This is a genomic window from Streptomyces sp. NPDC046465 (genome assembly GCF_040646035.1).
Taxonomy (GTDB): domain Bacteria; phylum Actinomycetota; class Actinomycetes; order Streptomycetales; family Streptomycetaceae; genus Streptomyces.
The window spans coordinates 1-56261 of sequence record NZ_JBEYZK010000036.1 but is presented as its reverse complement, the minus strand read 5'-3'; the positions used below and the strand labels follow the sequence as shown (position 1 = coordinate 56261).

Below are 56261 nucleotides of genomic sequence, written 5' to 3'. Positions count from 1 at the left end.
GAGGGCGTGTAAACGCATTGGCGTCCCAGCCGCCGTGCCATCACCGTGGCGAGCCGCGATCCGTACGGCATCCTCACCTCTTCCGGGTACGGAGCGTTCCGACGGTCTTGAGCAGCCGGTCGGCGGGCTCCCGCAGCCCGGGGTGGGCGAGGACCGTGTTGCGCAGGCCGCGCACCGGTCTGCGCCACAGCCGGTGGGCCGCCGCCACGGGGTGCGGGCGCGTCGCGAACCCCTCGCCCACGCGCAGTTCGCGCGTCTTGAGCCAGTCCTTGTACTCCTTCTCGCCTCGGCCCATGTCCATGAGCCGCACGCCGTCCCTGGCCGCGGACCGGGCCATCCGCAGATGCATCAGCAGCCCGGGCGAGTAGTAGCCGAGTTCGGGGTCGTACGCGGTGAACCAGGCGGCGAACACGGTGCTCGACGACGGACCGAAGTGCGCGGCCACCGGCCGGTCGCCCGCGTACACCACGGAGAGCACGCCGGTGAAATGCTCCTCGCGGACCTGGAACAGGTCGTCCACCAGGTCGACGATCCACGGTCGGGCGAACCGGTCCATGCGGCCGGTCCTGCGGTATTGCGCCGACTTCCACCGCATGAGCGTGCGCAGCACCTTCGGGTCGCGCTCGTCGTAGACGAACCGCAGCTCGCCCACGTCGCGGCTGAGCCGGCGCTCCTTCTTCAGCGTCGTCTTGGCCAGGCCCGGGTAGGCGCCGCGCAGCCACTCCGCGTAGCTCTCCTCACCGGCCTTCAGGTCGAGCACGGGGGAGGCGAACGTCCCCGTCACGTACCCGCCGAACGGCTGCTGCTCCTCGACGAGATGGTCGAACTCAAAAACGGAGAGACCGCAGGCCCGCAGCAGCTCATGGGCGTTCCAGGTGACTCCGGGGCGGTGCACGAGGGCCTGGCAGTCGGAGAGCCCGAGACCGATGGCCCGGCCGACCCCGAAGGCGTTGCGTTCGTACGGGAAGAAGCCGACGGGCTCGCCCTCCTCACGCAGGACCGCCACCTGCGCCCCGCCGCGGTGCCTGGCGACCCCGGCCGCGAACTCCGGTGCCAGGAACGGGTTCGCGTACTGGGGTGACGTGTCCATCGTCCGGTGCCAGGCCCCGCGCAGCGAGGCGCCGAGCCCGTCGAGCCCGTGGATCGTGATGTCCATCTCAGGCCGACCGCCCTTCCGCGGTCCCGGCCGACATGACGGTTCTCGACCTGGAGCTCAAAGGTCGCGAAACCGTACGCATGTGTCAAGGGTGCGGACCGTCGGGGAACGGCACGTTTCGGACGCTAGGACCGCGTGGCCTTCCTGCACTCGTCCTTGGGGGACTTGCCCTTCCCTACCGGTGTGCTGCGGTCGTAGGGGTCGATCTCGGTGGCGGCCTCGTCCGTCCGGCGGTCGCTGTCCGTGCCGAAGGGAGGGGTGAAGTAGCCGGTGGGAGCGCCGCAGCCGCCGTTGGTCATGTCGTACTTGTACGAGACGATCGAGAACGTGCCCGGCTCAGTGCTCACCTTGTCGGGGTCGTCCCAGCTGAGGACCAGTTCGCGCCGGACGATCGTGCGCACGATCTCGTCGTCGCCGCCGTCCGCGTCCGCGCGCGTAACCGGGTAGACGAACGTGACGTCGGCGGTCACCCGGAGCGCGCCGCGCTCGCCCTCCCGATAGGTGAGCCTGCCCCGGGTCTTCACGACGTCGCCGACCAGATGAGCTCGGGAGGGCTGGAAACGGCTGAAGAGGAGGAGCGGGTCGTGCTTCTCGCTCGGGGCGCGGAAGGCGGTCCTCAGAAGGTCTTGGACGTCCTTCTGGTACGGGCTGATCAGTGCCATCGCGTTCTCGGGACGCTCGCCCCGCAGCACCCCGCGGTCCAGACTCGAGCCGACGAGGAAGTCCCGGCTGCGGGCGAGGGCCCGCTCGACCTGTGCCGCACTCATCCAGCCGACCGCCTTGGCCTTCGGCACGGCGATCCCCGCCGCTCCACCGGCCCAGCTCGCCGCCGGCGAGCCACGGAACGGCCGCTCCCTGGTGGGGCGTTGGGCCGCCTCTGCCGGGGGTGCCTGGGTCGGCCGGGCAGTCTCCGACCCCAGCGGCGGTGAGCCGGAGTCGTCGCCCGCGAACAGGTCCGCTATCCGGCCCGGTATGAGCGCCACCACCAGCAGGACCAGTGAGGCCAGCACCCCGGCCACGTACCAGCCCGTGCGCCGTTTGGGCCGCGCGGGCGTGTGCGTGCGCCAGCCCTCCTGACCGCGGCCGGGCTCCGCACGCAGCCGCTGCGACATTTCGCGGGCCCGCGCCGACGGCTCCTTGGGCGCGTCGGCGGCCCCCGTCACCGACTCACGCAGAAACCGATCCCACTCCTCATCCGATCTGGACGAGCCGTCCGGCTCCGTACCCGCACCCATCCCCAACCCCCAGGCAATCGCAGACCGCGGCCCACTCCCCTGGGGCGCGCCCGAATGATGACACAGAGCACTGACAGCGAGAGGTGCCGCCCTTCGGTCGTGCACGGAGGCACCCCCGCACGGGTGACGTGGGCGGGCTACTCCCCCGTGCAGCAGCGAAAGCCGCTACCAAGGCTTCATGATCGGCACAATGACGCACAGTCACCGCACGCACGGGCCGGGCGGGCATCCTTGGACGGTGGCCGTGCCGCTGGCGGTGGCCGCTCTCTTGTACAACGCGTGGCTCCTTCAGGCCGTTGTCCCGGCCGGGTTGGACGCACGGCATTCCTACGTGAGCGAGCTGTACGCGGAAGGCAGCCCGTACCGGTGGCTGTTCGGCGGACTGGAGCTGAGCTGTGCCTTGCTCGTCGTGGCGGGTGCCGCGGCCGGTGGCATCGCGGCCACGGGGGGCCGGATGGTCCGGGCGGGGTGGTGGGCACTGGCCGGACTCGGCGTCTCGTCAGTGGCCGATGTGCTGATGCCGATGACGTGCGCCCCTTCGTTGCAGCGCGACTGCCGCGCCGTGCACCCCGCCCATACGCTCACCAGCGCTTCGGTGCACTTGTGCCTCTTCGTCTCCATGGCTCTGCTCATCCGGTGTGCGCGGCAGCGAGGGCGCCCCGAGCTCATCGCCCGCTGGGGGCCATCCGTCGGCGGGGCCGCCCTGATCTCGTCGTTGTGCACTGTGGGGCCACTGATCGGATACGGCGGATGGCATGGCGTCGCCCAGCGGTGCCACGTGCTGCTGGTGGGTGCGTGGCTGGCGATGCTCGCGCTCAGCGCGGGGGCGCCGCGCCCCAGGAACGCTGTCGGCGCTCCGATTCGGCGACTGTCCGCTGGTTGGCGCTCGCGGGGCGGGTCCGGCCCCGGAGCGCGGGTCGGCCGGTCCGTGCCCCCCGTGTCCCCCGTGTCCCCTGTGTCCCCTGTGTCCCCTGTGTCCTCCGTGCCGCCTGTATCTCCCGCGTCCCCCGTGTCTCCCATGTCACCCATGTCGCCCGGCTCTCCGCTGCCTCCGGACCCGCCTCACGACCGGGCCGTGTGAGGGGCCGGGGTGGACGCGTCCGTACTGTCGGCCCTGTTCGCGGTGCTGACCGCCCTGGCCAACGCCGCCGGCACCGTCCTGCAGCGGGTGGCCGCCCGCGAGGTGCCGCCCGGTGATGCCTTCAGCCCGCGCCTCGTCCGCTACCTGGTGCACCATCGCGCCTGGCTGGCGGGCATCGCCGTCATCGTCGCGGCGGCGGCGCTGCAGGCGCTGGCCCTGGGCTTCGGCCCGCTCTCGCTCGTGCAGCCCCTCCTGGTCCTGGAACTGCCACTCGCCCTGGTCATCGCCCATCTCTTCACCCGCACCCCGATGCCGACGGGCGGCTGGAGCGCCTGCTTCATCACCACCGCGGGCCTCGCCATGCTCCTTGGCGCGGCAGCTCCTGCCGAGGGCGGGCGCGATGTCTCAGGTGTCGGGTGGACTGCCGCTCTCCTGGCCGTAGGCCTCGGTACGGGCACCTGCACCGCGATCGCGCTGACACGCCCACGGGGCAAGGCACGTGCCGCTCTGTTCGGCACCGCGTCCGCGCTCGCCTACGCGCTCACAGCCACGCTGATGAACGCCGCCATCGGCACTTACACCGGCTCCGGGGCCCGCGCGTTGGCCACCACATGGCAGACCTACGGGTGCGTGGCGGCGGGCGCCTGCGCGTTGTTCCTGCTTGCCAACGCCATGGAGTCCGGTCCCCTGATCGCTTCCCAGCCCGCCCTCACCCTCGGCGAGGCCGCCGCCAGCCTGGCCCTCGGCATCGTCCTCAACGGTGACCGGCTGCACATCGGCTGGTGGATCGCGCCGCAGGTGGCGGGGGCGGTCCTGGTGAGCTGGGGCGTCCTCCTGCTCTCCGCCACACGGCCCGCTGAGCCGCGGCCCGCTGAGCCGCCCGGCACGCAGAGCACGCGCTGACTCCGGAGCCCGTCGCCCCCGCTCCCCCTCCCCGACGACGGCCCGACAAATCCTCCCTTGTTACACACCTGTGTCGTCTCGCGGTGCAACGAACCGCGGGGCCGCGCTGTCTAGCAGGTGGATTCCGACCCATGGAGTCCGATCCGCGGACGCATGACGAACAGGAGACGGCAGCAGTGGGGGACATACGCAGGCGAGGAGCCGTGGCACTGGGGATCACCATGTTGGTGGCCCCGCTCACGATGGCGCTCGGCACCGGCAGCGCGCAGGCCGCGTCGTGCTCGACGCAGACCGGGCCGTACCAGAAGCAGGTCGAGAAGTTCCTCGGCCGCCCGGTGGACGGCAAGCAGTCGGCGGCCGACTGCAAGGCCATCAAGGCCTTCCAGACCAAGCACAAGATCGCCCCGAACGCCGGGTACGCGGGCAGCGTCACCTGGGGTGTCATGAACCTCATGAACAAGCAGAAGGCGGTGGGCGACAACCCCAACAAGGCGGGCAAGTGCCCGACCGACAAGGGGCGCATCGCCTGTGTCGACCTGACGCTCCAGCTCAGTTGGATCCAGGACGGCAAGAACCTCAAGTACGGTCCGGTGCCGGTGCGCACCGGCCGCAACGGCCACGAGACGCGCACGGGCCTGAAGAAGGTCTACTGGCGGGACATCGACCACGTATCGAGCCTCTACCACGTGCCGATGCCGTACAGCCAGTTCTTCGACGGCGGCCAGGCCTTCCACTCGGTCGGCATCAGCGTCTGGTCCCCGCCGGGCTCCCACGGCTGCGTCAACATGACGAAGAAGGACGCCGTGAAGTACTGGAACATGCTGCGCAAGGGCGACGACGTCTTCGTCTACGGCCGCAAGTCCGGCACCTGATCCGCAGCAGCCGTCCGTGACCTGGCCTGACCTGGCCCGGCCTGATCGGTCCGGCAACTCCCCCGGCGCCGGAGGCGTGGGCGGGGAGTTGCCTCGGCCGCCGTCACCAGTACTGGACCATCACCTTGGTGAGGATGACGACCCCTACGCCGAGGATGCCGAGACCCAGCACCGTACCGAACATGTCCTTGCCCGGCCGGGGCTCCGAGGCGGTGGCCTTGTCGGGTTCGTCGCCCGCGTAGTACACGAGCGTCTCATCGCCCGTCCCCCGGCTCGGCGGGCCACCCGACTCCTTGAACCGGACGGCCAGTCCGACGCCAGCACGATGAGCAGCGGGGAAAATATGTGGAAGACGAAATCCATGCGGTACGTACCCCCGTACGTGAGAAAAGGGGACCACGCGCGCCGCGACCACAGTTGATCACGACGCACGCGGACCCGACCCGAGTCAGCCCTGAGGGCCCAGGCGTGACATCGCCGCGTCCAGGCGGGCCTCTGCGGCTTCAGGGGTACTGCTTCCATGATCGGCAAGGCGAACGGCCTGTCGGCTCTCTGAGATAAGTGGCGCGTTCTTGCGAGGTGAGGCCGCGGTTGACGGCGTGACAGATCTTGTGGAGGGCCGGACCCGGCCGGAGGGGGGCCGCGTCCCACAGCCGTACGGTGCCCTCGTCGCTGCCGCCCGCTATGCGCTTCCCGTCGGGGCTGAAGGCGAGAGGCGCCCTGCTGGCAGTACGTCGTGGGAACGCGTAGCGGAGCCTGCCGGTCGCGGTGTCGTAGAAACGGACCTCGCCGTCGGTACGGCCGTTGAGGGCGAGAGTGTGCCCGTCGGGGCTGAAGGCCAGGGCGCCGACCTTGTCAGCACGCCGCGACACGACGGTGCGCAGGCTGCCGCTTTCAACGTCCCACAGACGTACGCGACCCTCGACGTCACCGGCGGCCACGCTCCGCCCGTCGGGGCTGAAGGCTGCCACCGAGGTCAGGGCCGAGAACGCCTTGAACCCTTTGAGCATCCGGGTCTCACCCGAGGCGATGTCCCAGGACTGCACCACTCCTGTCGCGTCACCGGCGGCCAGCAGGTCTCCGTGAGACGTGAAGGCGATGGCCAGTACGTGGTCGACGGGCTTGATGAGTGTGGCGCGTACCTTGCCGGTGGCCGCATTCCACAGCCGCACCACCGCTCTTTCTGATCGTTCGTTGCTGACCAGGCCTGCCACACTGCGCCCATCAGGGCTGAAGGCCACGGACCGCACCTCGGCAAACCCTCGCAGGACCGTTGTGCGCGCGGTGCCGGTGGCCGTATTCCACAGCCGCACTTCCCCACCGTGCGGGCCGGAGTTGCTGCCCGTGGCCAGCAAGCGCCCGTCGGGGCTGAAGGCCAGGGCCGCGAGCTCGTCGGTGCGCGTCATCGTGGGGGCCCGTGCCTCCTCTTCGGTCATGTCCCACAAGCGCACCTCACCGTCTGTCGCACTGCTGGCCAGCGAGCGGCCGTCGGAGCTGAAGGCCAGGTCGACTATGGAGGCGGAGTGGCCGGCGAGCGTGGTGCGGGCCTTGCCCGTGGCCGTCTCCCAAAGCCTGATGCGCAGATCGTTACCGCTGGTGGCAACCGTGCGTCCGTCTGGGCTGAACGTCAGCAGGATCACGTCGGTGGCTTGCACAAAGAACATGGCCCTGGCCCGGCGCTTGCCGAGATCCCAGAGGCGCACCTTTCCGTTCGCACCGCCGATGGCGAGCGTACGGCCGTCGGCCGCGATGGCCACTGAAATCACCTCGCCACCCGGAACCAGTACCGTGGAGCGGGGCTTGAGTGACACGGTGTCCCACAGCTGTACGAGTCCTCGGCCTTCTCTGTTCAAGCCGCCTACCGCCAGAGTGCGCCCATCAGGGGTGAACGCCAAGGCGCCCACCTGGCTCACCGCTCCGCTGAAGGTCGCACGAAGACGGCCGGTGCCCGGATCCCACAGCTGTACCGGCCTGTCGTCACTGCTGACAGTCGCCAGGGCGCGAGCGTTGGGACTCACTTCCTTCCACATGTCCGTGGCACCGCGCAACGTCGTGTGGCGCCCGCCGGTGGCCGCGTCCCACCACCACACTTTGTCGCCGTCGTAGCCACTGACCAGCAGACGTCCGCGGCGGTCGAACGCCAATGACGCCAGGCCGCTGACCATGCCGGTGAACGATCGCCTCGTCACTCCGCTTTCCGCATCCCGCAGCTCCACGCGGGTCTTGCCGTGACGCACACCGCCGACGGCCAGCGTACGGCCGTCGGGACTGTAGGCCGCCTGCTTCACCTCGGTGAACAGCCCATGCGCGAGACGGCGGTTGAGCGGCAGGCCCGCGGCGGTACGGAGACTGGTGGTGGCCTCCCGGGTGGCGCTGGCGTCGTAGGCGTGGACGGCCAAGAGGGAGGCGAGGTCGGGCTGGGTCTCGAGCAGGGCGGCGGACTGAGCGGCGAGCTGGCGGGAAAGGGCGGTCTGCCGCGCGGCCACCGCGCGTGCGCGCTGCTGATCGCTGGTGCGGCTCTGCTGCCAGGCAAGCAGCCCCGCGGTCAGGGCCAGGGCGAGCAACACGGACACGGCGAGGGAGAAGCGGCGCAGCCGTCGGTTCGTGCGGGCGGCCGCTTGCTGTTCTTGGTCGCGGGCGGCGGTACTGGTGCTCAGGAAGGTGCGTTCCAGGTCGGTGAGGTGGGTGTGGCCGTGGGGAGGGGAGAAGTGTTCTTCGGCGCCCGCCAGGCGGGTGCCCCGGTACAACGCGCCTGAGTCCCGGTCGAATTCGGCCCACGTGGTGGCGGCTTCGGTCAGGCGCCTGGTGGCGCGCAGGCGTTCGCGGTCCTCCTCGATCCAGCCGCTCAGCCGGGGCCAGGCGGTGATCAGCGCCTCGTGGACCAGGTCGACGGTCGAGTCCTCGAGGGTGATCAGGCGGGCGTAGGCCAGCAGGTCCAGCACGGTGCGGATGTCGGGGTGCCGGTCTTCCTCCAGTTCGCTCACGTCGATGGGGCGACGGGTGTCCGGGGTGCCCTCGCCCGGGGTGATCAGGCGCAGCAGGATGCGTCGGGCCGTGCCGGCCTGGGCCTCGGAGAGCTGGGTGTAGACGTCTTCGGCGGTGTGGGTGATGGCTCCGCGCAGGCCGCCTGCGGTGCTGTAGGCCTCGTGTGTGAGGGATCGGCCGCGGCGGTGGCGCCAGGTTTCCAGCAGAGCGTGGGAGAGCAGCGGGAGACTGCCGGGTTCAGTGGCGGCCTGGTCGACCAGGTGGGCGGTCAGTGTGCGTTCCACGGTCAGCCCCGCCGCGGTGGCGGGTTTGACTATGGCCTCGCGCAGCTCGCTCGGGGTCATGGGACCGACGGGGAGGCTCGACTCCCGGATGGCTTCGGCGAGTTCGGGGTGTTCGAGGCAGCGCGTGTAGAAGTCGGCGCGGACGCCCAGCAGCACGCGCAGGCGGCTCGCGGGGTGGCGGGCGGCCAGGAGGCGGGTGATGAACTCGCTTCGTTCGGTGGGGTCGTGGCAGAGGGTGAAGGCCTCCTCGAACTGGTCCACGATCAGCCACGTGTCCCCGGTTGTCGCCGCGGGGGCCAGGGCGCTGGCGTGGGTGCGCAAGGGATGGGCGCCGGGGGTGAAGAGGCGAATCGCCGCCGGACGCCGCCCGGTGTCCTTGAGGTGGCGCAGGCGAGGGGTGAGCCCGGCCCGCAGGAGAGAGGACTTGCCGCTGCCGGACGGGCCGAAGACCACCGTGATTCGGTGCTGTTGCGCCAACCGTGTCAGGTGGTCGGTCAGGTGGTCCCGGCCGAAGAACAGATGGGCGTCGCCGGGCTCGAACCGGGCGAGGCCTCGGTAGGGCGCCCCAGCGGTGTCCTCGCCGGCGGCCGCGGTCTCGCTCTCCTCACGGGCGGCGGCACGCCAGCGCCGCTCCCAGCCCTGTTCGTCGCCTCCGCAGGCTTTGACGTAGGCGAGCGTCAGGGCCAGGGAGGGGAGGTTTTCCCCCGCGGCGGCGCGGGACAGCGCGGTGACCGAGTAGCCGGTGCGCGCGGCCAGCGCCCGATAGGCGATACCGCCGGCCTCGTCGCGCAGCTTGCGCAACTCGACCGCGAATCGCGCCACCGGCCCCGCCGCCGGATCGACCGGCTTCTCCCTGCGCCCCATCCTGAATTCCCCCGAGCTCCGGATGATCGCTGCAGCGCCACGCTACGGGCCCGGTAGAAGCCGGACAAGTTGTCGGTCGGCCATCCCTGGCGGCCCCAGCCGCCCAGAACTCGATTGTTTACCCGCACTGAACTGGGGTGATGAACAACGCCGCCGTGAGGTGGGATCGGTGCCGTACCGCTTCAGGCGCTCCAGCTCCGGGTGCACGAATGCTCGGGGAAGTGCCCGGCCGAGCGCATGGGCTTGGGCGTCTGTCATCCGACCACTGACGCGAAGGAGTTCCCTCATGCGAAACACAAAGATCGGCCGCGCAGTCATGTGTCGTCGCACCGCTGTGATCACAGGCATGGCTCTCGTGCTCGGCGGCGCCGTCGTCGTGCCCTCGGCGTCGGCCGCAGTTCCCGCAGGCCCCCAGGCCTGCGCGACCAAGACCCTGACCACCGGCTACCACAAGCAGGGAACCACGGTCAATAAGTCGGGCAGCAGCAGCTGCAGCGACCTCAACCTCACCTATTCCAACGACTCCACGTCCAACGTCGGTGACGGCTACCGCGGGTTCTACAAGACCTCCAGTGGCTGGAAGGGCGGAAGCCGCGGCTACATCTTCGCCTACGACACCAACCACAGCCCGTGGATCGTTCTCCTGTCGGACGTGAGCTCCGGCACCCCCATGGGGGTCGGCAGCCAGTTCGACGGTGGAGACACCGTCAAGGTCGCCCACTGACCTGACCTCACGCCCTGAGTACTGATCACGCCCCGAGTAGGGGGCCGTTCGCCTGCGCAGGCGTGCCTCGGTGCGCCTGCGGGGCGGGCGGCACACCGATGCGTCACGTCCAAGGAGGAGCAGGGTGCCCGCCCACCGCCGTCACGCCCCATCGCCGCGCCGTGCCGCAGCCGTCGCGCTGGTCAGCCTTCTGTGCGTGGCAAGCGCCGCGTGCTCGGAGCCCACGTCAGAAGCGGGAGGGGCGCCGCCCGCGATCACGAAGGTGCGGTACTCGGAGCCGTCACGTGCCGACATGATCCCCATGCTCTTCCCGGCCACCGGAGTCGAGACCCGGCGCACACAAGGGCTCACCGGCCTCATCGCCCTGACGCGGGACGTCCGTACAAAGGCCTGTACGACACCGTCCAGTGGTACCCCCGCAGACGCGCCACCAGCCATGTTCGTACGGTACTTGGCCCTGCCCGACCTGGCGTACGTGCGCGCTCACGGGTTCACCAGCCCGCCCGTACCGACACCAGCCACCGGCCCTCGGTGTGAGGACGCGACGGGAGATCACATCACCTCGCTGGGGAAGTTGATCGCGCCCCTTCAAGCACGGTGGTGGAAGACGGTGGAATCGGTGAACGACGAGCCGGCGGTGCGGAGGGCCTTCACGAAGCTGAGAGGTTGCTTCGCCCAGCATGGGCTCGCTGCCACTGACGAGAACGCCTTCTTCAGCGTCGTGGACTCCCGATTGAGCGCGCTCGGCAGCAACCCACGTGCTGCGGAGCGCGAGGACCGGCGCCTTGGCGCCCTCTATGGGCGGTGCATGGCTTCGGTCGAAACGGCGCGCGAAGGGTTTCGTCGGGAACGTCGCGAAGCGTTCCTCAAGAGCCACTCCGCAGAGGTCAGACGACTCCAGACCACGGTCCCCGCACGCTTGCGCCAGATGGCAGACCGCTACGGCGTCCGCTACAGCTCCCCGACGCCGTGAGGCATCCATCCTGACGGTTATGGGCTTCGGCCGTCGGTCGGCCGTCGGACCTGCCAGCATGGGCAGCCTCGATTCGCTTCTCGTGCTGTGGAGGTCTGATGCGTGCAGGCGTCGTGGTCGCCGCGCGGCCCGGTGTGGAGGATCTCGCCGTGCGGGCCGAGGAGTTGGGTCTGCACAGCATGTGGGTCAACGACAGCCCGATGGTCCACGGTGACCCCTTCGTCGCCTTGAGTCTGTGCGCGAAGGCCACCCGGCGCATCCGGCTCGGCATCGGCGTGACCTCACCGGCGTTGCGCTCGGCCCCGGCCGCCGCGAGCGGGTTCGCCAGCCTCAACGCCCTGGCACCGGGCCGGATCATCTGCGGGGTCGGCACCGGAAACACCGCCCGGCGCACCCTGGGCATGCAGCCGACGACGGCGGCTGCGCTGGAGAACTTCACCGCCGCGCTGCAGGATCTCTGTGCCGGGCGGTCGACCGAGTACCGCGAAGGCGACCGGGTCAGCGGCATCCGGTTCCTGCACACCGGGACGCACGTGAACACCACCGATCCCATCGAGTTCGTCGTGGCCGCGCTCGGCCCCAAGGCCGCCGCCGTCGCCGGCCGCCGCGGCGCCGGCCTCATCTCCTTCGGCCTGCTCGAGCCCACCGCCTGGCAGGCGCTGCACGACGCCCGTCGGCAGGCCACCCAGGGCGCCCTCCCCGCCTCCGACTCCGGGGCGCACTCCTACGTGGTCACCGCGCTCCACCTGCTGCGCGACGACGAGGACTCCGACAGCGACGCGGCCCGGGACGCGACAGGTCACCTCGTCATGTCGCTTCTCGACTTCGCCGCCGACACACCTGCCTTCGCCGGGCAACTCGGCCCCGACCAACGCGAGGCGGTACGAGAACTCCTCGACCGGCGCGGCACCACCGCCACCGCACCGGACCGGTACACCAAGCTCTACCCCAACTACCTCGGACGCGTCGCACCACAGGACCGGGACCTGGTCCTGCCCTCGCTGATGAACGGCCTGGCCCTCGTCGGCACCCGCGACGACCTCCGCACCCGCATCAGCGCCCTGGAACAGGCGGGCGTCGACGAGCTGCTCATCCAGCCGGTGATCGACCCGCCCGCCGAGATGGCCCGACTCGCGGAACTCCTCGCCTGAGCGCCCCAGAGAGGCGCCGGGGCCGTTCGGGTCGCCGGGTCCGGGCGGAGCGGGACCAGTAGCCGCTCGTCGGGAGTCTCGTCTCAGAGTACGAGGTAGATCGGCTGGGTCCAGCCTTGGCGGCAGGTGCGACGAAGGCCACCGTCACAGCCCTCCACAGCGATGCGGTAGACACCGGGCTGAAGGGTGTACCACCACACCGTGCCGTCGTAGCGCCCGCAGTCGCCGCTCCCTCCACCGTGTGCGATGCACTCCTGATCCCCGTGGATGTCGTCGGTGTAGCGCCGGATGTTGATCAGCCAGTTGTCGTAATTGAAGGGATCGCTCAATCCCCAGTCGAAACGAATCCCTGATCCCCATCGCTGCGCGGAAACCACCATGTTGTTTCCCTGATCAGGCGCCCAAGCCATGACGCCGTACTGGAAGTTCTGCAGCAGCCCCCGCCCATAACTTGTCGCAGCAGCGGTAGGACACCCGAATGAACCCTGCTCCGCTCCGTGCTGGTTCCACCGCGTCAGCAACGGTTGCGGCACCACAAAACCGCACGCCGCAGACGCCGCGTGGGCCGGTTGAGCCGGGGCTGCGAAGCTGGCTGAGACCACGGCGAACGTTGCCACCGCGGCCAGGAAAATAGCGCGTAATCGTCTCATCGTGATCCCGTCACCAACCTCTGGGCGCTGACTTGCACGGCGGATTTCGAGCTGGGACTACTGGGCTGCCTCAGGCGGAGCGGTAGGCGACGCTATCGAGAGCGGAGAGAAAGAGTCAGGCCGCAACCGGCCATCCCGGCCCTGATGATTCCCTGTGATGTCGCGCGGCACGGTACTGGCGCGCCAGGATTTTCAGCACAGCAGGCATCGGAACCTCGGCTCCCCCGTCCAGGAGACCGCCGCCCTTGCGCCGCACCGCAGCCAGCTTCAAGTCCTGCAGCTGCCACAGCGCGGCCGCGAACGGGCGCGCCGCGGGAGCGACAAGCTGCGGCAGCTGGGCGGCCGCGTGCAGCTGATGTTGCGCAAGGTCTGCCTGTTCTTCCACCAGCCCGCCGAGCGAGCGGCGGACCCCCTCGCGCGTGCCGTGGGCGAGATCGTCGATGGTCAGCCGGTGGCGCTGCAGGTCCTGGCCCGGGATGCCGACCACACCGCCGGCCGCGTCCTCGGCCAGGTCGTCGAGGAAGTCAAGGCGCTGCATGGACTCGATCAGTGCGCGGCAGGCAGCCTCAAAGGCGACGTGGTCGGCGGCTGAGGGGGCGGGGGCGACGAAGCCGGCCGTGAGCATGAACGCGGGCAGCGAATAGCCGTCCACGTAGGCCTGCAGCGCCCGTTCGTCCGTAAACCCTGTGTAGTCGGCCTCAAGGAGCGCGCCATGGAGAAACGCGTCGACGCGCCGCCGCACGTGGGGATGGCGGTGGACTGTGTCGGCGAGCGTGCGGAGGGTCACGTCGTTGCTGCGTGCGGGACCGTTGAGGGCTGCCGTCGTGGCCCCCGCCCACTCGGCCAGGGCGTTCCTGCGGATGTTGATGGCGCCGGTGTCGATGCGCTCGTCAGTGGAGTGCATGAACGCGACCGCGGCGACCACCGGGGCGTGCAGGGACGTGGGCAGCAGCAGGCGGACGGCCAGGTACTCCTTCTGGGCGAACGCCCGGACCAGGGAACGCTGCTTGGTGTAGTCAGCACGCAGGTCGGAGCGGTCAATACCCGCTGCACGCAGCGCGGTCTTCCAGGTGGGCATGCAGCGCATTCCTAGCGATGGAGGGGGTCCGCGGGACCTGAGGGGCCGGTTTCCCGGCTAGTCACGGCCGAGGCTGTACGTGTCCTTGATCTTCACCTCGGTGACCGACCGGCCCTCGGGGAAGACGCTCTGCCAGTCGCCGATCACATGGAGCTCGTCGGTGCCCATCGCGCGGACCACGGTGAGGCCTTCGTCGTGCGCCTTGTACGCCTTCATCCAGAGGTTGGCGAAGGCCTGCGAGCGGATGAGGTGCATCCAGTCCGGGCGGTTGAGCTCACGGTTGTAGTTCGACTCCCCCATCGTGGAGACGAACTTGGAGTACATCGCCTTCACGTACTCCAGCGTCACCTCGTCCCCCTCGGCGATCGCCCGGTCGCGGGCGTCCTTGAGGGCGACGCGGAACTTTTCGAGCAGGCCCTCGGTCGCGCCGGAGGTGTACGACTCGTGGATCCGGGGCGGATCGCACAGCCCGTACTTGGGCGACGAGAGGCGCAGGAGCAGGCGCAGGGTGGGCTCGGTGATCCAGAGGGGGCCCGGTTCGTCGCGGTTGCCGATCGGATTCGGCAGGACGCCCTCGTGGTCCCAGGCGGGCGGGGTGACGAGGTGGACGCCGGCCCGGCGGCGGTCGTGGGCGAAGCCGGTGGAGTGCTCGAGCTGGCCGATCGGGAGGTGCGTCTTGAGGGCGGAGAGGTAGGCCCCGTTGACGTCGAGGGCCGTCACCTCGTGGGCGCCGGGCGGGAGTTCAGGTCGGGTCCACTTGGGGCGGGCCTCCCAGATCTCGTCCGCGCCGCGCGAGGTCTGCTTGCGCAGGATGTCGGGGATCCAGGGGTGCGCCACGATGTCGTAGCGGCCGCCCTTGCGGGTGTCGTCCAGCAGGGCCATCGCGTCCGGAATGGCCCGCTTGACCAGTGCGGCCGTAGCGGCGTCCACATCGCCCGCGTGCGCGGCGAGCGCGTCCTTCACGGCCTGCCCGATCGCGTCGGAGGGTTCGGAGGCGGCGGTCTGCGTCCTTCGCCCTGCCGGGAACAGCTTCACCGGCTCCGCCGGGCGCGTGAAGGCAGGAGCAGTAGGGGGCTGCTGAGGTGCGGGGGGCGGGGCTGCTGGAGTGTTCGCCCTGGTGCCGGAGCCGGTACCTGGACCCGTACCCGTACCGCATTCTGCGAGGTCCAAGTGCTGCGGGAAGCCCTCGACCTCGTGGGTGGCGGGCCGGCCGCACAGGACGCACGGTTCGGGGCGGGTCAGACGCTCGGCTGTGCTGTCGGCCGGGTTGCCCGGGGCTTCTGCCGTCGTCGGCACGGTCTCGCTCGCGGGGTAGGCCACGGCTTCGGTCACGGGCTCGGTCACGGCTTCGGGGGCGGGCTCGGGCGGCGGGGCGAGCCTCGTGCGGGCCGAGTCCAGAAAATATGCGTACTTCTCGCGGATGCCGCCGGTGGGTTCGCGGCCCGACTCCCAGCCGCCCACGGTGTTCGGGCTCACCCCGATCGCGCGCGCCACCTGCGCCTGCGACAGGTTGAGGGCCTCGCGCAGCGTGCGCCGTTCCTCGGCGGACGGCAGTTCCACCTCCGGTCCGGCGGCGGCAAGCAGTGCGTCGATCGCGTCGAAGTCGCTCACCGCCGGGCTCCCTTCGGTGCGGCGGTCGCGGTACGGCGCCGGGGGACGGTACGGCGGCGGTCGGCGGGCAGCGCCTCGCAGGCGCGGGTGGGGCCGGCCAGCAGGTCGAGCACATCGATGCCGTAGTGCGCGGCGATCGCGTCGCAGTCGTCCAGGCCCCAGGCCGCGGTGCCGGACTGACGGCGTGACACCTGTGTCTGGTCGACGCCCAGTACAGCGGCGAGACCTGCCCGTGTGTCGCCGGTGACCTGCATCAGCGCGGCCACCGCCGCGCGCAGTCGTTCGACGGAAGACATCCCCATGGCCTCAGCCTATCCAAAAGACGGCGGTATTCGCACGTCACTCGCGGATACCGCATGACGGAGGCGCCCGGCTCGGCCACGCTCGCCCACCCGCCGCCCGCCGCCCGCCACCCGCCGCCCGCCGCCCGCCGCCCGCCGCCCGATCAGTCTGCCGCGGTGTCGTTCCGCCAGACGAAGGCCTCGGTGCTCGGGACACGTTCGGAGAAACGGCCCGACGCGGAGGCATCCCGCAACAGCCTCCGCAGGTCGGCCTCGAAGAGGGCGCGGCGGGTGCCGAACAGGTGCGGGGCCGAGCTGGACAGAGAGAAGACCGCCGCGACCACGTCGTCGGCCGAGCGCTCCAAGAGCTGTCCGCCGGGGACGACGTGGCGATGCGGTCCCGCGAAGCCCGCCCCGGCGAGCACCGCCGCCTCACCGCCGGGGGTGCCCCGTGGCAGCACTCCCCGACCGGCCCGCCGGACCGGCCCCAAGTAGTGCCTGACCAGGCCCGCCACGGCCTCATGGGGCGGCGCCGGATGCGGGAAGCCGCCGACGGTCCGGTCCGCAGTCTGCTCCGCGGTCACGTCCACAGTGCGCTCCGCCGGCTTCAGGTCCGAGATGTGCACCAGGGCCCCGCCGGGGCGCAGCATGCCCTTGACGGTCGCGGCCACCAGGTCGCGGTCCATCCAGTGGAAGGACTGCGCGAAGACCGCGACGGTGAATGTGCCGAGCCCCGCCGGTAGCTCCTCCGCCCGGGCCCGTACCCATCGGGCCCGGTCTGCCACCCCTAGCTCGACGGCCTCCCGGCCCGCCTCAGCGATCATTTCGGCGTCCGGGTCCACGCCCACCACCTCGCCGAACAGCGGGGCCAGGGTCAGCGCGAGGGTGCCGGGACCGCAGCCCACGTCGATGAGGCGCCCGTGCCCATCGAGGTTGAGCACCTCGGCGAGTACGCCCGCAAGGCCGGGGGCGTAGGGCAGCCTGCCGCGCGCGTAATAGGGGGCGGACCCCGCGAACAGTGTGTCGTCCCACTCCCAGCCGTCCACCACGTACGCTCGCCACCTCTCGCTCTGCCCGTCCATCAGCATCCCCGACCCGCGCGCTAATCTGGATCTTTTCCCGCGGAGGAGTTGCATCAGTGGAGTTCCGGCTGCTTGGAGCGGTTTCCGTCGCCACTGAGGCGGGAGTGCTTTCGCTCGGTCCCGCCAAGCGGCGCAGCCTACTCGCCGCCCTGCTGCTCAGACCCAATCACCCGGTCCCCGTGGACCAGTTGACAGACGCCCTGTGGGACCACGAACCGCCTGACCAGGCCCGCGGTGTCATCCAGGGCCACGTGTCGCGGCTCAGGGTCCTGCTCGCCGGTGCGGAGGCCGATATGTTCGGCGTCGAACTGCTCACGCAGGGCACGGCGTACGTCCTGCGGATGCCGGAATCGCTCCTTGATGCCCACCGCTTCGAAGAACTGGTCACGCTGGCCCGCGGCCGGCGCGCGCCCGCCGACGCCGTGGCGATCTACCAGGAGGCGCTCTCCTTGTGGCAGGGGCCTGCGCTGACCGGTACGTATCCGAGTCAGCCTCTGCGGGCGGCCGCCCAGGCCCTGGAGGAACTCCGCCTCACCTCCGTGGAGTCGCTGGCCGCGGCGTACTCGGCGATGGGCGAGCACCCACGGGCGGCGGCCGTGCTGCGGGCGGAGGCGGGCGTCCACCCGCTGCGCGAATCACTGTCCGCCGCGCTCGTACGGGAACTGCGGCGCGCCGGACGCCGCTCGGAGGCGCTCGACTGGTTCCACCGCACGCGACGGCTGCTCGCCGATGAGCTGGGGGTCGACCCGGGCCGGGAACTGGCCGACGCGTACGCCGTCGCGCTGCGTGGTGAGGACGACAGAGACGACAGGGACGACAGGGACGACAGGGACGACTCGAGGCGAAGACCGGACCCGGCATCGCACCGCTCCGCCTTCGCCTCTGCCGTTCCCGCTTCTCCTTCCGATCTCACTCCCGCCCCCGCCCCCGCTCCCGCCCCCGTCCGTGGCCTTCCGGTCGCCCCTTCCCCGGGGCTGATCGACCTCCTGCCGCGCATGCCGCGCGGCTTCCACGGGCGCGCCGGGGAACTCACCGCCCTGTCCCGCGCCGCCGCCGGCGAGGCCCCCGTCTGCCTGGTCACCGGACCCGCGGGCGTGGGCAAGACCGCCCTGGTGGCGCACTGGGCCCACCGCAACCGCGACCAGTTCCCCGGCGGGCTGCTCTACGCCGATCTGCGCGGGTTCAGCGACGCGGGCGAGCCTGCCCACCTCGAAGTGCTGCGGGAGTTCCTGCTGGCGCTGGGCGTGGCGCCGCGCCGGATACCGGAGTCGGCCGGCGCCGCCTCCGCACTGTTCCGTTCCCTGTGCGCCGAGCGCGAGCTCCTCGTCGTACTCGACAACGCGCGCGCGTCCGAGCAGGTCAGAGAGCTGCTGCCGGGCGGTGCGCAGTGCGTCACCGTGGTCACGAGCCGGTACCGGCTGCGCGGCCTCATCGCGTCCGACGCCGCCCGCCCCGTCCCCGTGGACGTACTCGAAGCGGAGGACAGCACCGCCCTGCTCGCCGCGGTGCTCGGCAAGGAGCGGGTACTGGCGGAGGAGGTGGCCGCCCGGCGCCTCGCGGAGTTGTGCGGCGGGCTGCCGCTCGCGCTGCGGGTGGCCGCCGCCCGCCTGGCCGACCAGCCGGACTGTTCCCTGAGCGCGATGAACACCGAACTGTCCGATGAATCAAGCCGGTTGAGCCTCCTGGACGTGGAGGACACCGGCGTACGGGCCGCGCTCCGGCTGACGGTGCGACGGCTGCCCGCGGACGCCGCGCACCACTTCGCCCACCTCGGGCAGCACCCGGGCACGCACGTCGACCAGTACGCGGCCGCAGCCCTCGCGGGCACGGATCCGGAGTCGGCCGAGGCCGCCCTCGACAAGCTCGTCGCGGCGCACCTGGTCATTCGGACCGCGCGGGACCGATGGACCCTGCACGACCTCGTACGGCTGTACGCGCGCGGGCTGGACACCGGTCCCGAGACCCTGGTGCGGGGGCTCGACCACAGCGTCGCGACGGCGCTGGCCGCGGCGGACGCGGCCGAGCCCGGCGACGAGTCGTGCTTCTCGCTGCCCGCGGACTTCCATCAGCCGCAGGCGGCAAGGGAGTTCACCGACCGCGAGCAGGCCATGGACTGGTACGCGGCCGAGCGGGACGACCTGACGCTGGCGGCGGCGGCCGCGCAGGCCGCCGGGCTGCACGCCAGGACGTGGCGGATCGTCCTTGCGCAGTGGCCGCAGATCGTGTGGCGGGTGCGGGACGACTGGACTCCCCTTCTGCGGACGGCACTTGAGGCGGCGCGGGCCGACGGAGACGCGCGCGCCGAGTCGCGGGTCCTCGCCCTGCTCGGGTGGGTGCTGACGGAGGAGGGCCGCACCGGGGAGGCCCTGGCCCACCTGGAGGCGGCGCCCGTGCTCGCCGCCCGGGCCGATGACACGCGCGGCGAGGCGACCGCGCTGATCAACCTGTCGCTGGCGCAGTCGGAACTCGGCAGCCCGGAGGAGGCCGCCGAGGGGTGCGCTCTCGCGGCGGAGCTGGCACACAGCGTCGGCGACCGGAACACCGAGCGCCTCGCGCTGTACCACCTCGCCCGGCACCGTCTCGACGCGGGCGAGTGGCGGCAGGCGTTCGAGACGGCGGTCGCCGCGCTCGACCTCGAAAGACCCTCGGAGGTCTCGACGGCGGCCCGGGTGCTGCTGCGCACCGTGATCGGGGAGGCGCTCCTGGGAATGGGCGACGAGGCCGAGGGCATCCGGCGGCTTGAGGCCGCGGCGCGCGAGGCGGAGGCCTGCGGCTACGACGACGGCGCGGTCCGGGCACTCGGGGCGCTGTTGCGGGTGTCGGCGGACGCGGGGCTGCAGGCGCGGTACGACATGGCGATGGTGCGGCTGATGGCTCGTACGTGAGTAGCCGCCGGGCGGGGGACGGAGTGCAGCTGGTGCGGCGCCGGGCAGACTTCCGTGGACTCCGTGGATTCCGTCGCCGTTGGTCGCGTCACCCCGCCGCGGGCCGCCTCACACCGTGGGCCACCTCACCCCGCAGGCCTCTCCGGCCCATCGGTGGTGCCGTCCGCCGCGCGGGTCGCGTGCTCGGTGAGCTGCTGGTTCACCTCACGGGCCTGCTCGGCCAGCTGGCGGGCCCGCGCCTCGGCCTGATCCGCGCGGGCGTTGATCCGGGCGATGTCGTCCTCGATGACCTTCAGGGCCAGCTCGGTCGCGGCGTCCGCTTCCTGCGGCGGGAGGTCGCCGGGCAGGTCCTCCAGTGCGCTCTTGACCGCGGGGATGCCGCCGCGGGCGTGGATGTCTTTCCAGAACTGGTAGTCCATCACGCCATCTTGGCCGATCGACCGCCGTCGATGCGAGGCGGTGCGAGAAGCCGCGGCCCGAGGGCCGTTCGGATGCCCCCGGTGCGGGTGGCGCGCGGTACGGCGGGTCGGACCGCGCCGCCACCCCTAGGACGCGGGGCCGGCGGGCGCGCCGATCTGGCTGGGCGTGCTGAAGTCCAGGAGGTCCTCGGCCGTCTGCATGGTGTCCTCCGCGGCCTTGCGGGCCGTGGCGACGACGTCGCCGTGTTCCTGGACGAGGGTGTGATAGATCGGCGCCTGGGTGGCGTCATTGGCCGGCATGACCTGCGGCTCCTTGTTCGGTGACTGCGTTGCTCGGGTCGGCCGAGTGCGGCCGACCCGCGACCTTACGCGAACTCGGTGCCCCGATGGCACCCGACCCCGATCATGAGACAGCCGCTTGTGATGTCTTTCACATTCGCCGGTCGTCGTCCGGCCGGTGGGTCAGGAGCAGTAGGTGTCGTGGTCCGGCCGCTCGCCCGTGGCGAGGAAGCGGGAGACGGTCCGGTCGCCGCAGGCGTTTCCGTTGGCGAGGTAGGAGTCGTGGCCGGTGGCGTCGACGGTCACCATGGTGGCCCGGCGGCCGAGGGCCTCGCGCAGCTTCCGGGCACCGGCCAGCGGGGTGTTGGGGTCGCGCTCGTTCTGGACGAGCAGGATGTTGGACGGGCCGCGGTCGGAGATGCGTACCGGGGCACCCTTCGGCTCGAACGGCCAGGCGGCGCAGAGCATCGCGTTCCTGGGCATGCCCGCCGTCAGCGGGAACGCGGCGCGGCTCGCCGCGGCACCCTTCTGGTACCCGGCCGCCGACCTGGGCCACGCGACGTCGTTGCAGAGGGTCGCGGAGCCGACGGCGACGGTGTTCTGGACCGCCTCCTCGGGGGGTGCGGGAGGGGCGGACGGCAGGCTGCCCTCCTGGGCGCCGAGGATCAATTGCGCGAGGGCGGGGAAGTCGTCGGGGTCGTCCATGGCGTTGAGCATGGTCTGCCGCAGTACGTTGCCGTTGAGTTCCGCCGGGTTGGCGCCCTCCCAGGGGATCGGAGCGCGGTCCAGGCGCGCGGCCAGGCGGAGGAAGAGCGGGCGCACCTCGGCTGCCGTCCTGGCCAGGCGGTACTTGTTGCCGGGTGTCGCGGCCCACGCGGCGAACTCCGGGAAGGTGTCCTCGACGCCCCGCTCGTGCGCGGCGAGCCAGCCCCGGCCGACGCGGGCGGGGTCGGGGTCGTCGTTGCTGTCCAGGACGATGCGGTCGGTGCGGCGCGGGAACAGCTGGCTGTAGACGGCGCCGACATACGTGCCGTACGAGACCGCCCACGCGGAAAGCTTCTCTTCGCCGAGCGCCGCACGGATGCGGTCGATGTCGCGGGCGTTGTCGGCAGTACTGATGTGGCGGAGGAGTTCGCCGCCGTTGCGGGCGCACGCGTCGGCCGTTCGTTTCGCGATGGCCATGTTCTCGGTGACGGAGCCGTCGGGGGCGGGCCAGGGGCGGAGTCTGGACGTTGCCAGGTCGGCGTGTTCGAAACCGCAGGTGACGGGGGTGGAGCGGCCGAGACCACGAGGGTCGAGGCCGATCAGGTCGTGGCTGTCCCGCACGCTCTGGGGCAGCTTCTGTCCCTTACGGGAGGGAGCGTCGATGCCGGAGCCGCCGGGTCCGCCGGGGATGAGCAGGAGAGCGCCGCGGCGGGCGGACGGCTTCTCGCTGCGGATGCGGGAGATCGCGATCTCGATCTTTTCTCCGTCGGGGTGGGCGTAGTCCATCGGAACGTCGAGGGTCGCGCACTCCTGCCGGGAGTCGGGGCCGTGGCCCGCGCACGGGGTCCAGTCGAGCGCCGCCGCGGGCATTCGGGTCGCCGTCGTCGCCGTCGTCGCCGATGTCGCCGACGTGGCTGTCGTCGACGACGCCGATGCGGCGAGTGGCGTGGTGAGGGTAAGTGCGGCAGCGGATGCCGCGAGCAGGGTGACGGTGCGTTTGGTCTTGGTCATACGGATGAGCTTCGCCGGTCTCCCCCGGCAGCCACATCCTCCCAACTGGCCTCACTGGATTGGGGTTTACCCTGAACGATCACCTAGGGGGCATGGAACACGGGGCCGCTGCCCAGACCCTGACCACCAGCCCCTGACCAGCCCCTGACCAGCCCCGAAAAATTCGATTCCGTGACGCGCTGCGCCCTGTTACGGTCACCGACATGGAGAAGCGCGCTGCGATGACGACGACGCCGGAGAGTGTCCCGGCGCGCTGACCGATGTCCTAGTCCGAAGCCCCGGGGCGAGTTGCCCCGGGGCTTCGGCTTGCGGTCACTCGCCCGACACCCGCGAGGAGACCGACCCCATGCCCGACCTCATGCCCGACCTCATGCCCGACGTCGCGAACCACGCGCACGCCCCGCAGAACCTGAACGACCACCGCAGACTCGGCCGTGAACTCGGCCTGTTCGGCACCGACCCCCTCATCGGCGCGGGGCTGCCGTACTGGCTGCCGGACGGAGCGGCCGTGCGGCACGCCCTGGAGGAGTACATCCGCGACGCCGAACGGCGGGCGGGCTACCGGCATGTGTACTCGCCGGTGCTCGGCAAGCGGGAGCTCTACGAGATCTCCGGCCACTGGTCGCACTACAGCGACGACATGTTCCCGCCGATGGACCTGGGCGGCGAACAGGTCGTCCTGCGGCCCAGCCTGTGCCCGCATCACGCGGTGATCTACCGTTCCCGCTCCCACAGCTACCGGGAACTCCCGCTGCGCATGGCCGAGCTCGGCGCCATGTACCGGGCCGAACTCTCCGGCGTGCTGGGCGGGTTGAACCGTGTCCGGGCCATCCACCTCAACGACGCCCACATCTTCTGCACCCTGGACCAGGTCGCCGACGAGGCGCGGGCCGCGCTGGAGATGATCCGCCGCGCGTACGACGCCCTCGGCATCCGTCCGGCCCGCCTGCGGCTCTCCCTTCCGGGGCCCGGCGGCAAGTACGTCGCCGACCCCGAGAAGTGGCGCCGCTCCACCGCCCTGCTGACCGAGGTGCTCGACGGTTCCGGGCTTTCCTACGAGTCCGAGGAGGGCGAGGCCGCGTTCTACGGACCGAAGATCGACGTGCAGGTCATCGACGGAGCGGGGCGCGAGTCGACCCTCTCCACCGTGCAGGTCGACTTCCACCAGCCCGAGCGGTTCGATCTGCACTACGTCGGCGCGGACGGCGCCAAGCACCGTCCGGTGATGGTCCATCGCAGCATCATCGGGAGTGTGGAGCGGGCCGTCGCCCATCTCATCGAGGTGCACGGCGGGGCGTTCCCCGCCTGGCTCTCCCCCACCCAACTGGTGGTCCTGCCGGTCTCCGAGGCCCAGTTGCCGGGCGCCGAGCGCCTCCTGCGGCGGTGCGCCGAGCTCGGGCTGCGGGCCGAGCTCGCGTCACCCGAGCAGGGCAGTCTGGGTGCCCGCGTCCGAGCCGCCCGCCTCGTGCCCTATCAGGCCGTCATCGGCGCGCGGGAGGACGCCGACGACCTGGTCGCGCTGCGGCTGCGGGACGGGCGGCGGCTGGATCCGATGCCGGCCGCCGAGGCCCTGGCGCGCATCGGCTCGCTGGTCGCGGACCACCGGAGCGGGCTGTGGGAGGACGCGCCCCAGGCGTAACCCCGTTGTACATCCGGGTGGGTCAGAGCACCCCGGCGACCAGCGTCGCCCCCATGACCGCCATCGTCACGGCGATCAGAGCGTCCAGGGCCCGCCAGGACGCGGGACGCTCGAAGAAGCCACTGAGCAGGCGGGCACCGTAGCCCAGCGCCGCGAACCAGCACACGCTGCCGAGCATCGCGCCGACCCCGAAGGCCCAGCGCAGTCCGTCGTGACCGGCGGCTACGGAGCCGAGGAGGAGGACCGTGTCGAGGTAGACGTGCGGATTGAGCCAGGTCATGGCCAGGCAGGCGAGGAGCGCGGCCCGCCGTGACCCGGCCGTCGTGCCGGTGGCCGTCATCGACGTGGGGCGCAGCGCCCTGCGTGCGGCGAGCACGGCGTACGAGAGGAGGAAGCCTCCGCCTATCAGGCCGACGAGGGTCAGCGCCGGGGGCCAGGCCGTCACCACGGTGCCGACCCCGCCAACACCCGCGGCGATGAGCACCATGTCGGACACCGCGCAGATGGCCACCACGCTGAACACCGCCTGACGGCGGATGCCCTGCCGCAGGACGAAGGCGTTCTGCGAGCCGATGGCGACGATGAGCGAGAGTCCGGTGCCGAATCCGGCGGCTGTGGCGGTCAGTGCTGATCCCATGGCACCGACGTTAAAGATCCTTGACGCTATAAGTACAGGTAAAGATTCTCATGTAGCTTAAGGGATCCTAATGACAGGGGCAGAAGAATGACAGGGACAGAGGGTGGACCCGTGCCGGGCGCGAACGTGGCAGCGGGGGCGCTGTCGGGGGCCGTGTCGGAGTTGCCGCTGGAGCATGTGAGGACCCTCCTCGCCGTCGTCGACGAGGGCACTTTCGACGCCGCCGCGGCCGCCCTGCACGTCACACCGTCCGCGGTCAGTCAGCGCGTCAAGGCGCTCGAGCGCCGGACAGGGCGGGTCCTGCTGATGCGCAGCAAGCCGGTGCGGCCCACCGATTCGGGACAGGTCGTCGTGCGGTTCGCCCGGCAGCTGGCACGCCTGGAGCGGGACGCGCGCGCCGAACTCGGCATCAGCGACACGGGCGAGCCCGCCGCGCTGCCGGTCGCCGTGAACGCCGACTCGCTCGCGACCTGGTTCCTCTCCGCGCTCGCCCGGATCCCCGACGAGCTGCGGATCTGTTTCGAGCTGCGCCGCGAGGACGAGGAGCACACGACGTCGCTGCTGCGCGAAGGCTCGGTGATGGCCGCGGTGACCTCGTCACCGGACGCGGTGGCGGGCTGCACCGTTCAGCGCCTCGGACGGATGCGGTATCTGCCCGTGGCGTCGCCCGCGTTCGCGGCGCGGCGCCTCGGTGGCTGGCCGCGGGTGCCGCTCGGAGAGGTCCTCGCGGACGCACCCGTGATGTTCTTCGACCGCCGCGACTGTCTGCAGGACGATTTCGCGCGCAAGGTGACGGGCGGGCGCGGCGCCGGGCCCCTGCGGCACTACGTCCCCTCGTCACGCGGGTTCGTCGAGGCCATCGAGGCGGGTCTCGGCTGGGGCGTGGTGCCGCAGATCCAGGCCGAGCCGCTGCTGCGCGCGGGCACGCTGACGCTTCTCGACGCCGAACGGGTCGTGGACGTACCGCTGTTCTGGCAGCAGTGGAAGCTCGATTCGCCCGCGCTCGCCGCACTGGCGGACGCGGTGGTGGCCGCGGCCGGGCGGGCCCTTGACCGGTGAGGTGCGTCCGGTGAGGTGCGTCCGCGAGTGCGCCGCGCGAGGAACCGCGCACAGAACTGCGCGACCGGCCGCGCGCGTGTGGACGTGCGGTGCGCGCGACTCCTGTCTAGCGTCACTGGCATGACGACTGAACCGCAGAGTTACGAGCTGTTGCTGGTGCCCGAGTTCACCGAGGGCGGGTCGGGCCCGGACGGCACCGCCGGCGCCCTGCGTTCCGCGGTGGTGGTGGCCACCGGGGAGACGGGCGCCTCCGGCTATCCGCGGTACGCGGGTGACGGCATGGAGGCGGACATCGACCCGGTGACCCGCTCAGTAGAGGCCCTGCTCGTCGACGGGTCCGAATTGGACTACGGCCTCTCGGTGCGGGTCCGCCATGAGACCGCCACATGACAAAAAGAATCGTTGCGTCAAAAACAATGTCGCAACAATTCTCGACAATCATGTTGAATCATGCAAAGCGGATCGTATTACTCTGGGCGGTCGGCAGGAGCGCAGTGGGACCGTCTTCCCCAGCGACTGGCTTGCTGGCTTGAATACGCCCCTTTTCTTCAGTGTCCACAGGGTGACCGGATAGGCTTTCGACTTCGAAATAGGCCGAAGTGAGCACACCTCCTGCCGACGACATGGGGAGCTGGTCATGCGACCGGACGAGCGGATCGGGGGCCTCGTTCAGTCCCTCTCGGAACACCTGGCCAGGAATGTCGGGGAACACCGCCTGGCGGCCGCGCGCCGCGATTTCCTCCAGCGCGGATTCGTCACATTGCCCTTCCTCGCACCTGACGATGTCAAATCAGCGATTGCGGACGAAATCGAAAGCCTCGTCGAGGAACACGGCGTGCGCCGTGGAATCAGTTTCAAGGAGACCGGACACACGCCCCGGCACATGCGCAATGTCCGCCACAAGGAAATTGACGACCACGGGTCCGTCATTCCGGAGGTGTACTCCTCCGCGGATCTCCTCAGGACTCTGGGCCGGGTCGCCGGAGAGCCGGTACTCATGTGCCCCTATGAGCCGGAGCGGTACGTGATCACCGAGCTGGAGCAGTCCGGTGACACGCACGGCTGGCACTGGGACGACTACAGCTTCGCGCTCGTCTGGGTCGTGGACTGCCCGCCCGCCGAGCACGGCGGCTTCGTCCAGTGCGTGCCCGGCACGCACTGGAACAAGCAGGACCCGCAAGTGCACCGCCAGTTCCTGGAGCAGCCCATCCACTCCTTCGAACTACGGCCGGGCGACCTCTATTTGATGCGCACCGACACCACCTTGCACCGCGTCTATCCCCTGAGCCGCGGCCGTCGGCTCATCATCAACATGGGCTACGCCTCCCAGGCCGACCTGCACAAACAGATCAGCCACGAGACCATGGACGGGCTCTGGCACGGCTCGCGCGAGGAACAGGCGGGCCAGACCGTATGACGCCTGTCGAGGGGGCTCCCGCGGAAACGTCCGAGCGCCCTCAACTGCCGCGGCAGTTGACCACCTCAGGGCTCGTCGTCCACTACGTCGCCTCCGTGATGGGCGCGGGCGTGCTGCTGATTCCGGCGCTCGCCTGGGCCGAGGCGGGACCGCTGTCCCTGGTCGCGTGGGGACTGCTGATCCTCTACAGCTACCCCTTCGCCCTGATCTTCGCGAAGTTGTCCGTACGGCATCCCACGAGCAAGGGCGTCGCCCAGTTCGTGGAAGCGGCCTTCGGCGCCCGGGCAGGCCGGATCGCCGCCGTCTTCCTGCTCATGACCCTGCTCGCCGGCAATCCCGTGCTTGGGCTCGCCGCGGGCCGCTATCTGCTCTCGGCGGTCGATCCCACCGCCTCGAACCGGGCGGCGCTGCTCGCGGGGGCGGCCGTCATCGTGTTCTGCGTCGCGCTCAACCTCTGGGGGATCAAGGTGAGTACGCGCGCCCAGATGGTGGTGCTCGGCGCCGTGGTGCTGTTGCTGGCCGCCGTCATCTGCCTGGCGCTGCCGGAGGGGGATTACACCCGCCTCACCCCGTTCGCGCCGCACGGCTGGAGCGCTCTCGGCAGTACGTTGCTCATCTGCTTCTTCGGGTTCATCGGCTGGGAGAACGCCGCTCCGGTGGCCGAGGAGGTGCGCGATCCCGAACGTACCTTTCCCCAGGGGATTCTCTACGCCGTCAGCTGTGTGGGGCTCCTGTACTTCGCGATGGCCTTCACCGTCTCGGTGGCGCTGCCCGAATCGTCCGCGGCCGGGTCGGGCGGTTCGGGGCAGTCGGATCTGACGGCGTTCGTGCGGCTCCTAGAGGTGGCCACCGGAGCCGGTTTACAGAGCAGCGGATTTCTCGTCGCCGGGATTCTGCTGCTGCTCACCACCAACGCCTGGTGCCTGGGCACCTCGCGCGTCGTCTTCGCCCTCGCCCGCGACGGCCTCCTGCCCACCGGGCTCAGCAGGCTCTCCGCCCGGGGCGGAATCCCGGCGCGTGCCGTTGTCGCGCTCCTGCCGGGCTACGCGGTGTCGGTCGTACTCCTCCTCGTCACCGACTCCAGTGAGACGACCCTCATCAAGGCGTCGTCGGCCACCTACCTGCTCATCTTCCTGATGGCCTTTCTCTCCGCGGCCCGGCTGCTCCCCCGGGGCGGCACCGCCCGGCTGAACCTGGCGGTCATCGCCGCCACCGCCGCCATGCTGCCGTTCTTCGGCATCAGTCTTGTGATCGCGCTGGCCATGCTGCTTCTCTCCGTCATCGCCGAGCGGTGGCTGCGCAAGCGCGTCACCCCACCCACCGAGACAGGAGTCCTCACGTGAGCGCGCGACACATCCTGCGAATACAGGATCTCTCCGCCAAGGAAATGTGCGCCCTGCTCGACCTCGCCGAAGCGATGAAGCGTGGCGACGACACCCGTGCCCACCTGGCGGGCCGCTGCATCGGCCTGCTCTTCAACGTGCCCTCCACCAGAACCAGGGTCTCCTTCCAGGTCGCCGCCTCCCAACTCGGCGCGGACAGCTACCCGTACGGCGTGGAGGAGCTCCGGCTCGCCAATCGCGAGTCGATCGAGGACACCATCGGCGTACTCAACCGCTATCTCGACGCGCTCGTGGTCCGCTGGTACGACATGAACGAGTGCGGAGCGGGCCACCGCCGCCTGCGCACGATGGCCGAGCGGGCGACGATCCCCGTCATCAACGCGCTGGACGACGAGGAGCATCCCTGCCAGGTGCTCGCCGACCTCATGACGCTGCGCGAGCTGTACGGGGCGCAGGTACCGGCCAAACGGGTCGTGTACGCCTGGTCCTACTCTCCGCGCCAGAAGACCCCCGGAGTCCTGCACTCCTCCATGATGGCCGCCGCCTTGCTCGGGCACCGCATCACCGTCGCGCACCCGCCGGGCTTCGCGCCGGAGGAGCGCGTGACCGAGGCCGCCCGGGCCGTCGCCGCCCGGACCGGCGCGCGCATCGACCTCACCCACGATCTGGAGGGCGCCGTCCGGGACTGTGCCGCGGTGTACACCCTGAGCTGGAAGTCCCCGACGCTCGTCGGCCAGGAGGAGATCCAGGCGAGGACCCGGCTCGCGGACCGGTGGCGGATCACGGCTCCGCTGATGCGGCAGGCCGCGGACGACGCGGTCTTCCTCGACTGCATGCCCACCAACCGGGGCGAGGAGGTCGACGCCGAGGTGAAGGACGGCCCGTGGTCGAGGATCTTCCAGCAGGCCGAGAACCGCCTCCACACCCAGAAGGCCCTGCTCACCCAGTTGTTCGACGGCACGCTCCAGGGCGGCGAGCGATGACGGCGGCACGTCCGGACGTACGGGTGGCGCTGGTCACCGGTGGCGGCGGGGGCATCGGCGGCGCCGTCGCGCGGCGGCTCGCGGACGAGGGCGCGCACATCGCCGTTGTCGACCGGGACCACGAGGCCGACGCGGTGGCCTGGCGCATCCGCGCTTCGGGCGGGCACGCCGAGTCGTTCCTGTGCGACGTGTCCGCGGAGGGCGCGGTGTCGGCCCTGGTCGAGGAGGTCACCGACCGGCTCGGCACCATCACCGACGTGTGCTGTGTCGCGGGCAGCATCCGGCGCGGCACGGTGCCGGATCTGTCCCTGGCGGACTGGCACAGGTCGTTCGCGGACAACGTGGACTCCGTCTTCCTCGTGTGCCGGGCGGTGCTGCCGCTCATGGAGCGGGCGGGGCGCGGCCGCATCGTCACCGTCGCCTCCGGCTGGGGGCTGCGCGCCGGAGAGAAAGCCGCCGCGTACTGCGCGGCGAAGGCCGGTGTGGTGATGCTGACGCAGGCCATGGCGCTGGATCACAGCCCCGCGGGCATCAGGGTCAACTGCGTCGCGCCGGGCGACACCCGCACGCCCATGCTCGCCCGGGAGGCGCGTCAACTCGGCCAGTCCGATACCGAGTTCCTCGCCGAGGCCGCCGACCGGCCGCTGGGCAGGATCGGCACGCCGGAGGACATAGCCGCCGCGGTGGCCTTCCTCGCCGGGCCCGATGCCGACTTCATCACCGGCACGGTGCTGAGTGTCGACGGCGGGGGCAGCGTCTGAGGCGTCGTGTGGAGGGTGGGGGCCATGGGGTCAGTGGGGAAGAGGTGACACCGGGCGCTCGAAGAACGTCTCCAGGGAGACGGTCGCCTGCGTGCCGCTGACCCCCTCGATCGCGTACAACCGGCGCAGCACGTCCTGCAGTTGCCCGGTCGTCGCCGTGCGGACCTTGACCAGGACCGACGCGCTGCCGGCGATGACGTGCGCCTCCTGGATCTCGGGTATCGCCTCGAACGCGGCCGCGGACTCCCCCATCCAGGCCGTCGAGTCGACCATCACGAAGGCCAGCACCCCGCGGTCGAGCGTCGCGGGGTCCACTTCGACGGTCGTGCGCCGGATGACTCCGCGCTCGCGCAGCTTGCGCACCCGCTCGTGGGCGGCGCCCGCGGAGAGACCGGCCCCCTTGCCGAGTGCGGCGTACGAGATGGTCGCGTCCTCCTGGAGGAGGGCGATCAGCCGTCGGTCGATGTCATCCACGGTCACCATGGCGCAACCATACAACGTTCTGACATAGTCATGATCGACAGAATGTCATTCACTCTTAAGTCGCCAAGGGGAAACCATGTCTGGCATTGACAGCACCTCTCCGTACGAAATCCTGGACGAGCGGTTCCGTACCGGACGGTGCGCGAACGGGGACGACCGGCTTGAGCGGCTGTACGGGGGCTGCCGGTGGGCCGAAGGGCCGCTCTACCTGCCCGCCTGGTGTCAGCTCGTCTGGAGCGACATCCCCAACGACCGGCTGCTGCGCTGGGACGAGACGACCGGCGGGGTCGCCGTCTTCCGGTCGCCCGCCGGGCACATCAACGGCAACACCCTCGACCGCGAGGGCCGGCTGATCAGCTGCGAGCAGGGCAATCGCCGGGTCACCCGCACCGAGCCCGACGGGCGGATCACCGTGCTCGCGGAGCGGTACGAGGGCAAGCGGCTGAACAGCCCCAACGACGCGGTGGTCCGCTCCGACGGGTCGGTCTGGTTCTCGGACCCGGACTTCGGCATCACCAGCGACTACGAGGGCTTCCGCGCCGAGCCGGAGATCGACGGCCGCAACGTGTACCGGATCGACCCTGCGACAGGCGAGGTCCGGCTTGCCGCGGACGGCTTCGGAGCGCCGAACGGGCTCGTCTTCTCGCCCGACGAGCGGCAGTTGTACGTGTCCGACACGCGGGGCGGGTGCATCCGGGTCTTCGACGTGCGCGAGGACGGCACGCTGTCCGACGGCAAGGTCTTCGCCGAGGCGACGGACGGCGTCAGCCGGTTCGACAACATCCGCTTCGACGACGGCGGCCGGTTGTGGGCCGCCGCCATCGAGGGAGGGGTGCACTGCTACGACCCCGACGGCACCCTCATCGGGCGGCTCCGGGTCCCGGAGCCGGTGTCGAACATCGCGTTCGGCGGCCCGAAGAACAACCGCCTGTTCATCACCGCGACCAGCTCGCTGTACTCACTGGTCATGGCCGTCACCGGGCTGCCGCGTGTGCTCCGCTGAGTCCTGGCCCGGCGGCGCGCCCCCGGGGACGCGGCGCGTCAGAAGCGGACGTCGGAGCAGGCGTAGAAGGCGTTGCCGGTGTCCGCGATGGTCCATACGCCGAGGATGACGTGCTGGCCGGTCTTCCGGGGCAGGAGGCCGTCATGGGTGACCGTGGAGCCGGGCTGGCGGCCGCCGAAGGGCACCGCGAGGAAGGGCTGCGGGTCCAGGTCGGCCCTGGTCAGCGGCTTGGTCGGGTCCCAGCCGTCCTTGGTGATGTAGTAGCGGAAGTCCGTCGTGGCGTGGCGAGCGGTGATGCGCCAGACGAAGGTGTGGTTCTGGCCCGCGGTCAGCTTGGTGGTCGGCCACTTTCCACCGCGCGGGTCGTCCAGTTCGGAGAAGCGTCCGATGCCGCCCGAGCAGATGTGGCCGTCGCCGGGCCCGCGTGCGGGGAATCCCTTGGGCCCCTCCACGCTCGGCGGCTCCCACTGGATCTGCCCGCAGTTGCGGACGGTGCCGTTGCCGCACAGCTGCTGGCGGCTGACGGGCGAGTCGGTGTAGCCGTGGGCCTGGGCGCTGCCGCTGGTGGCCAGCATGGCCGAGCCGGCGAGGCCGAGGCCCAGGAGTAACGAGGTGAGCTTCCTGCGCATGATGTGCTCCCGTGGTCCGAGGATGCGGTGGGGCCGGACGCACACCTCTGGAGCGCTGCCGGTCGAGCCGCGAGAGCGGGGCGGCAGTGCGGGAACAACCGGAGGGCACACGTCCGACGCGGTCTAGACCAAGTTCGAGAGTAGTCCGACGAGTTGGGCATGTCCATACCAATGGACGCCCGGCGGATGGAGCCCCGGCCGCCGCCGATGGGCGGTGGGACTCCATCCGCCGGTGCCGCCCGCACCGCTCACTCCGCGGCTTCCGCCTCCACCGGCTTGGGGATGAGGAAGGACGTCGCGAAGGCCGCCGCGATGAGGACGACTCCGGCGATCATGCCCGCCGTGTAACCGGCGGGCGACGTCTTGTCGGCCGGTTCCGCGGCGGTCTGCACGGCGTAGAGGACGGCGAAGCTGAGGCCCGCGCCGAGGTTGAAGGCGCCCGCGTTCAGGCCCGGCAGGAAGCCGGGGTTCTCCTTCGGGGAGAGCACGATGCCGAGGCCGTTGAGGACGATGTTGCCCACGCCCGCATAGGTCACGCCGATGAGGACCGACGCGAGCAGGAGCAGCAGCCGCGAGTCGGCGTGCAGCGTGAACAGCATCAGGGCGACCGTCACGGCCGACCCGATGAGGCCGAGGCGCAGGATGCGTCCATAGCCGTACGTGGCGGCGAGGCGCCCGGCGAGCGGGCCCATGGCCAGGCCCGCGAGGGCGTACGGCGTCAGGGTCCACCAGGCGGACTGCTCGGCGCCCATGCCGAAGCCTGCCTGGGCGTCCTGGGCGAAGGCGGGGATCATGCCGTTCATCACGGCGAACACGCCGGTCATGGTGAGGACCGTGGTCAGCAGCAGCGCCCAGGTGGAGCGCTGGCGCAGATGGCGGGTGGCGACCAGGGGGTGGCTGCTGCGGTCCTCGGTGCGCCAGAACAGGGCGAAGGCGACGGCCGTCACGACGAACAGGCCGACGACGAGCAGCCAGTTCGCGGCGCCCAGCTTGCCCGCCTCGTTCAGGGCGATCAGGGCCGCGCCGACCGAGATGACCAGGAGGGTCACGCCGGGCCAGTCCATGCGGGTGTCCGCACTGTCCGCGGAGGGGGCGGCCTTCGACTCGGGGGTGAGCGTGGCGACCAGGAGCGCGGCGATCGTCGCCACGCCGGCCATGGCCCAGAACACCGACTGGAAGCCGTGGTGGTCGGCGAGGTAGCCGCCCGCGAGGGAGTCGAGGCCCGCGATGCCGCCGTTGACGGCGGTGATGACGCCGAGGAGGGTGCCGTACTTCTTCGGCTCGTGGACTTCGTTGCGCAGCATGATGAGGCAGAGCGGCACGGTGGGCCCGGAGATGCCCTGGATGACGCGGCCCGCGAAGAGCATCGGCACGCTCTCGGCGAGCGCGGCGACGACACAGCCGACGACCATGAGCGCCAGCATTCCGGCGAGCACCTTGCGGCGCCCGACGAGGTCGCCGAGGCGCGGCAGGAAGAGCGAGAAGAGCGCGGCCGAGGTGAAGAACGCGGTCTGGGTCAGGCCGACCTCGGCCGAGGTCGCCCCGAGGGAGTCCTCGATGTTCTTCAGGGCGGGGCTGAGCATGCTCGCGTTGAGCTGGAAGGCGAAGCAGGCCGCGAGGAGCGCGGCGACCAGGACCGCGACGCGCACCGGGCGGGAGCCACGGGCGCCGCCGGGAGCGGCGGCCGGTTCGGTGAGGGAGGCGTTCATGCGCGCACGTCGCCGATCCGCTCGAGCGCGTCCACGATCAGGTCCCAGAAACGCTGGTGGTCCAGGTCGACGGCGACCTGAGTGTGGCAGTCGTCGGGGGCGGGTGCGCGGAAGTCCGTCACGGTCATGCCGAGCGTGAGCGTGCCGGTGAGCTCGATGTCCACGGGGGCCTTGCGGACCGTCATGACGTCGGGGTCGATGACGTAGGCGACGGCGCACGGGTCGTGGACCGGCGGCGCGTCGAAGCCCTGGGCCTCCAGGTACATGGCGCCGAAGAAGTCGAGGAGCTCGTTCACGAAGAGGGCCGGGGCGGTGCCGACCTTGCCGATGCGCTCGATGACCTCGGGGGTGGCGAGGGCCTGGTGCGTCAGGTCGAGGCCGACCATGGTGACGGGCCAGCTCTCGTTGAAGACGATGTGCGCGGCCTCGGGGTCGATCTTGATGTTGAACTCGGCGACGGGGCTCCAGTTGCCCGTGTGGTAGCCGCCGCCCATGAGGACGACCTCACGGACGCGCTCGACGATGCGCGGCTCCTTGCGGGCGGCAAGGGCGATGTTGGTCAGGCCCGCGGTCGGGACGATGGTGATCTCGCCGGGCTCGTGGGCCATGACCGTGTCGATGATGAGGTCGACGGCGTGCCGCTCGTCCAGGGTCAGGGTCGGCTCGGGCATGACGGGACCGTCGATGCCGCTCTCGCCGTGGATGTCCGGGGCGGTCTCGACGTCGCGTACGAGGGGACGGGGGCAGCCCGCGGCGAAGGGGACGCCGGTGATGTTCGCGATGCGGGCCACCGAAAGGGCGTTGCGGGTGACCTTCTCCAGCGTCTGGTTGCCCACCACGGTGGTGACGGCTACCAGGTCGACATCCGGGTTTCCGTGCGCCAGGAGCATGGCGATCGCGTCGTCATGTCCGGGGTCGCAGTCCAGGATGATCTTTCGGGGCATCGCGGAACCTCTTTGTTCGGCTGAGCTGACGCTGCACGGCGACGGCTCGGGAAAACGTTCTCCCAAGACTGTGTGCACCGGCGCGAATTATGTCAATGGTCAACGACACACCCCGGCAAACTCGCCCGGAACGGACACGGTTCGGGGCGCGTCGGTGCGTACAGAAATGGTCCAACAGGGAGAATACGCCCGGAAAATCGGGTCTGGTGACTGCAGTAGCCCGCTGATAACGTTTGCCGAAACACAGCGAAGGGTGGGCGCGGCGTGGCCGACGTAACGCTGAGAGATGTGGCTCGGGCCTCCGGCTGCTCCATCGCCACGGTCTCCCGGGTCCTGGCCGGCACGCGCCCCGTCGGCGCCGAGACCGCCCGCCGGGTCCGCGAGGCCGCCGACGCGCTCGGCTACCGGCCCAACCACGCGGCCCGGGCCCTGCGCAGCCGCTCCACCGGCACGGTCGGGCTCGTCCTGCCGCAGATCACGAACCCCTTCTACCCCACCCTTGTGCGGGAGTTGACCCATGCCCTGCACGCCGAGGGGCGGGCCGTGCTCCTTGCCGACTGCGACGACGACCCGGCGGCCGAGGCGGAGTACATCGCCGACCTGCTGAGCCGGCAGGTCGACGCGCTCCTGGTGATCCCGGCGCACGAGGAGCGCAGCAGGGAAGCGGTGCGCGCGGCGGCCGCCCGGGTGCCGCTCGTCCTGATGGACCGGGGCTGCGGGCCCGCCGTCGCGGACTCCGTGGCGGTCGACAACACCGCGGGCATGGCCCTCGTCCTCGACCACCTGGCCGCCACGGGCCGCCGCCGCGTCTGTTTCCTGGGCGCGACGGGGACGGCGTCCGCCGCCGCCGAGCGGCGGGCCGCGTACGAGGCCGGGGCCGGTGCGCTCGATCCCGGGGCGCCGGGCCGGGTGGCCCTCGGCGACTTCTCCGTGGAGTGGGGCAGGGCCGCCGTCGACGAGGTGTGGCCCGCCCGGCCCGACGCGCTCGTCTGCGCCAATGACCTGATCGCCATCGGGGCTCTGCAGCGCCTGCAGCAGCTCGGCGCCGACGTGCCCGGCGAGGTCGCCGTCACCGGTTTCGACGACATCCCGATGGCGGCGCTCTCCGCACCGGGCGTCACCACGGTCCGCCAGCCGGTGAGCGACCTTGCCGCCGAGGCGGCACGGCTCCTCGCCCGGCGCCTCTCACCCGGCGAGGACGGGCCGCGGCGGGCGATACGGCTCGCACCCGAGCTCGTCGTGCGGGAGTCGAGCGTGGCGAGTGACGGGGCGGCCGAGCGCGGGGGCGTGGGCCGCCAGCGCGTTCCCGCTCCCTGAGCTGCCTGGTGCGCCTGGAGGCGCCCCGTCGTGGGAGCGCCTCCGCCTCACGGGCCGCCCGTCACGGACGGCCCGCGTTCCGGCCGGTCAGCGGCGGACCTGCCACGTGAGCGTGTCGGTCAGCAGCGTGCGCAGCCGCGGGTCGCGGACCGCGTCGGTCGGGTCCGTGGCGCGGACCGTCACCGTGTGCGTACGTCCGTCGCCCGGGACCCCGAGGGAGCGGGGCACCACCGCGGTGTCACCCCTGGCCGCCTTGGTCTCGCGGCCGTCGACGCTCCAGCGCAGCCTGATGCCGTCCGCCACCCGCACCCGGACCTTGGCGTCACGCCGGACCGCACGGTCGGTGGGCGTCTCGGCGGTGACGACGGACGCGTGCCGGTGGAAGCCCGCGATCATGGCCTCGCGGCCGGGAAGGTTGAAGGCGCGGCCGAGCGTGCGCATGATCGAGTCCGCGGTCGGGCGGTAGAGGCCGCGCGGATAGTAGCCGCCGCCCTCGTAGGCGCCGACGGTGCCGCCGTCCGGCGAGGTTTGGCCGATCCACCGGTACCACTTCTTCTTCTGCGCGGTGAGCTGGGCGGCCGTCAGCTTGCTGATGTTGGCTTCCCAGGGCTCGGCGCCCGTGTAGGTGCCGTACTCGTCGTACCAGTACTCGTCGGCCAGCTTGCCAAGGGAGTGGCCGGTCTCGTGGACGGCGACCTGGTCGGACTGGGCGTTGTCGGAGGACGCGGTGGCGATGCCGTCGTAGCCGGACGGCGAGGTGATGTCGTTGTAGCCCGCGCCGCCGTACTTCGTGGAGTTGGCGAGGACGATGACCAGGTCGGGGTCCGCGGCCTTCTTCGCGTACGACTCGACCTTGTTCGTGTCGACGCACAGCAGGCGCTCGATGCCGTCGCAGAAGAAGGCGGAGCCGAGCGCGGTGTCCTTGACGGTGCCGTTCGTCGGGTCGCCGGAGACGCCGGACTGCCGGGAGACCGCGTCGACGGCCCAGACGTTGAAGAGGCTCTTGTACGAGGCGTACGGCTCGACGGCGGAGATCTTCGCCCACTTGGCGCGCACGTCGGCGTGGAAGTCCGCCTGCTGGGAGGCGGTGTAGCCGTCGCCGATGAAGACGACGTCGAGCTTGGTGTTGGTGGGGCCGGCCCGCACGATCGGGACGACGTCGCCGTCGCCCTTGATCTTCGCGCGCTCGCTCGGGGAGAGCGCCGCGGAGGCGGGCACTTCGGTGTGCCGGGGGTGGGCGCCGGGGCCGGTGAAGTACTCGACGTGCTGGGCCTTGGCGGCGGCCGGTTCCGGGTCGGCCGCGGTGGCCGTGCCCGCGGGTCCTGTGGCCACGGCTGCCGCCGTGAGGGCGATGCCGGCGGAGAGGGCGATGCGCAGCGGCGTGCGTCTGGCACGGCCGGGCGTGCCGGATATTCGGTGCGTGGGGGGCATGGGCGTCCTTCCGAAGTCCGCGATATAAATGGCGGGTTAAGCAGAGTTAAGGCGCGGATCAACGTAGGGGCTGTCGGGGCGCCAGGCAATGGGTGTGCGACAAGTCGACTGTTGGGTAGACGAGTTCTCGCCGCCCGTCGTTCGGCGGTGGCGTGATGTGACGTGACGTAACGTCAGGCCACGTGACGTGAGGTGACGTACGGAGAGGCAGCGGTGGCGCAGAACGTTCCACGGGAGGGCGCACGTCCCGACGACCCGGCCGCGATCGGGCGGCGCGTCCTGCGGCTGCGCGGTGAACGCGGCCTGACACAGAAACAGTTGGCGGAACCGGCCTACACACCCGCGTACGTCTCCACGCTGGAGTCGGGGAAGGTGCGGCCCTCCGAGGCCGCGCTGCGGCACCTCGCCGAGCGCCTCGGCGTCAGCCATGAAGAGCTGGCCACGGGCCGCCCGGCCCGGCTGGCCGCCGGACTGCGCCTGCGGCTGACCGACGCCCGGCGGGCCCTGGCCACCGGGGCGCCCGAGGACGCCGCCGAGCTCTTCCGCACGCTTCATGAAGAAGCCGTCGAGCACGGTCTCGCGCAGGAGCAGGCCGACGCGCTCCTGGGCCTCGGCGACTGCCTCCTCGAGGCCGGTGAACTCACCGCCGCGCGGGACCGTTTCGCCGCGGCGGAACGACTGCTCGCCGACGAGCCGCTGCCGCGCCGCGTTCCGGCCGTGCGAGGCCGCGCCACGGCCCACCTGCTCACCGGTGAACTGCGCTACGCCTGCTACCTCTTGGAGAGCACCCTCGACGAACTCGACGCCGCCGGGCTGCACGACCCCGAGGCCCTGCTGCTCCTCTACACGGCGTCCATCGCCCCCTACATGGACATGGGCGCGCACGCGCGGGCCGCGCACGCCGCCGAGCTGGCGCTCGCGCTCGCCCCGCGCGTCGACGACCCGGCGCTGGTCGCGGGCATGCACCGCGGGGTGGCCCGCACCCTCATCGCCGAGGGACGCATCGCCGAGGCCGACGCGTCCCTCGCCAAGGCCCAGGAGCTCTACCGCCAGCTGCACATCCGCACCGAGCTCGCGCACTGCCACTGGATGCGCGGCTATGTGCACGCCCAGGGCGGCGACCTGGAGCGGGCCGAGAGCGAGCTGCGCACGGCCCACGACATCCTCGCCGCCAAACGGGCCGCGCTCTTCACCGAACAGGTGGAGGTCGAGCTGGCCGACGTGCTGCGGCGGCGCGGCAAGGCCGACGAGGCGGAGGCGCTGCTGCGGCCGTTGCTCACCACGGGCGACGACGAGGGCGGTGCCGGGGCGCTCGGCGCCGGGCGCGGGGCGGTCCACGCGGGCGGCGCGCACCGGCTGCTCGGGCTGATCGCCGAGGAGCGGGGCGACACGGAGCGCGCCGAGGAGCACTACTGCGCGGCGCTGTCCCTGCTCGAACGGTCCAGCGCTGTCGGGGACTTGGCGGACCTCTGCCGTCTCCTGGGCGATCTGTTGCGCCGCACCGGTCGCGTGGAGGCCGCGATGGACGCGTACCGCACGGGTCTCGGCCACCGGGCAGCGCCCGGCACGACCACCTTGGGGCCCGCACCCGCCACTCCCCCGATGTGAGCCCAGTGCCGCGTCGCCACCGCCACCGTGCACGTACCGCAGTGCACATAAAGATGTAGAGCCATTTCATCCCGGGCTACGACTGCCGTGATCGTGCGGGCGCAGAGGATGGTGCGTATCCCGCCCCACCGGAATCAGCGGTACCGAGGAGAGACACATGGCCGGCCCCCATCCCCGTACTCCCCCTCCCCCCTCGCGCATCGCGGCACTCGGGCGGGCCCTTGGCGGCGGTCTCATCATGGGCGTGGCGCTCGGTGCGGGGACGGCGGTGGGGCCCGTGCTCGCCGATGCCGCGGGACTGACCGGCTTCGCGGCGAGGCTCGTCCCGGCCGCTCTGGTCAGCGTCATCGCCGTGCCTCTCGTCGTGCTCGCGGTGCGCCGCCGGGGCGGCTCGCTCAAGGCCATCGGGTTCGGCGGCGCGCGCGAGAGCCTGCGGGCCCTGCTGGTGGGTGCGGGCGTGACGGTGGGCGCCGCGGTGCTCGTGCTCGGCGCGGGGACGGCCGCCGGGCTGCTGCGCTGGTCATGGCCCGATCTGCCGGAACTCGCCGGGTTCCTGGTGACGAACGGCGTCGTGGCGCTGCTCCTTGAGGCGCTGCCCGAGGAGACGACGCTGCGCGGCCATGCGTGGACGTCCCTGCGCGGCCGGTTCGGCGGCGCGGCTTCGGCGCTCGGCACGACGGCCGTCTTCCTCGTCGTGCCCGGCCTGTCGACGGTGACGGAGGCCGCTGTCGCACCCCTCGTCGGCGCGCAGGCAGGGCCCGTCGGATTCGCGCCGGGCGGGCAGAACCCCGTCGACTATCTGATCCTCCTTGCCGTGTTCGGCCTGATGCTCGTCGCGGCCCGTACGGCCGTACGGCGGGCCCCGCTGTGCACCGGCATCGGCGCGCATCTGGCGTTCCTGACCGTGAACCGGATCGTGTTCGAGGGCGACCGGCGCGGCGCGGGCTGGTCCGTGGAGCTTTCGTCCCCGGACGTGGAGCTCCTCGTGCCGGTGTATCTCCTTGTCGCCACGGCCGGGTTCGTGGTGTGGCGGCGGCTCGGCGGGCGGCGCGAGGAGGACCGGGCGGCAGTCGTCGAGCAGTCGTCGGGCGCTCTCCGGCGCGCTCCGGCCGCATGAGCTGATCCCGGCCGTCGCGGTGACGGCTCATGGACGTCGGCGGTCGGCGTGCTGCACCATGGCGGGCGGACAGCTGTTCAAAGACAGGCTCTCAGCGTTCCCCGTCACGCCATGACAGCCCAGGCCAACGCCTGGAAGGGAGCGGCCACTTGACCTCCTCACCGTCCTCCGCGATGTCGTCGTCCGGTACGTACCGCACTCTCCCCGCCACCGCCGGCGTCGTGATCGTCGGTGGCGGTGTGATGGGGGCGAGCATCGCGTTCCACCTCGCCGAGGCGGGGGTACGCGGCATCCTCGTCGTCGAGCGCGGCGAACTGGCCGGGGGCAGCTCGGGCAAGCCCATCGGGGGCGTCCGGGCGCAGTTCTCCGATCCGCTCAACATCGAACTCGGCCACCGCAGTCTGCACGCCTTCCGCGACTTCCCGATCCGTCCCGGCGCGGAGATCGGCCTCGACACGGTCGGCTATCTCTTCCTGCTCACCAGCGCCTCCCAGGCGGCGGAGTTCGAGGACAGCGTGCGGACGCAGAACGGTCTCGGCGTCCCCAGCCGCATGATCGGCCCCCGCCGGGCCCAGGAGCTCTGCCCCTACCTGAGCGCCGCCGGCCTGGTGGCCGCCACGTACTCCCCCGCCGACGGTCACGCCCGGCCCGCGCTGGTGGTCCGCGGGTACGCGCGTGCCGCGGCGCGGGCCGGTGCCGTGTTCGCGACGCACACCACCGTCACCGGCGTGCACACCACCGGGGACCGCGTCGGTGTCGTGCACACCGACCGCGGTCCGGTGGCCTGCTCGGCCGTCATCTGCGCCGCCGGTGCCTGGTCCGCCCGGATCGGCTCCATGGTGGGGGTCGAGCTTCCGGTGCGACCGCTGCGGCGCCAACTCGCCTTCACCGCGCCGCTGGTGCCCGCCGCGCCGCGCATACCCTTCACGATCGACTTCGCGTCCTCCGCGTACTTCCACAACAGTGACGACGGGCTACTCCTCGGCCTCGCCGACCCCGCCCAGCCCGAGGGCTTCGACACCACGTGGACGCCGGACTGGCTGGAGCTGTTCCGCGAGGTGGTCCGGGAGCGGGCCCCCGCTCTCGCCGGGATGGAGACGTCCGGAGGCTGGGCGGGCCTCTACGAGGTCACACCGGACCACAACGCGCTGATCGGCCGCGCCGCCACACCCGTCAACTTCCTTTACGCGACGGGCTTTTCGGGGCACGGGTTCTTGCAGGCCCCGGCGGTGGGCGAGATCGTCCGCGATCTGTTCCTTGACCGGGCGCCGTGCGTCGACGTCGCACCGCTGAGCGCGGAGCGTTTCCGCTCCGGGGCCGAGAGCCGCCCGGAGGCCCATGTGGTGTGAGCACGCCCGTCAGCCCTCGCCGGATCTCGCCCATCGAATCTCACCGCACCGAATCTCACCGCACCGGATCTCACCGCGCCGAAAGGACCATGTGCCGATGCTCGGGCAGTGGCAACTGCGTGCCGCGTTCGCCGCGAGGCTCTCGCGGATGTACGGTCGGGAGGTCCCCGCGTACGCGACGCTGGTGGACGTCTCCCGCGAGGTCAACGAGGACGTCTTGCGCGCGCGGGGCGCCGACGCCGAACGCCTGGGCACCATCAGCCGCGTCACCGCCGAACGGCACGGCGCCATCCGGGTCGGCACCCCCGAGGAGCTGCGGCAGGCCGCCCGCGTCTTCGGTGCTCTCGGGATGCGTCCCGTCGGCTTCTACGATCTGCGCGAGACAGCCGCGAGCGCGCTTCCCATCGTGTCGACCGCGTTCCGCCCGGTGGCCGAGGACGAGCTGGCCCGCAGCCCCTTCCGGGTCTTCACCTCCCTGCTCACCGTGTCGGACCCCCGCTTCTTCGACGCGGACCTGCGGGCGCGCCTGACCGCGTTCCTGGCCGGGCGCGAGCTGTTCGGCCCGGAGCTCCTCGCTCTCGCCGACCGGGCCGAGGCGGAGCGGGAACTGCCCGACGCGGACGCCGAACGGTTCCTCGAACTGGCCGTGCGAGCCTTCGAGTTGTCCACCGAACCCATCGACGGGCAGTGGTACGCGGCCCTGGAGCGGGTCTCCGCCGTCGCCGCGGACATCGGCGGCGTACGCAGCACACACATCAATCACCTCACCCCGCGCGTCCTGGACATCGACGAGCTCTACCGGCGCATGACCGAGCGCGGCATCGAAATGATCGACACCATCCAGGGGCCGCCGCGCTGGACGGGACCGGACGTCCTGCTGCGCCAGACCTCCTTCCGGGCGCTCGCCGAACCGCGGGCCCTGCGCGCCCCGGACGGCAGCGTGAGCCGGGGCGCGCTGCGGGTGCGCTTCGGCGAGGTCGAGGCCCGCGGCATCGCGCTGACCCGCGAAGGCCGCGCCCTCTACGACCGGCTGCTCACACTCGTCGACGAGCAGGCCGCCCACCACATCACGGCCGACCGAACCGCCGCCGACCGTGCCGCCGTCGCCCGCTCCGTATGGACCCGCCACTTCCCGCCCACCGAACACGGGCTTGCCGCCGCGGGGCTCGGCTTCTTCACCTATCACGCGGTCCCGGACCGGCCCGCGGACGGCAGCCGCCCGCCCACCGGCCTCGGCGGCCTCCTGGACGGTGGCTGGCTGCGCGCCGAGCCGATCGTGTACGAGGACTTCCTGCCCCGGTCCGCCGCGGGCATCTTCCAGTCCAACCTCAGCGAGGCGGGATCCAGGAACAGCGGCCGAGAAGGCAGCGCGTACGACGCCGACCGGCTCTCCGGAGCGATGTGCCGGGACGTCCTGGACCCCTTCACGCTGTACGAGCGGCAACGGGACCGCTCCCTCGCCCAGATACCCCGCGCCCTACGCCCCCAGGGAGCCTCATGAGCATCGTCCTGCCCTCCACCGACGAGCTGAGCGCCCGCGCCCGCGCCGCACTCGGCCGCATCGGCGTCGACGTCCCCGAGGGCCATGCCCTGCGGGCCCGCACCCCCGTCACCGGCGAGGTCCTCTTCGGCCTCGCCGCCACGGACGCGTCCGGCACCGAGGAGGCGCTCGCCGCGGCCCACGCGGCCTTCCTCGGCTGGCGCACCACTCCGGCACCGCGGCGGGGCGAACTGGTGCGCCGCCTGGGCGAGTTGCTGCGCGCGCACCAGGACGACGTGGCAGAGCTGATCACCATCGAGGCGGGCAAGATCCGCTCCGAGTCGCTCGGCGAGGTCCAGGAGATGATCGACATCTGCGACTTCGCCGTCGGCCTTTCCCGGCAGCTCTACGGGCGCACCATCGCCTCGGAGCGCCCGGGACACCGCCTGGCGGAGACCTGGCATCCGCTGGGTGTCGTCGGGGTCATCTCCGCGTTCAACTTCCCCGCCGCCGTGTGGTCGTGGAACACCGCGATCGCGCTGGTCTGCGGCGACACCGTCGTGTGGAAGCCGTCCGAACTCACCCCGCTCGTCTCCCTGGCCTGCGACCGGCTGCTCGCCCGGGCCGCCGACGGCGTCGGAGCCCCCCGCGACGTGCACCGGCTGCTGCTCGGCGGCCGGGCCGTCGGGGAACAGCTCGTGGACGACCCCCGGGTCGTACTGGTCAGCGCCACGGGGTCGACCCGCATGGGGCGTGAGGTCGGGCCGCGCGTCGCCGCCCGCTTCGGCCGCTGCCTGCTCGAACTCGGCGGCAACAACGCGGCGATAGTGGCGCCCTCCGCCGACCTGGACCTCGCGACGCAGGGCATCGTGTTCGCCGCGGTCGGCACCGCGGGGCAGCGGTGCACGACGCTGCGGCGCCTCATCGTGCACCGCGACATCGCCGGGACCGTCGTGGACCGGCTGACCGCCGCGTATCAGAAGCTGGCCATCGGCGACCCCTTCGACGATGCCACGCTGGTCGGGCCGCTCATCTCCGCGCGGGCCCTCGACGGCATGCGCGGCGCGCTCGACCGCGTGCGCGACGAGGGCGGCGAGCTCCTCGCGGGCGGCGCCCGGCGCCCTGCCGAGTCCGCACCGCACGCGGCGTACGTCGAACCGGCCGTGGTGCGCCTCGACCGGCAGACCGACATCGTCCGCGAGGAGACCTTCGCGCCGCTGCTGTACGTCATGCCGTACGACACGTTCGACGAGGCGATCGCCCTGCACAACGACGTTCCGCAGGGCCTCTCGTCGAGCATCTTCACCCGCGACCAACAGGAGGCGGAGCGGTTCCTCTCCGCGGAGGGCTCCGACTGCGGCATCGCCAACGTGAACATCGGGACGTCCGGCGCGGAGATCGGGGGTGCGTTCGGCGGGGAGAAGGAGACCGGCGGTGGCCGCGAGTCGGGCTCCGACGCATGGCGCGCCTACATGCGCTCGGCCACCAACACGGTCAACTACTCCAGTCGGCTCTCCCTCGCCCAGAACGTCAGCTTCGGCTGAGGGAGTCCGCCGTCACATCACGGCGCCATCTCGTACGTACCGGCCAGCGCCTCCACGCGCTCCCAGACGCGCGCGGAGCGGGCCTCGTCGACGACCGGGCGCCGGACCGCGCCCAGCGCCCAGCTCTGCTGCTGCTCGGTGGCGGAGTCCTTGCCGTGCAGTTCGACGGCGTGCGCGGAGAAGTCCCGTACGAGGACGGCGAAGAGCTCGTCGAGGACGTCCTGCTCCAGGCCGGTGAGGCGCGCCTGCTCGAGGATCAGCTCGCCGTGCACGACGAGCGCGAAGAGCTGGCCGACGGCGAGGAGCAGGTCGAGGTCGCGGCTCTGCTTCTCGTCGGGAGCGGCCGTGGTGACGAACTCGCAGAGGGCGTCGGCCTGTTCGCGGAAGCGGGCGACATTGGGCACCTCGGCGTACGCGTCGTAGGCGGTGCGCCAGTCGTGGAAGCGGATGGCGCCCAGGCCGCGGGCCGGACCCTGCTCGAAGAGGAAGGCGTCGTCGGCGGCGTCGACGCGGGTGGGCACGGCCTCGTAGTCGGCGGGCTTCAGGAGGTGGTTGCCCATGAACTTGAGGATCAGGGCGAGGTTGACGTGGACGGTCCCCTCCAGCTTCGGCAGGCCGCGGATCTCGACGGCCGCCTGCGCGAAGTAGTTGTCCTTCTCGAAGCCCTTGGCCGCGATGACGTCCCACATGAGGTCGATGACCTTCTCGCCCTCCGTGGTCACCTTCATCTTCGTCATGGGGTTGAAGAGGAGGTAGCGGCGGTCGTCGGGGCCCGCGGAGCGGAAGTAGTCGACGGCGCGGTCGCTGAACAGCTTCATCCCGACGAGACGGACGTACGCGTCGGTCAGTTCGCGGCGCACGTGCGGGAAGGCGGTGACGGGGCGGCCGTAGAGGATGCGGCCCGTGGCGTGGGTGACGGCCTCGTACATCGCGTGCTCGCAGATGCCGATGGAGGCGGTGCAGAGGTTGAACTTGCCGACGTTGACGGTGTTGAGCGCGGCGTCGAAGGCGGCGCGGCCGGTGTGCAGGACATCGTCGGGGCCGACCGGGTAGTTCTCCAGGCGGAATTCGCTGACGTACTTGGAGGAGTCGACGACGTTCTTGACCAGGTGGTACGCCTCGTGGCGGCTGTCGGCGGCGAAGAAGACGTAACCGTCGGGGCCTTCGATGTCGGTGCGGCGGCCGAAGACGGAGACGAGACCGGCGGCGTTGCCGTTGCCGATGTAGTACTTGGAGCCGGTCGCCAGGAAGCCGCCGTCGCCGTCCGGTTCGAGGAGCATGTCGGTGGAGTAGATGTCGGCGCCGTGGGACTTCTCGGAGAGGCCGAACGCGAACACCTCGCCCTGGGCGAGGAGTTCGGCCGCGCGGGCGCGGGCAGCGGCGTTGTCGCTCTGCCAGACGGGGCCGAGCCCGAGGATCGTGACCTGCCACGCGTACCAGTAGTCGAGTCCGTAGAAGCCGAAGATCTCGTTGAGCGCGGCGATCCGGGCGGTGTCCCAGCGCTTGTCGTCCTGTCCCTGCCCCGCGGCCGATGCCGGGGTGAGGAAGGTCGCGAAGAGTCCTTCCTCGGCGGAGAACGCGAGGAAGTCCGCGAGCCAGGCGTGGGAGCGGTAGTCCTCGATCAGCCTGCGCTTGCCGCGCGCCTCGAACCAGTCGACGGTGGCGCGCAGCAGCCTGCGGGTCTCCGGGTCGAAGTGGGTCGGGTCGTAGGTGTGCGGGTTGAACAGCAGCTGGTCGGCCATGATCGGTCGCCTTTCCGGCTCGGGAGGGAGGGGTTGGGGGGAGGGCTGGTCAGTGGGTTCAGTGTTCGGGAGCGAGCCGGTGGAGGGTGGCGATCACGTCGTCGAGCCAGGCGAGCGTCATGCGTTCGTACGCGATGCCGCCGCGCAGCACGACGTGCTGGAGCTCCCGTCCGGCGTCGGGGGTCTCCGGGGCCGGGGCGTCGGGTCCGGTGAAGTCGCGCAGCTCCCCCGCGAGGTAGTGCGCGAGCCGGTCGGTGTGCGCCTCGCGGTGCCGCTCCACCTCGCGGATCAGCGTGGCCGGGTCGTCGAAGGCAGCGCCGCGGATCTTCACGGCGAGCTCGTGCCGGACGCTCTCGGGCTCGATCGGCTCCTGCAGCCAACGGGAGAGGGCCGTCCGCCCGAGGGCGTCGACGGAGTACTCCTTCTTGTCCGGCCGGTCCTGCTGCGCCACCTCACGGGCGCCGATCCAGCCGTCGCTCTCCATGCGTTTGAGCACGCGGTAGATCTGCTGGTGCGTGGCCGCCCAGAAGTAGCCGATGGACCGGTCGAACCGCCGGGCCAGTTCGTATCCGGAGCCCGGCTTCTCCAGGAGTGAGACGAGGATCGCGTGCTCAAGCGCCATGCCCGAATCCTTCTATGCAACTAGTTGCATAGACAAGCCGCACCGGTCAGGTGAGACACGGCTCACCCGGACGGAGCGCCTGCCCGCCGAGAACCCTGCGAGCCGCGCCCGACGGGCAGCGAGTGGGCGAGGTCGTTGCCAGTACCGACGAGGAGACGGCACGGGGGTGGTGCGGGCAGGCCGGTGCCGCCTCCGCCGCCTCAGCCGCCGGAGGTGGTCGCCGAGTTGAGCCAGTCTCCGATGCGGGGCAGGGCTTCGGGCCCGCTGTCCCGCCGCACCGAACCGACGAGGTCCGCGATGGAGACACCTTGCAGGGAGGCGCGCCAGGCGGCGTCGGCGGCGCCCATCGCGCGGGCGATGGGGCACGCCTTGACGCACTCCTCGGGAGGCGTCCCGAACGGGCCGCGCTGCCGGATCTCGGTGCAGGTGAACGCGGGGCTCGCCCCGTCGACGGCCTGGACCACGTCCAGGACCGTGATCTCGGTGGCGGCTCTGGTCAGGACATAGCCGCCGGTCTTGCCCTGGACGGACTTCACGAGTCCGGCCCGGGAGAGGGCCTGCAGCTGTTTGGCGAGGTAGCTGGGCGAGACGTCGTGCAGTTCGGCGAGGCGGGCGGCCGGGACCGGATCGGTCGCCGCGGTCAGCACCACACAGCAGTGCAGCGCCCACTCGACGCCGCCGGACAGTTTCATACACGCTCCTGTTTGACTCGGACACAGGATATCCGAGTATCATCTCGGACATCAGATATCCGAGTTTGTGGGACGGGGACACGGGGACACTCGGATCTTGGAGCGGCATTCGGCTCACAGAAGGGCTCGATCATGAGGATCACTGTCATCGGCGGCACCGGACTGATCGGTTCGCAGCTCGTCACCAAGCTCCGCGAGACCGGTCACGAGGCGGTCCCCGCCTCCCTGTCGACCGGCGTCGACCTGCTCACCGGTGCGGGGCTCGACGAGGCGCTCGACGGCGCGCACACGGTCGTCAACGTGACGAACTCGCCCACCTTCGACGAGGCCTCGCCGGAGTTCTTCCGCACCACCACGGGGCACCTATTGGCCGCCGGTGAGCGCGCGGGCGTCCGCCACCAGGTCATTCTGTCCATCGTCGGCGTCGACCAGGTGCCGCAGCTGGACTACTACCGCGCGAAGACGCTCCAGGAGGAGCTGCTGCGCCAGGGACCCACCCCGTACTCGATCGTGCGTGCCACACAGTTCTTCGAGTTCATGGACGCGGTGCTGTCCTGGACCGGCGACGACGGCACCGTCCGGCTGCCCGCCACGCCCATCCAGCCCATCGCGACGGCCGACGTGGTCGCCGCTCTCGCCGACGTCACCACCGGCGCACCCCTCAACGGCACGCTCGACGTGGCGGGCCCCGACGTGTTCCGCCTGGACGAGCTGGGCCGCCTCACCCTGTCGGCCCGAGGCGACGCCCGTACCGTCGTCACCGACGAGAAGGCGGGCATGTTCGCCGCCGTCGAAGGCGACGTGCTGACCGCGGGCCCCGGCGCGCGTCTGGCGCCGACCCGCTACGAGGAGTGGCTCGGCGCCGCCCGATAAAGCCCTTGCAGTCCGCGGGATCAGCCCTTCGCGAGACGGCGTACGGCGGTCAGCGCGCGGTCGGCGTGTGCGCTCATGCGCAGTTCGCTGCGGACCACTTCGGCGACGGCGCGGTCCTGGCCGATCACGAAGGTCGCACGCTTGGTCGGCGCCAGGGAGAAGCCGCGCGCCACGCCGAACCGGCCGCGCACCACACCCTCGGGATCCGAGAGCAGCGGGAACCCGAGGGTGTGCCGCTCCGTGAACTCCCGCTGCCGCTCGACCTCGTCGCCGCTGATCCCGACGGGCCGCGCCCCCGCGGCCGCGAACTCGGCGGCCAGATCACGGAAGTGGCAGGCCTCGGCCGTGCAGCCGGGCGTGAGGGCCGCGGGGTAGAAGAACAGCACCACCGGGCCGTCCCCGAGGAGTTCGGAGAGCCGGCGCGGGGTGCCGGTCTCGTCCGGCAGGGTGAAGTCCTCGACGGTGTCACCGACCGCCACGCGCGCCGTCATGCCCGGCTCCCCTGCGACGTACGGTCCATCGGCGACACGATGCCTCCTCGAGTGGCGGGAGCGAAACCCTACTCGATGGTCGCTGCGCCCCGCCGACAGCCCTCCCGACCAGCCTTGATCTCGTAAATCACGGTCGTGCGATGCTGGGGCACACGCCGGGATGGCACCGAGAGAGCGACGGGGAGTACGGCATCACCATGGCAGTGGCACGACGGACAGCGAAGGGCGTCTGGGACCGATATTCGGCATCCGACCCGGGACTTCTGCGACTCATGGCGGGGCTGCGCACGGTCGGGGCGATCCTCCTCGCCCTCGCCGTGCTCGCGCCGCTCGGCACATCGGTGACCCATCTCGTCGCGGGCGCGATGACGGCCATGGTCTCCACGTTCGCGATCCAGGAGAAGGAGGTGCGGGGGCAGGCGATCACGCTGGCGCTCGGGCTTCCGGTGGCTCTCGCCGCGATCGCGCTGGGCGCCGTGCTCAACCACCGCGTGGTGGCCGGGGACGTCTTCTTCATTCTCCTGATCTTCGGCGCCGTCTACTGCCGCCGGTTCGGCGACCGGGGCACCGCGCTCGGCCTGATCGGCTTTCAGGTCTACTTCGTCTCGCTCTTCGTGAGCGCGTCCGCCTCGGCCCTGCCCAAGCTCTTCCTGACGCTGACGGTGGCCTTCGCGTGCAGCGCGGTCGTACGGTTCGCGATCGTGCCGGAGACGCCGGAGCGCACGCTGGCGCGGCTGCGCGAGGCGTTCCGGGCCCGGCTCGCCCAGCTGATCGCCCACCAGATCGCGCTCCTGGACGCGGACTCGGGGACCGCGGAAGGACCGGAGAAGGTCCTCGACGACCTGCGGCGCAGCACCGCCCGGCTGCACGAGGCCGCGCTGATGATCCAGGGCCGCCTGGAGGAAGGCACCCGCGACGCGTCCGCGGCGGCGCTGCTGCAGCGCAGGGTGGCGGACGCCGAGATCGCCGCGGAGCGCCTCGGCGTCCTGCTCCTCAACGCGCGCAGCGCCGAACGCGTCGAGACCCTCACCCTGCACCTGCCGAGCGCCCCCGTCCCGCTCACGCGCCGCGGCCGGATCGCGCCGGACGCGGGCACCGCCCTGCGCAGGGATCTGCGGGCCCTGCACCTGCTCGTGGTGCGCCTGGTCCCCGACGACCGCGGCACGGCGCTCCCGTACGTACGCAACAGGCTGCTCGGCTACCGCGAGGAGCAGGGTCTGCCCCAGGGCTCGCCCGCGATCCAGGACTGCTTCCGCGCGATCGGTGAGGCGGCCCGCGCCATTCTGGGCCTGCGCCTGGCGACGAACACGGCAACGGACGAGGAGTACGACAGCCCGGAGGCCATGCGCTCCCGCGAGGAGTTCGCGGCGGAGGAGATCTCGATCTCCGGCGAGGCCGCGGCGGCCGCCGAGGACGAGCCCACCGGTCTGCGGCGGCCCACCACCAGGGCGGCCGTGCAGGTCGCGGTGGGCTCGGCGCTGGCCATCGTCGGCGGCGAGTTCCTGTCGACGCAGCGGTGGTACTGGGCGGTCCTGACCTGCTGGGTGGTCTTCCTCAACACCGCGTCCACGGGCGAGATCATGGTCAAGGGCTATCGCCGTCTGCTCGGCACGGTGCTCGGCGTGGTGGCCGGGGTGGCGCTGGCGGGCGCCGTCGGGAACCACACGTGGGCCGCGTTCGCCCTCGTCGTGCTGTGCGTCTTCGGGATGTTCTTCACCGCGCCCCTGTCGTACGCGCTGATGTCCTTCTTCGTCACGGCGATGCTGGGCCTGCTCTACACCCTGCTCAACACCTACAGCCTCGACGTCCTCGTGCTGCGGATCGAGGAGACGGCGCTCGGCGCGGCCTGCGGGATCATCGCGGCGGTCCTGGTGCTTCCGGTGCGTACGTCGCACCGGACCGACGAGGAGCTCGGCACCGTCCTCGCCCGGCTGCGGGACGTCGTGTCGGCGGCCGTGGCCCAGCTGAGCGGCGGGCCCGCGATCGACCTGGTGGACCTGGCGCGGGACTTGGACACCGCCCTCGACGACCTGCGCAGTTCCACGAAGCCGTTGACGCATCCGATCGCGCCGCTGCGAGCCCGGCGGCAGACCGCCCGCTACATCGTCGCGCTCCTGGAGACGTGCGCCTATCACGCCCGTTCGCTGGCGGCGACGGCCGAGTTGGTGCCGTCCAGCAAGAGCGTCGCGGCCGACGCCCGCCTCGCGCTCGCGGGCCGGCGGATCACGCACAACATCGATCTGATCGCCGCACGGGTGCGCGACGAGGAGGCCGACGGCACCATCGAATCGGGTGCGAGCATCGCCGCGATGCTGGACAGCGGCGGCCACGAGGTGCTGCGGACCGGCTCGGTGGCGTTCCGCGTGCTGCGGCATCTGCAGCGGCTCGACGAGGGCATCGTCGGCCTGGCCCGGCCGCTCGGGGTCCCGCTCGCGGTGCCCGAGGAGAGCGGCGCGGCGGGAGCGCGGAAGGCTCTCGGCTGAGAGAACGGAAGCACGACCCGAGCAGGACCTCGGGCGCCTGCGGGGGCCATCAGTGTGCGTCAAGAGCGCGCTGGACGCGTTCTGTGGCCAAGCGGGTCAGCTGTCCGATGCGGTCCTCGTGCGCTTGCAGTGAGCCGAAGGGGTTGTAGTCCAGCCTGATGACGACGGTCCCCACACGGACCAAGCCGAGTGCCCCCATCTCCTTCGTCTCCTTGCTCCTCTCATGGACGAGCGCCACGCTCTCGTCACCGAGTCGCGGCATGGCGAACTTCTTGCCGTCGCCGCTCTCGCCCGCTACTTCGTCGAACAGGGCGGCAGCACGTGCCGGTGACGGGCAGGCGTAGATGCGAAACCACGCGTTGAGATAGCCCTCGCCCCCGGGGAGGTCCTTCGGAAGGTCGTGCTCGAACCATGATCCGTCCGGTCGGCAGCCGGTTTCCCTGTCCTCGCTCTGCACGTGGTGGTCGTCGTCGTAGACCGACCAGCCGCCCGGCGGCAGGCTCTCCTTGGTCGGCAGGGCCGCGTCGATCTCCGCGGGCGTCAGTGTTCTCGTCGTTCTCGTGCCGCGCGAACTGCCGCTCCTCTTCCCGTCCTTGCCGTCCCGTGCCTCCTGGTCGATGTCGGCGCCTTCGCTGCGGGACTGGGCCTTGGGCGAGTCGTCGGAGGTGAGGACCTGCACACCGCCGTATACGCCGAGCACGACCAAGGCCAGCAACAGCACGGCCGAGCAGGCCAGGACGGCCCACCCGCCGGGCGTGCTGTTGATCGTCAGCGGCCCAACAGAAATGGGACTTCGGGATACGCGGCTCCTGCTGATGATGACTGTCTCGCGGTTGAACGTACTCGGCGCGCTGAGGTGCACGGCCAGCTGACGGCGCAGCTCGGGATCCGCCTCGATCTCCTCGCTCAGGACCGTCTCTGCCTCGGCCCGTACCACCGGGCTCCCCTGGTCGGCGTCCAGTCGCGCCAGCGCCGCACGCCCTCGTTCCGTACCGGCGAGACGGGACCGCACCAACTCACCGACCGCGGTGCCCGCACCCTGCCCCACACCGCTCGCCGCACCCGCGGCTACCGCGATGAAGACCTCCACCGCCCGGGCCGCGAGATCCGCCGCTTCCATACGCCCCCCTGGATAGGTCCCGCCAGGAAGCCCATACTGCTGCACCAGTCTCGCGTGCGCATGCCAAACGAGCGCTGCGGCGCGATGTCACGCCTCGCGCAGTTCCTCGATGACCTCGCGCAGCACCGGCGCCGGAATGTCCGGCAGCAGCATCGCGAAGGCAAGGACGAACTTCCCGAGCAGGAACGTGGTGTCGGGTGTCCTGCGCACGATGTCCTGGACGGCCGCCACGTTCTGGGCCGCGACGGCCTCCAGGAGCTCCCCCGCGTCCGGCCCCGCGCCGTCCTCCGTGCGGACGGACCGGTCGCCGAAGTCGGCCCTGCGCACCATGTGCCGCAGCACCCGGTCGCCCGCCTCGGGCAGGTACGCCTTGCGCACGCCTTCGTCGGCGATCCAGCACAGCGCCGAGATCAGATCGGCGGTCTGTTCGTCGGCTTCGAACTCCGCGACGAGGGCGTCGTACGCGATCTGGTTCCCGTGCCGGAACGCGAGCAGCAGTCGCGCCGCCCGCGCCTTGGCCTCGGCCACCTGCGTCTCGGACACCTGCTCGCCGGACACGCGCGCGCCAGGCACCTGGGTGGCCGTTACTTCGACCCGATCGCCCGATTCCTGCTTGTTTACGCCCATCTGACACATGTTAACGATCAACGTGCCGGGATCTTCAAGGCCCCACGCCCCACAAGGCTCAAGATCAACGCAGCATCAACGCATCCAGGCGCTGTACGACATGACCTTTCCGGCCCGCACGCCATAGGTGCGATCGCTCCTGGTGACCGTGTGCTCCAGGCCCAACACGGTGCCGTCCGCCGGATCCAGGATCAGCATGCGCCGCAGGCCGTCGCCCTCGTGGACGTACGCCTGGCCCACGCGGCCCAGCCGGTCGGTGACCGCGCCCGCGGGCCGCAGGTCCTCGGCATCGGCGAGCACACGGCTCAGGGCCGCGGTCTCCTGGGCCCCCGGCGTCCAGTGGCGGAGGAACATCGCGACGGCGTCCAGGAGTTCGCCGGTGCCGGTGATCGGGGCGCGGTCGCCCGGGTGGCTGAGCTCGGCCAGGTAGCCGCGGAGCGCTACGGGCGTGTGCGGGGGCCGGGACTGCGGCGGGGCGGTACCCCGGCTCGGGGGGTAGGTGCGGTCGCTGAGGACCTTGCCGTCGTGGACGGTACGCGGCCCGTCGTCGCCGTCGGTGATGACCGGCTCGCCGGGGCTGCGGGGGTCGGTGGCCACGACGAGTTCGGTGTGGCTGCCGTCGGCGTGCCAGCTGGTGACACGCTCCTCGGGCAGCGTGACGGGCGCGGTGGCGCCGGGCCCCGACCGCATGGCAAGGCTCCACGTCTGTACGTGCGTTCCCTTGCGCAGCCGCGGCGCGCCCTCGGCCCACGCCGCTGCCCTCGCCCCGTCCGCGACCTGGTCGAGCGTCACCGGCATGGACCCGGCCCGGAGAGTCAGAGGGCGGGGAGCCGCGGCGGCGGGCGCGCCGCTCGACCCCGCGAGGACGAGTGCCAGTGCCGCCGCCACGGCGAGCGAGACCATCTCGATGCCCCAGACCAGGCGGCGCACTTGGCGCGCGGGACGCCGCCGGGCGCCGGGCACGCTGTGCAGGAGCTGATTCAACTGCCGCTGCGCGTGCGCGGGCAGCGGCCCGTCACGGAAGCGGGGGTCGTCGCCGGGTACGGGGTCGGCGCCGCGCAGGAGGGCGAGTTCGTCGTCATGTGCCATGGCCGTGGTCCTCCGGAACGGTGGCGCGGGTCGCTTCAGGGGCGGGCCGTGCGGCCGGTGCGGGCCGCATGCGGTCGATCTCGGTTCTGAGCCTGCGACGGGCCCGGTGCAGCCTCATCGCCGCCGCCCGGGCGCCGCAGCCGAGCGCGGTCGCGAGCTCCTCGGTGTCCAGTTCCTCCCAGGCCGTCAGGCGCAGCACCTCCTGGTCGGACGCGGAGAGCAGGTTCAGGGCGTCGTGCACCCAGTCACCCGGGCGCGCGGCCTCCGGGCCCGCCACCACGTTCCTGCGGTGCCGGCTCTCGTCGTTGCCGAGCCGCTCGACGAGGCGCCTGCGGCGCCCGTATCCGCGGACCGCGTTCGCCAGACAGCGCCGCGCTATCCCGTACAGCCAGGGCAGGGAGGACGGTGGCAGGTCGGCGCGGCGCCGCCAGGCAACGGCGAACACGTCGGCCACCACCTCCTCGGTGTCGTTCGTCGGGCCGCCGAGCCGCCGTGCCACGTAGCGGCTGACCGCCCAGTAGTGCTCGCGATAGGCAGCGGCGAAGGTTTCGTCGTCGCTCACGGTTACGAAGTGTCCGGCACCGCCGCGATCGTCACACCGGCGGGGTGTGATCCATGTCGCTCCGCGCACCTGTCACAGATCGGCGGCCGCCGGACACAGGCGGGGCATGGACAGCAACACCGTGGTGCCGCCACCCGCGCGCGCCTCAGACTCCCCTTCCGTGCCCGTGCGTTCGGCGCTCCGGCCCCGCCGCCCCGGACATGCCGTCGTCAAGTGGTTCACCACCACTGACCACAAGACGATCGGCACGCTGTATCTGGTCACGTCGTTCGCGTTCTTCTGCATCGGCGGTGTGCTGGCGCTCTTCATGCGCGCCGAACTCGCCCGCCCGGGTACGCAGATCATGTCGAACGAGCAGTTCAACCAGGCGTTCACGATGCACGGCACGATCATGCTGCTGATGTTCGCGACGCCGCTGTTCGCCGGTTTCGCGAACTGGATCATGCCGCTGCAGATCGGCGCGCCCGACGTGGCGTTCCCGCGTCTGAACATGTTCGCCTACTGGCTCTACCTGTTCGGCTCGCTCATCGCGGTCGGCGGCTTCCTCACCCCGCAGGGCGCGGCCGACTTCGGCTGGTTCGCCTACGCCCCGCTGTCGGACGCGGTCCGCTCGCCGGGCATCGGCGCGGACATGTGGATCATGGGTCTGGCCTTCTCCGGCTTCGGCACGATCCTGGGCTCGGTCAACTTCATCACCACGATCATCTGCATGCGCGCTCCGGGCATGACGATGTTCCGCATGCCGATCTTCGTGTGGAACGTGCTGCTCACCGCGGTCCTCGTGCTGCTCGCCTTCCCGGTCCTGGCCGCCGCGCTGTTCGCCCTGGAGGTGGACCGCAAATTCGGTGCGCACATCTTCGACGCGGCCAATGGCGGCACCTTGCTGTGGCAGCACCTCTTCTGGTTCTTCGGCCACCCAGAGGTGTACATCATCGCGCTGCCGTTCTTCGGCATCATTTCCGAGGTCATCCCGGTCTTCTCCCGCAAGCCGATGTTCGGCTACATGGGCCTGATCGGCGCGACGATCGCGATCGCGGGTCTGTCCGTGACGGTGTGGGCGCATCACATGTACGTCACCGGCGGTGTGCTGCTGCCGTTCTTCTCCTTCATGACGTTCCTGATCGCCGTACCGACAGGTGTGAAGTTCTTCAACTGGATCGGCACGATGTGGAAGGGGTCCCTGTCGTTCGAGACCCCGATGCTGTGGGCGGTCGGCTTCCTGATCACCTTCACCTTCGGTGGCCTGACGGGTGTCATCCTGGCCTCGCCGCCGATGGA

General features: G+C 71.2%; 51 protein-coding genes and 1 pseudogene (1 of these 52 running past the window's edge). 24 read left to right on the top strand and 28 right to left on the bottom strand.

What is annotated here, in order from left to right; all coding sequences use genetic code 11:
- The 3 genes from ABZ953_RS36485 to ABZ953_RS36475 form a co-directional block, all read right to left on the bottom strand.
- Positions 1-71 carry the 5' portion of a DegT/DnrJ/EryC1/StrS family aminotransferase gene (locus ABZ953_RS36485; RefSeq protein WP_361733309.1) on the bottom strand. 1162 nt of this gene lie to the left of the window's left edge, so 71 of the gene's 1233 nt are visible here — the first part of the coding sequence; it begins with the start codon at positions 69-71; the stop codon falls past the left edge of the window.
- Between the two features lie 2 nt (positions 72-73).
- Complete coding sequence (locus tag ABZ953_RS36480) at positions 74-1156, bottom strand: GNAT family N-acetyltransferase (RefSeq protein WP_361733307.1); 1083 nt, start codon at positions 1154-1156, stop codon at positions 74-76.
- A gap of 125 nt (positions 1157-1281) precedes the next feature.
- Complete coding sequence (locus tag ABZ953_RS36475) at positions 1282-2391, bottom strand: hypothetical protein (protein ID WP_361733305.1); 1110 nt, start codon at positions 2389-2391, stop codon at positions 1282-1284.
- 178 nt (positions 2392-2569) lie between these two features.
- On the opposite strand from ABZ953_RS36475, the gene ABZ953_RS36470 reads away from it, so the two are divergent.
- From ABZ953_RS36470 to ABZ953_RS36460, 3 genes are all read left to right on the top strand, one after another.
- Positions 2570-3472: a DUF998 domain-containing protein gene (locus ABZ953_RS36470; protein WP_361733303.1), complete on the top strand. Its 903-nt coding sequence runs from the start codon at positions 2570-2572 to the stop codon at positions 3470-3472.
- 9 nt (positions 3473-3481) lie between these two features.
- Positions 3482-4375, top strand: coding sequence for a DMT family transporter (locus tag ABZ953_RS36465; protein WP_361733301.1), 894 nt, complete (start codon positions 3482-3484; stop codon positions 4373-4375).
- A 176-nt stretch (positions 4376-4551) separates the two neighbouring features.
- Positions 4552-5247: a L,D-transpeptidase gene (locus ABZ953_RS36460; RefSeq protein ID WP_361733324.1), complete on the top strand. Its 696-nt coding sequence runs from the start codon at positions 4552-4554 to the stop codon at positions 5245-5247.
- A 103-nt stretch (positions 5248-5350) separates the two neighbouring features.
- Here the strand turns inward: ABZ953_RS36460 and ABZ953_RS36455 are convergent, their stop codons facing one another.
- Both ABZ953_RS36455 and ABZ953_RS36450 read right to left on the bottom strand, forming a co-directional pair.
- The gene (locus tag ABZ953_RS36455) at positions 5351-5494 is read right to left on the bottom strand and encodes a hypothetical protein (RefSeq protein WP_361733299.1); all 144 of its coding nucleotides are present in this window, start codon (positions 5492-5494) and stop codon (positions 5351-5353) included.
- Positions 5495-5750: 256 nt separating this feature from the next.
- Positions 5751-9380: a hypothetical protein gene (locus tag ABZ953_RS36450; protein WP_361733297.1), complete on the bottom strand. Its 3630-nt coding sequence runs from the start codon at positions 9378-9380 to the stop codon at positions 5751-5753.
- Between the two features lie 346 nt (positions 9381-9726).
- On the opposite strand from ABZ953_RS36450, the gene ABZ953_RS36445 reads away from it, so the two are divergent.
- Positions 9727-10104, top strand: a complete 378-nt coding sequence (locus ABZ953_RS36445) for a hypothetical protein (protein WP_361733295.1) — start codon at positions 9727-9729, stop codon at positions 10102-10104.
- Positions 10105-10245: 141 nt separating this feature from the next.
- On the opposite strand, the gene ABZ953_RS36440 is transcribed toward ABZ953_RS36445, so the two are convergent.
- Positions 10246-10398, bottom strand: a complete 153-nt coding sequence (locus ABZ953_RS36440; protein WP_361733293.1) for a hypothetical protein — start codon at positions 10396-10398, stop codon at positions 10246-10248.
- Positions 10399-10723: 325 nt separating this feature from the next.
- Between ABZ953_RS36440 and ABZ953_RS36435 the strand changes: the two genes are divergently transcribed.
- Positions 10724-11077, top strand: a complete 354-nt coding sequence (locus ABZ953_RS36435; RefSeq protein WP_361733291.1) for a hypothetical protein — start codon at positions 10724-10726, stop codon at positions 11075-11077.
- A gap of 98 nt (positions 11078-11175) precedes the next feature.
- A complete protein-coding gene (locus tag ABZ953_RS36430) occupies positions 11176-12228 on the top strand; it encodes an LLM class flavin-dependent oxidoreductase (protein ID WP_361733289.1) in 1053 nt (350 codons plus the stop codon).
- Positions 12229-12311: 83 nt separating this feature from the next.
- Here the strand turns inward: ABZ953_RS36430 and ABZ953_RS36425 are convergent, their stop codons facing one another.
- The 5 genes from ABZ953_RS36425 to ABZ953_RS36405 all read right to left on the bottom strand — a co-directional run bounded on the left by ABZ953_RS36425 (position 12312) and on the right by ABZ953_RS36405 (position 16930).
- Positions 12312-12845 carry a hypothetical protein gene (locus ABZ953_RS36425; RefSeq protein ID WP_361733287.1) on the bottom strand — a complete coding sequence of 178 codons (534 nt, stop codon included), beginning with the start codon at positions 12843-12845 and terminating at the stop codon, positions 12312-12314.
- Between the two features lie 148 nt (positions 12846-12993).
- Positions 12994-13956, bottom strand: coding sequence for a squalene/phytoene synthase family protein (locus ABZ953_RS36420; RefSeq protein ID WP_361733285.1), 963 nt, complete (start codon positions 13954-13956; stop codon positions 12994-12996).
- A gap of 57 nt (positions 13957-14013) precedes the next feature.
- Entirely contained in the window at positions 14014-15567 is a 1554-nt protein-coding gene (locus ABZ953_RS36415) for a helix-turn-helix transcriptional regulator (protein WP_361733283.1), read from the bottom strand.
- Positions 15564-15869 carry a helix-turn-helix transcriptional regulator gene (locus tag ABZ953_RS36410; protein WP_361733282.1) on the bottom strand — a complete coding sequence of 102 codons (306 nt, stop codon included), beginning with the start codon at positions 15867-15869 and terminating at the stop codon, positions 15564-15566. Before ABZ953_RS36410 ends, ABZ953_RS36415 begins: the two co-directional genes overlap by 4 nt.
- Before the next feature lie 143 nt (positions 15870-16012).
- Positions 16013-16930, bottom strand: a complete 918-nt coding sequence (locus ABZ953_RS36405) for a class I SAM-dependent methyltransferase (RefSeq protein WP_361733280.1) — start codon at positions 16928-16930, stop codon at positions 16013-16015.
- A gap of 56 nt (positions 16931-16986) precedes the next feature.
- Between ABZ953_RS36405 and ABZ953_RS36400 the strand changes: the two genes are divergently transcribed.
- Complete coding sequence (locus ABZ953_RS36400; protein ID WP_361733278.1) at positions 16987-19815, top strand: BTAD domain-containing putative transcriptional regulator; 2829 nt, start codon at positions 16987-16989, stop codon at positions 19813-19815.
- A gap of 125 nt (positions 19816-19940) precedes the next feature.
- On the opposite strand, the gene ABZ953_RS36395 is transcribed toward ABZ953_RS36400, so the two are convergent.
- From ABZ953_RS36395 to ABZ953_RS36385, 3 genes are all read right to left on the bottom strand, one after another.
- Positions 19941-20234 (bottom strand): hypothetical protein, encoded by a 294-nt coding sequence (locus ABZ953_RS36395; RefSeq protein WP_361733277.1) that lies wholly within the window; start codon positions 20232-20234, stop codon positions 19941-19943.
- 126 nt (positions 20235-20360) lie between these two features.
- Positions 20361-20534 carry a hypothetical protein gene (locus tag ABZ953_RS36390; protein ID WP_361733276.1) on the bottom strand — a complete coding sequence of 58 codons (174 nt, stop codon included), beginning with the start codon at positions 20532-20534 and terminating at the stop codon, positions 20361-20363.
- A gap of 162 nt (positions 20535-20696) precedes the next feature.
- Positions 20697-22229: an alpha/beta hydrolase gene (locus tag ABZ953_RS36385; protein ID WP_361733275.1), complete on the bottom strand. Its 1533-nt coding sequence runs from the start codon at positions 22227-22229 to the stop codon at positions 20697-20699.
- 409 nt (positions 22230-22638) lie between these two features.
- Here ABZ953_RS36385 and thrS point away from each other — a divergent pair, with 409 nt between their 5' ends.
- Positions 22639-23868 carry a threonine--tRNA ligase gene (gene thrS / locus ABZ953_RS36380; protein WP_361733322.1) on the top strand — a complete coding sequence of 410 codons (1230 nt, stop codon included), beginning with the start codon at positions 22639-22641 and terminating at the stop codon, positions 23866-23868.
- Between the two features lie 22 nt (positions 23869-23890).
- Here the strand turns inward: thrS and ABZ953_RS36375 are convergent, their stop codons facing one another.
- A complete protein-coding gene (locus tag ABZ953_RS36375) occupies positions 23891-24505 on the bottom strand; it encodes a LysE family transporter (RefSeq protein WP_361733274.1) in 615 nt (204 codons plus the stop codon).
- A gap of 153 nt (positions 24506-24658) precedes the next feature.
- On the opposite strand from ABZ953_RS36375, the gene ABZ953_RS36370 reads away from it, so the two are divergent.
- The 6 genes from ABZ953_RS36370 (at position 24659) to ABZ953_RS36345 (ending at position 30068) form a co-directional block, all read left to right on the top strand.
- The gene (locus ABZ953_RS36370) at positions 24659-25564 is read left to right on the top strand and encodes a LysR family transcriptional regulator ArgP (RefSeq protein WP_361733321.1); all 906 of its coding nucleotides are present in this window, start codon (positions 24659-24661) and stop codon (positions 25562-25564) included.
- A 120-nt stretch (positions 25565-25684) separates the two neighbouring features.
- Positions 25685-25954, top strand: coding sequence for a hypothetical protein (locus ABZ953_RS36365; protein WP_361733273.1), 270 nt, complete (start codon positions 25685-25687; stop codon positions 25952-25954).
- A 445-nt stretch (positions 25955-26399) separates the two neighbouring features.
- Positions 26400-26981: an ArpA protein gene (locus tag ABZ953_RS36360; protein ID WP_361733272.1), complete on the top strand. Its 582-nt coding sequence runs from the start codon at positions 26400-26402 to the stop codon at positions 26979-26981.
- Positions 26978-28324, top strand: coding sequence for an APC family permease (locus ABZ953_RS36355; RefSeq protein ID WP_361733271.1), 1347 nt, complete (start codon positions 26978-26980; stop codon positions 28322-28324). Before ABZ953_RS36360 ends, ABZ953_RS36355 begins: the two co-directional genes overlap by 4 nt.
- Positions 28321-29307, top strand: a complete 987-nt coding sequence (locus ABZ953_RS36350; RefSeq protein ID WP_361733270.1) for an ornithine carbamoyltransferase — start codon at positions 28321-28323, stop codon at positions 29305-29307. The genes ABZ953_RS36355 and ABZ953_RS36350 overlap by 4 nt, the downstream gene beginning before the upstream one ends.
- On the top strand, positions 29304-30068 hold the full coding sequence (locus ABZ953_RS36345) for an SDR family NAD(P)-dependent oxidoreductase (protein WP_361733269.1): 765 nt from the start codon (positions 29304-29306) through the stop codon (positions 30066-30068). The genes ABZ953_RS36350 and ABZ953_RS36345 overlap by 4 nt, the downstream gene beginning before the upstream one ends.
- 30 nt (positions 30069-30098) lie before the next feature.
- Here the strand turns inward: ABZ953_RS36345 and ABZ953_RS36340 are convergent, their stop codons facing one another.
- Positions 30099-30542: an Lrp/AsnC family transcriptional regulator gene (locus ABZ953_RS36340; protein ID WP_361733319.1), complete on the bottom strand. Its 444-nt coding sequence runs from the start codon at positions 30540-30542 to the stop codon at positions 30099-30101.
- Between the two features lie 85 nt (positions 30543-30627).
- On the opposite strand from ABZ953_RS36340, the gene ABZ953_RS36335 reads away from it, so the two are divergent.
- The gene (locus ABZ953_RS36335) at positions 30628-31554 is read left to right on the top strand and encodes an SMP-30/gluconolactonase/LRE family protein (RefSeq protein ID WP_361733267.1); all 927 of its coding nucleotides are present in this window, start codon (positions 30628-30630) and stop codon (positions 31552-31554) included.
- Between the two features lie 38 nt (positions 31555-31592).
- Here the strand turns inward: ABZ953_RS36335 and ABZ953_RS36330 are convergent, their stop codons facing one another.
- The 3 genes from ABZ953_RS36330 to ABZ953_RS36320 form a co-directional block, all read right to left on the bottom strand.
- The gene (locus ABZ953_RS36330; RefSeq protein WP_361733265.1) at positions 31593-32183 is read right to left on the bottom strand and encodes a lytic polysaccharide monooxygenase; all 591 of its coding nucleotides are present in this window, start codon (positions 32181-32183) and stop codon (positions 31593-31595) included.
- 248 nt (positions 32184-32431) lie between these two features.
- On the bottom strand, positions 32432-33892 hold the full coding sequence (locus tag ABZ953_RS36325; protein ID WP_361733263.1) for an MFS transporter: 1461 nt from the start codon (positions 33890-33892) through the stop codon (positions 32432-32434).
- Positions 33889-34836 (bottom strand): nucleoside hydrolase, encoded by a 948-nt coding sequence (locus ABZ953_RS36320; protein ID WP_361733261.1) that lies wholly within the window; start codon positions 34834-34836, stop codon positions 33889-33891. The genes ABZ953_RS36325 and ABZ953_RS36320 overlap by 4 nt, the downstream gene beginning before the upstream one ends.
- Positions 34837-35100: 264 nt before the next feature.
- Between ABZ953_RS36320 and ABZ953_RS36315 the strand changes: the two genes are divergently transcribed.
- Positions 35101-36153 carry a LacI family DNA-binding transcriptional regulator gene (locus ABZ953_RS36315; protein ID WP_361733259.1) on the top strand — a complete coding sequence of 351 codons (1053 nt, stop codon included), beginning with the start codon at positions 35101-35103 and terminating at the stop codon, positions 36151-36153.
- An 87-nt stretch (positions 36154-36240) separates the two neighbouring features.
- Here ABZ953_RS36315 and ABZ953_RS36310 read toward each other — a convergent pair whose 3' ends face one another.
- On the bottom strand, positions 36241-37584 hold the full coding sequence (locus ABZ953_RS36310; protein ID WP_361733257.1) for a M64 family metallopeptidase: 1344 nt from the start codon (positions 37582-37584) through the stop codon (positions 36241-36243).
- A 213-nt stretch (positions 37585-37797) separates the two neighbouring features.
- Between ABZ953_RS36310 and ABZ953_RS36305 the strand changes: the two genes are divergently transcribed.
- The 5 genes from ABZ953_RS36305 to ABZ953_RS36285 all read left to right on the top strand — a co-directional run bounded on the left by ABZ953_RS36305 (position 37798) and on the right by ABZ953_RS36285 (position 44682).
- The gene (locus ABZ953_RS36305) at positions 37798-39192 is read left to right on the top strand and encodes a helix-turn-helix domain-containing protein (RefSeq protein ID WP_361733255.1); all 1395 of its coding nucleotides are present in this window, start codon (positions 37798-37800) and stop codon (positions 39190-39192) included.
- A gap of 157 nt (positions 39193-39349) precedes the next feature.
- Positions 39350-40309: a hypothetical protein gene (locus ABZ953_RS36300; RefSeq protein WP_361733254.1), complete on the top strand. Its 960-nt coding sequence runs from the start codon at positions 39350-39352 to the stop codon at positions 40307-40309.
- Positions 40310-40482: 173 nt separating this feature from the next.
- A complete protein-coding gene (locus tag ABZ953_RS36295) occupies positions 40483-41658 on the top strand; it encodes an FAD-binding oxidoreductase (RefSeq protein ID WP_361733318.1) in 1176 nt (391 codons plus the stop codon).
- Between the two features lie 97 nt (positions 41659-41755).
- On the top strand, positions 41756-43159 hold the full coding sequence (locus ABZ953_RS36290; protein ID WP_361733252.1) for a DUF1338 family protein: 1404 nt from the start codon (positions 41756-41758) through the stop codon (positions 43157-43159).
- Positions 43156-44682 (top strand): aldehyde dehydrogenase family protein, encoded by a 1527-nt coding sequence (locus tag ABZ953_RS36285; RefSeq protein WP_361733251.1) that lies wholly within the window; start codon positions 43156-43158, stop codon positions 44680-44682. The genes ABZ953_RS36290 and ABZ953_RS36285 overlap by 4 nt, the downstream gene beginning before the upstream one ends.
- 17 nt (positions 44683-44699) lie before the next feature.
- On the opposite strand, the gene ABZ953_RS36280 is transcribed toward ABZ953_RS36285, so the two are convergent.
- From ABZ953_RS36280 to ABZ953_RS36270, 3 genes are all read right to left on the bottom strand, one after another.
- Positions 44700-46424, bottom strand: coding sequence for an acyl-CoA dehydrogenase family protein (locus ABZ953_RS36280; RefSeq protein WP_361733249.1), 1725 nt, complete (start codon positions 46422-46424; stop codon positions 44700-44702).
- 58 nt (positions 46425-46482) lie between these two features.
- A complete protein-coding gene (locus ABZ953_RS36275; protein ID WP_361733247.1) occupies positions 46483-47046 on the bottom strand; it encodes a PadR family transcriptional regulator in 564 nt (187 codons plus the stop codon).
- A gap of 200 nt (positions 47047-47246) precedes the next feature.
- Positions 47247-47738, bottom strand: a complete 492-nt coding sequence (locus ABZ953_RS36270; RefSeq protein WP_361733245.1) for an Rrf2 family transcriptional regulator — start codon at positions 47736-47738, stop codon at positions 47247-47249.
- A gap of 132 nt (positions 47739-47870) precedes the next feature.
- Here ABZ953_RS36270 and ABZ953_RS36265 point away from each other — a divergent pair, with 132 nt between their 5' ends.
- Positions 47871-48611, top strand: coding sequence for an NAD(P)H-binding protein (locus ABZ953_RS36265; protein ID WP_361733243.1), 741 nt, complete (start codon positions 47871-47873; stop codon positions 48609-48611).
- Between the two features lie 20 nt (positions 48612-48631).
- Here ABZ953_RS36265 and ABZ953_RS36260 read toward each other — a convergent pair whose 3' ends face one another.
- Positions 48632-49102 carry a peroxiredoxin gene (locus ABZ953_RS36260; protein ID WP_361733241.1) on the bottom strand — a complete coding sequence of 157 codons (471 nt, stop codon included), beginning with the start codon at positions 49100-49102 and terminating at the stop codon, positions 48632-48634.
- 197 nt (positions 49103-49299) lie between these two features.
- Between ABZ953_RS36260 and ABZ953_RS36255 the strand changes: the two genes are divergently transcribed.
- On the top strand, positions 49300-51585 hold the full coding sequence (locus ABZ953_RS36255; RefSeq protein ID WP_361733239.1) for an FUSC family protein: 2286 nt from the start codon (positions 49300-49302) through the stop codon (positions 51583-51585).
- A gap of 49 nt (positions 51586-51634) precedes the next feature.
- Here the strand turns inward: ABZ953_RS36255 and ABZ953_RS36250 are convergent, their stop codons facing one another.
- The 4 genes from ABZ953_RS36250 to ABZ953_RS36235 form a co-directional block, all read right to left on the bottom strand.
- A complete protein-coding gene (locus ABZ953_RS36250) occupies positions 51635-52705 on the bottom strand; it encodes a hypothetical protein (protein ID WP_361733237.1) in 1071 nt (356 codons plus the stop codon).
- An 87-nt stretch (positions 52706-52792) separates the two neighbouring features.
- Positions 52793-53332 carry a hypothetical protein gene (locus ABZ953_RS36245; RefSeq protein ID WP_361733236.1) on the bottom strand — a complete coding sequence of 180 codons (540 nt, stop codon included), beginning with the start codon at positions 53330-53332 and terminating at the stop codon, positions 52793-52795.
- A 75-nt stretch (positions 53333-53407) separates the two neighbouring features.
- Entirely contained in the window at positions 53408-54421 is a 1014-nt protein-coding gene (locus tag ABZ953_RS36240; protein WP_361733234.1) for a CU044_5270 family protein, read from the bottom strand.
- The gene (locus ABZ953_RS36235; protein ID WP_361733232.1) at positions 54411-54983 is read right to left on the bottom strand and encodes a sigma-70 family RNA polymerase sigma factor; all 573 of its coding nucleotides are present in this window, start codon (positions 54981-54983) and stop codon (positions 54411-54413) included. The genes ABZ953_RS36240 and ABZ953_RS36235 overlap by 11 nt, the downstream gene beginning before the upstream one ends.
- A gap of 178 nt (positions 54984-55161) precedes the next feature.
- On the opposite strand from ABZ953_RS36235, the pseudogene ABZ953_RS36230 reads away from it, so the two are divergent.
- Positions 55162-56261 (top strand): annotated as a pseudogene (locus tag ABZ953_RS36230) (cbb3-type cytochrome c oxidase subunit I); the annotation flags it as partial.

Bases quoted from the DNA above. Each gene is read 5' to 3' on its own strand.
- ABZ953_RS36335 (WP_361733267.1), top strand. From the start codon at position 30,628: ATGTCTGGCATTGACAGCACCTCTCCGTACGAAATCCTGGACGAGCGG.
- ABZ953_RS36420 (WP_361733285.1), bottom strand. From the start codon at position 13,956: ATGCCCACCTGGAAGACCGCGCTGCGTGCAGCGGGTATTGACCGCTCC.
- ABZ953_RS36445 (WP_361733295.1), top strand. From the start codon at position 9,727: ATGGCTCTCGTGCTCGGCGGCGCCGTCGTCGTGCCCTCGGCGTCGGCC.
- ABZ953_RS36240 (WP_361733234.1), bottom strand. From the start codon at position 54,421: ATGGCACATGACGACGAACTCGCCCTCCTGCGCGGCGCCGACCCCGTA.
- ABZ953_RS36260 (WP_361733241.1), bottom strand. From the start codon at position 49,102: ATGACGGCGCGCGTGGCGGTCGGTGACACCGTCGAGGACTTCACCCTG.
- ABZ953_RS36270 (WP_361733245.1), bottom strand. From the start codon at position 47,738: ATGAAACTGTCCGGCGGCGTCGAGTGGGCGCTGCACTGCTGTGTGGTG.
- ABZ953_RS36320 (WP_361733261.1), bottom strand. From the start codon at position 34,836: ATGCCCCGAAAGATCATCCTGGACTGCGACCCCGGACATGACGACGCG.
- ABZ953_RS36295 (WP_361733318.1), top strand. From the start codon at position 40,483: ATGTCGTCGTCCGGTACGTACCGCACTCTCCCCGCCACCGCCGGCGTC.
- ABZ953_RS36275 (WP_361733247.1), bottom strand. From the start codon at position 47,046: ATGGCGCTTGAGCACGCGATCCTCGTCTCACTCCTGGAGAAGCCGGGC.
- ABZ953_RS36250 (WP_361733237.1), bottom strand. From the start codon at position 52,705: ATGGAAGCGGCGGATCTCGCGGCCCGGGCGGTGGAGGTCTTCATCGCG.
- ABZ953_RS36285 (WP_361733251.1), top strand. From the start codon at position 43,156: ATGAGCATCGTCCTGCCCTCCACCGACGAGCTGAGCGCCCGCGCCCGC.
- ABZ953_RS36480 (WP_361733307.1), bottom strand. From the start codon at position 1,156: ATGGACATCACGATCCACGGGCTCGACGGGCTCGGCGCCTCGCTGCGC.
- ABZ953_RS36325 (WP_361733263.1), bottom strand. From the start codon at position 33,892: ATGAACGCCTCCCTCACCGAACCGGCCGCCGCTCCCGGCGGCGCCCGT.
- ABZ953_RS36405 (WP_361733280.1), bottom strand. From the start codon at position 16,930: ATGGACGGGCAGAGCGAGAGGTGGCGAGCGTACGTGGTGGACGGCTGG.
- ABZ953_RS36470 (WP_361733303.1), top strand. From the start codon at position 2,570: ATGATCGGCACAATGACGCACAGTCACCGCACGCACGGGCCGGGCGGG.
- ABZ953_RS36280 (WP_361733249.1), bottom strand. From the start codon at position 46,424: ATGGCCGACCAGCTGCTGTTCAACCCGCACACCTACGACCCGACCCAC.
- ABZ953_RS36245 (WP_361733236.1), bottom strand. From the start codon at position 53,332: ATGGGCGTAAACAAGCAGGAATCGGGCGATCGGGTCGAAGTAACGGCC.
- ABZ953_RS36300 (WP_361733254.1), top strand. From the start codon at position 39,350: ATGGCCGGCCCCCATCCCCGTACTCCCCCTCCCCCCTCGCGCATCGCG.
- ABZ953_RS36355 (WP_361733271.1), top strand. From the start codon at position 26,978: ATGACGCCTGTCGAGGGGGCTCCCGCGGAAACGTCCGAGCGCCCTCAA.
- ABZ953_RS36430 (WP_361733289.1), top strand. From the start codon at position 11,176: ATGCGTGCAGGCGTCGTGGTCGCCGCGCGGCCCGGTGTGGAGGATCTC.
- ABZ953_RS36290 (WP_361733252.1), top strand. From the start codon at position 41,756: ATGCTCGGGCAGTGGCAACTGCGTGCCGCGTTCGCCGCGAGGCTCTCG.
- ABZ953_RS36440 (WP_361733293.1), bottom strand. From the start codon at position 10,398: ATGTCGGCACGTGACGGCTCCGAGTACCGCACCTTCGTGATCGCGGGC.
- ABZ953_RS36390 (WP_361733276.1), bottom strand. From the start codon at position 20,534: ATGCCGGCCAATGACGCCACCCAGGCGCCGATCTATCACACCCTCGTC.
- ABZ953_RS36365 (WP_361733273.1), top strand. From the start codon at position 25,685: ATGACGACTGAACCGCAGAGTTACGAGCTGTTGCTGGTGCCCGAGTTC.
- ABZ953_RS36345 (WP_361733269.1), top strand. From the start codon at position 29,304: ATGACGGCGGCACGTCCGGACGTACGGGTGGCGCTGGTCACCGGTGGC.
- ABZ953_RS36255 (WP_361733239.1), top strand. From the start codon at position 49,300: ATGGCAGTGGCACGACGGACAGCGAAGGGCGTCTGGGACCGATATTCG.
- ABZ953_RS36450 (WP_361733297.1), bottom strand. From the start codon at position 9,380: ATGGGGCGCAGGGAGAAGCCGGTCGATCCGGCGGCGGGGCCGGTGGCG.
- ABZ953_RS36375 (WP_361733274.1), bottom strand. From the start codon at position 24,505: ATGGGATCAGCACTGACCGCCACAGCCGCCGGATTCGGCACCGGACTC.
- ABZ953_RS36385 (WP_361733275.1), bottom strand. From the start codon at position 22,229: ATGACCAAGACCAAACGCACCGTCACCCTGCTCGCGGCATCCGCTGCC.
- ABZ953_RS36410 (WP_361733282.1), bottom strand. From the start codon at position 15,869: ATGGGGATGTCTTCCGTCGAACGACTGCGCGCGGCGGTGGCCGCGCTG.
- ABZ953_RS36310 (WP_361733257.1), bottom strand. From the start codon at position 37,584: ATGCCCCCCACGCACCGAATATCCGGCACGCCCGGCCGTGCCAGACGC.
- ABZ953_RS36395 (WP_361733277.1), bottom strand. From the start codon at position 20,234: ATGGACTACCAGTTCTGGAAAGACATCCACGCCCGCGGCGGCATCCCC.
- ABZ953_RS36265 (WP_361733243.1), top strand. From the start codon at position 47,871: ATGAGGATCACTGTCATCGGCGGCACCGGACTGATCGGTTCGCAGCTC.
- ABZ953_RS36330 (WP_361733265.1), bottom strand. From the start codon at position 32,183: ATGCGCAGGAAGCTCACCTCGTTACTCCTGGGCCTCGGCCTCGCCGGC.
- ABZ953_RS36475 (WP_361733305.1), bottom strand. From the start codon at position 2,391: ATGGGTGCGGGTACGGAGCCGGACGGCTCGTCCAGATCGGATGAGGAG.